The organism is Blastococcus sp. SYSU DS0541 (genome assembly GCF_054050875.1).
Map to the genome: position 1 here is coordinate 1 of NZ_JBJHAD010000003.1, position 55484 is coordinate 55484.

60 protein-coding genes and 1 pseudogene (1 of these 61 running past the window's edge) are annotated in these 55484 nt (G+C 73.9%); 35 read left to right on the top strand and 26 right to left on the bottom strand.

Going from position 1 to position 55484, the window contains the following annotated elements; all coding sequences use genetic code 11:
• Window positions 1-105: 105 nt before the first annotated feature.
• The 5 genes from ACI794_RS04395 to ACI794_RS04415 form a co-directional block, all read right to left on the bottom strand.
• Window positions 106-1011 carry a DUF1028 domain-containing protein gene (locus tag ACI794_RS04395; protein ID WP_456600878.1) on the bottom strand — a complete coding sequence of 302 codons (906 nt, stop codon included), beginning with the start codon at window positions 1009-1011 and terminating at the stop codon, window positions 106-108.
• A 46-nt stretch (window positions 1012-1057) separates the two neighbouring features.
• Window positions 1058-2047, bottom strand: coding sequence for an LLM class flavin-dependent oxidoreductase (locus tag ACI794_RS04400; protein ID WP_456615732.1), 990 nt, complete (start codon window positions 2045-2047; stop codon window positions 1058-1060).
• 84 nt (window positions 2048-2131) lie between these two features.
• Window positions 2132-2749 (bottom strand): hypothetical protein, encoded by a 618-nt coding sequence (locus ACI794_RS04405; protein WP_456600880.1) that lies wholly within the window; start codon window positions 2747-2749, stop codon window positions 2132-2134.
• A gap of 85 nt (window positions 2750-2834) precedes the next feature.
• Window positions 2835-3176, bottom strand: a complete 342-nt coding sequence (locus ACI794_RS04410; RefSeq protein WP_456600881.1) for a PspC domain-containing protein — start codon at window positions 3174-3176, stop codon at window positions 2835-2837.
• A 99-nt stretch (window positions 3177-3275) separates the two neighbouring features.
• Window positions 3276-3728, bottom strand: coding sequence for a nuclear transport factor 2 family protein (locus tag ACI794_RS04415; RefSeq protein ID WP_456600882.1), 453 nt, complete (start codon window positions 3726-3728; stop codon window positions 3276-3278).
• 148 nt (window positions 3729-3876) lie between these two features.
• Between ACI794_RS04415 and ACI794_RS04420 the strand changes: the two genes are divergently transcribed.
• The 6 genes from ACI794_RS04420 (at window position 3877) to ACI794_RS04445 (ending at window position 8154) form a co-directional block, all read left to right on the top strand.
• Window positions 3877-4416, top strand: coding sequence for a dihydrofolate reductase family protein (locus ACI794_RS04420; RefSeq protein WP_456615733.1), 540 nt, complete (start codon window positions 3877-3879; stop codon window positions 4414-4416).
• Between the two features lie 71 nt (window positions 4417-4487).
• Complete coding sequence (locus tag ACI794_RS04425; protein WP_456600884.1) at window positions 4488-4718, top strand: hypothetical protein; 231 nt, start codon at window positions 4488-4490, stop codon at window positions 4716-4718.
• Window positions 4719-4850: 132 nt separating this feature from the next.
• Window positions 4851-5180: a hypothetical protein gene (locus ACI794_RS04430; RefSeq protein WP_456615734.1), complete on the top strand. Its 330-nt coding sequence runs from the start codon at window positions 4851-4853 to the stop codon at window positions 5178-5180.
• A gap of 116 nt (window positions 5181-5296) precedes the next feature.
• A complete protein-coding gene (locus ACI794_RS04435; RefSeq protein ID WP_456615735.1) occupies window positions 5297-6481 on the top strand; it encodes an NAD(P)/FAD-dependent oxidoreductase in 1185 nt (394 codons plus the stop codon).
• A 114-nt stretch (window positions 6482-6595) separates the two neighbouring features.
• Window positions 6596-7003 carry a YciI family protein gene (locus tag ACI794_RS04440; protein WP_456600887.1) on the top strand — a complete coding sequence of 136 codons (408 nt, stop codon included), beginning with the start codon at window positions 6596-6598 and terminating at the stop codon, window positions 7001-7003.
• Window positions 7000-8154, top strand: a complete 1155-nt coding sequence (locus tag ACI794_RS04445; RefSeq protein ID WP_456615736.1) for an RNA polymerase sigma factor — start codon at window positions 7000-7002, stop codon at window positions 8152-8154. Before ACI794_RS04440 ends, ACI794_RS04445 begins: the two co-directional genes overlap by 4 nt.
• A gap of 4 nt (window positions 8155-8158) precedes the next feature.
• Here the strand turns inward: ACI794_RS04445 and ACI794_RS04450 are convergent, their stop codons facing one another.
• Entirely contained in the window at window positions 8159-8356 is a 198-nt protein-coding gene (locus ACI794_RS04450) for a hypothetical protein (RefSeq protein WP_456600889.1), read from the bottom strand.
• A gap of 417 nt (window positions 8357-8773) precedes the next feature.
• Here ACI794_RS04450 and ACI794_RS04455 point away from each other — a divergent pair, with 417 nt between their 5' ends.
• Complete coding sequence (locus ACI794_RS04455; protein WP_456615737.1) at window positions 8774-9835, top strand: hypothetical protein; 1062 nt, start codon at window positions 8774-8776, stop codon at window positions 9833-9835.
• 146 nt (window positions 9836-9981) lie between these two features.
• On the opposite strand, the gene ychF is transcribed toward ACI794_RS04455, so the two are convergent.
• Window positions 9982-11055: a redox-regulated ATPase YchF gene (gene ychF / locus ACI794_RS04460; protein ID WP_456600891.1), complete on the bottom strand. Its 1074-nt coding sequence runs from the start codon at window positions 11053-11055 to the stop codon at window positions 9982-9984.
• A 58-nt stretch (window positions 11056-11113) separates the two neighbouring features.
• Window positions 11114-11614, bottom strand: coding sequence for a hypothetical protein (locus ACI794_RS04465; protein WP_456615738.1), 501 nt, complete (start codon window positions 11612-11614; stop codon window positions 11114-11116).
• Between the two features lie 127 nt (window positions 11615-11741).
• Between ACI794_RS04465 and ACI794_RS04470 the strand changes: the two genes are divergently transcribed.
• From ACI794_RS04470 to ACI794_RS04485, 4 genes are all read left to right on the top strand, one after another.
• Window positions 11742-14036 (top strand): MMPL family transporter, encoded by a 2295-nt coding sequence (locus ACI794_RS04470; RefSeq protein WP_456615739.1) that lies wholly within the window; start codon window positions 11742-11744, stop codon window positions 14034-14036.
• On the top strand, window positions 14033-14782 hold the full coding sequence (locus tag ACI794_RS04475; protein ID WP_456600894.1) for an LmeA family phospholipid-binding protein: 750 nt from the start codon (window positions 14033-14035) through the stop codon (window positions 14780-14782). The genes ACI794_RS04470 and ACI794_RS04475 overlap by 4 nt, the downstream gene beginning before the upstream one ends.
• 85 nt (window positions 14783-14867) lie before the next feature.
• The gene (locus ACI794_RS04480) at window positions 14868-15278 is read left to right on the top strand and encodes a hypothetical protein (RefSeq protein WP_456580845.1); all 411 of its coding nucleotides are present in this window, start codon (window positions 14868-14870) and stop codon (window positions 15276-15278) included.
• 29 nt (window positions 15279-15307) lie between these two features.
• On the top strand, window positions 15308-16618 hold the full coding sequence (locus tag ACI794_RS04485) for a sensor domain-containing phosphodiesterase (RefSeq protein WP_456615740.1): 1311 nt from the start codon (window positions 15308-15310) through the stop codon (window positions 16616-16618).
• Window positions 16619-16991: 373 nt separating this feature from the next.
• Here ACI794_RS04485 and ACI794_RS04490 read toward each other — a convergent pair.
• From ACI794_RS04490 to ACI794_RS04510, 5 genes and pseudogenes are all read right to left on the bottom strand, one after another.
• A pseudogene (locus tag ACI794_RS04490) lies at window positions 16992-17882 on the bottom strand (DUF222 domain-containing protein); the annotation flags it as partial.
• 96 nt (window positions 17883-17978) lie between these two features.
• Window positions 17979-18611, bottom strand: coding sequence for a response regulator (locus tag ACI794_RS04495; RefSeq protein ID WP_456600896.1), 633 nt, complete (start codon window positions 18609-18611; stop codon window positions 17979-17981).
• Entirely contained in the window at window positions 18608-19852 is a 1245-nt protein-coding gene (locus tag ACI794_RS04500) for a sensor histidine kinase (RefSeq protein ID WP_456600897.1), read from the bottom strand. The genes ACI794_RS04495 and ACI794_RS04500 overlap by 4 nt, the downstream gene beginning before the upstream one ends.
• Window positions 19849-20682, bottom strand: coding sequence for an ABC transporter permease (locus ACI794_RS04505; protein ID WP_456615741.1), 834 nt, complete (start codon window positions 20680-20682; stop codon window positions 19849-19851). The genes ACI794_RS04500 and ACI794_RS04505 overlap by 4 nt, the downstream gene beginning before the upstream one ends.
• Window positions 20679-21593, bottom strand: coding sequence for an ABC transporter ATP-binding protein (locus ACI794_RS04510; RefSeq protein ID WP_456600899.1), 915 nt, complete (start codon window positions 21591-21593; stop codon window positions 20679-20681). Before ACI794_RS04510 ends, ACI794_RS04505 begins: the two co-directional genes overlap by 4 nt.
• Before the next feature lie 189 nt (window positions 21594-21782).
• Here ACI794_RS04510 and ACI794_RS04515 point away from each other — a divergent pair, with 189 nt between their 5' ends.
• From ACI794_RS04515 to ACI794_RS04530, 4 genes are all read left to right on the top strand, one after another.
• The gene (locus ACI794_RS04515; protein WP_456600900.1) at window positions 21783-23264 is read left to right on the top strand and encodes an AlkA N-terminal domain-containing protein; all 1482 of its coding nucleotides are present in this window, start codon (window positions 21783-21785) and stop codon (window positions 23262-23264) included.
• A complete protein-coding gene (locus ACI794_RS04520) occupies window positions 23264-23797 on the top strand; it encodes a methylated-DNA--[protein]-cysteine S-methyltransferase (protein WP_456615742.1) in 534 nt (177 codons plus the stop codon). The genes ACI794_RS04515 and ACI794_RS04520 overlap by 1 nt, the downstream gene beginning before the upstream one ends.
• Window positions 23798-23900: 103 nt before the next feature.
• A complete protein-coding gene (locus ACI794_RS04525) occupies window positions 23901-24983 on the top strand; it encodes a DNA recombination protein RmuC (RefSeq protein WP_456615743.1) in 1083 nt (360 codons plus the stop codon).
• A gap of 326 nt (window positions 24984-25309) precedes the next feature.
• Window positions 25310-25861: a DUF6542 domain-containing protein gene (locus tag ACI794_RS04530; RefSeq protein WP_456615744.1), complete on the top strand. Its 552-nt coding sequence runs from the start codon at window positions 25310-25312 to the stop codon at window positions 25859-25861.
• 74 nt (window positions 25862-25935) lie between these two features.
• On the opposite strand, the gene ACI794_RS04535 is transcribed toward ACI794_RS04530, so the two are convergent.
• Window positions 25936-26907 (bottom strand): 4-hydroxy-3-methylbut-2-enyl diphosphate reductase, encoded by a 972-nt coding sequence (locus tag ACI794_RS04535; protein WP_456579291.1) that lies wholly within the window; start codon window positions 26905-26907, stop codon window positions 25936-25938.
• 137 nt (window positions 26908-27044) lie between these two features.
• Here ACI794_RS04535 and ACI794_RS04540 point away from each other — a divergent pair, with 137 nt between their 5' ends.
• The 3 genes from ACI794_RS04540 to ACI794_RS04550 all read left to right on the top strand — a co-directional run bounded on the left by ACI794_RS04540 (window position 27045) and on the right by ACI794_RS04550 (window position 29860).
• Window positions 27045-28208 (top strand): hypothetical protein, encoded by a 1164-nt coding sequence (locus ACI794_RS04540; RefSeq protein WP_456615745.1) that lies wholly within the window; start codon window positions 27045-27047, stop codon window positions 28206-28208.
• Between the two features lie 186 nt (window positions 28209-28394).
• The gene (gene xseA / locus ACI794_RS04545) at window positions 28395-29645 is read left to right on the top strand and encodes an exodeoxyribonuclease VII large subunit (protein ID WP_456615746.1); all 1251 of its coding nucleotides are present in this window, start codon (window positions 28395-28397) and stop codon (window positions 29643-29645) included.
• Window positions 29642-29860 (top strand): exodeoxyribonuclease VII small subunit, encoded by a 219-nt coding sequence (locus ACI794_RS04550; protein WP_456579294.1) that lies wholly within the window; start codon window positions 29642-29644, stop codon window positions 29858-29860. Before xseA ends, ACI794_RS04550 begins: the two co-directional genes overlap by 4 nt.
• Before the next feature lie 21 nt (window positions 29861-29881).
• Here the strand turns inward: ACI794_RS04550 and ACI794_RS04555 are convergent, their stop codons facing one another.
• Window positions 29882-30163, bottom strand: coding sequence for a hypothetical protein (locus ACI794_RS04555; RefSeq protein ID WP_456600907.1), 282 nt, complete (start codon window positions 30161-30163; stop codon window positions 29882-29884).
• Window positions 30164-30288: 125 nt separating this feature from the next.
• Complete coding sequence (locus ACI794_RS04560) at window positions 30289-30918, bottom strand: DUF4245 domain-containing protein (RefSeq protein ID WP_456600908.1); 630 nt, start codon at window positions 30916-30918, stop codon at window positions 30289-30291.
• 101 nt (window positions 30919-31019) lie between these two features.
• Here ACI794_RS04560 and glpX point away from each other — a divergent pair, with 101 nt between their 5' ends.
• The gene (glpX, locus tag ACI794_RS04565) at window positions 31020-32069 is read left to right on the top strand and encodes a class II fructose-bisphosphatase (protein ID WP_456600909.1); all 1050 of its coding nucleotides are present in this window, start codon (window positions 31020-31022) and stop codon (window positions 32067-32069) included.
• A gap of 27 nt (window positions 32070-32096) precedes the next feature.
• Here glpX and ACI794_RS04570 read toward each other — a convergent pair whose 3' ends face one another.
• Window positions 32097-32726 (bottom strand): DUF1707 domain-containing protein, encoded by a 630-nt coding sequence (locus ACI794_RS04570; protein ID WP_456615747.1) that lies wholly within the window; start codon window positions 32724-32726, stop codon window positions 32097-32099.
• A gap of 267 nt (window positions 32727-32993) precedes the next feature.
• Here ACI794_RS04570 and ACI794_RS04575 point away from each other — a divergent pair, with 267 nt between their 5' ends.
• From ACI794_RS04575 to ACI794_RS04590, 4 genes are all read left to right on the top strand, one after another.
• The gene (locus ACI794_RS04575; RefSeq protein ID WP_456600911.1) at window positions 32994-34424 is read left to right on the top strand and encodes a class II fumarate hydratase; all 1431 of its coding nucleotides are present in this window, start codon (window positions 32994-32996) and stop codon (window positions 34422-34424) included.
• A 100-nt stretch (window positions 34425-34524) separates the two neighbouring features.
• Window positions 34525-35814: a citrate synthase gene (locus ACI794_RS04580; RefSeq protein ID WP_456600912.1), complete on the top strand. Its 1290-nt coding sequence runs from the start codon at window positions 34525-34527 to the stop codon at window positions 35812-35814.
• A 127-nt stretch (window positions 35815-35941) separates the two neighbouring features.
• Window positions 35942-36133 (top strand): hypothetical protein, encoded by a 192-nt coding sequence (locus tag ACI794_RS04585; RefSeq protein ID WP_456579301.1) that lies wholly within the window; start codon window positions 35942-35944, stop codon window positions 36131-36133.
• Between the two features lie 182 nt (window positions 36134-36315).
• Entirely contained in the window at window positions 36316-38358 is a 2043-nt protein-coding gene (locus ACI794_RS04590; protein WP_456615748.1) for an NlpC/P60 family protein, read from the top strand.
• Between the two features lie 59 nt (window positions 38359-38417).
• Here the strand turns inward: ACI794_RS04590 and ACI794_RS04595 are convergent, their stop codons facing one another.
• The 9 genes from ACI794_RS04595 to ACI794_RS04635 form a co-directional block, all read right to left on the bottom strand.
• Window positions 38418-39188 carry a hypothetical protein gene (locus ACI794_RS04595; protein WP_456600914.1) on the bottom strand — a complete coding sequence of 257 codons (771 nt, stop codon included), beginning with the start codon at window positions 39186-39188 and terminating at the stop codon, window positions 38418-38420.
• A complete protein-coding gene (locus tag ACI794_RS04600; protein WP_456615749.1) occupies window positions 39185-39529 on the bottom strand; it encodes a hypothetical protein in 345 nt (114 codons plus the stop codon). The genes ACI794_RS04595 and ACI794_RS04600 overlap by 4 nt, the downstream gene beginning before the upstream one ends.
• A gap of 366 nt (window positions 39530-39895) precedes the next feature.
• Complete coding sequence (locus ACI794_RS04605; RefSeq protein WP_456615750.1) at window positions 39896-40996, bottom strand: flagellar biosynthesis protein FliA; 1101 nt, start codon at window positions 40994-40996, stop codon at window positions 39896-39898.
• A gap of 70 nt (window positions 40997-41066) precedes the next feature.
• A complete protein-coding gene (locus tag ACI794_RS04610) occupies window positions 41067-41573 on the bottom strand; it encodes a hypothetical protein (RefSeq protein ID WP_456600917.1) in 507 nt (168 codons plus the stop codon).
• A gap of 200 nt (window positions 41574-41773) precedes the next feature.
• On the bottom strand, window positions 41774-42079 hold the full coding sequence (gene csrA / locus ACI794_RS04615; RefSeq protein WP_456579307.1) for a carbon storage regulator CsrA: 306 nt from the start codon (window positions 42077-42079) through the stop codon (window positions 41774-41776).
• Window positions 42080-42167: 88 nt separating this feature from the next.
• On the bottom strand, window positions 42168-42608 hold the full coding sequence (fliW, locus tag ACI794_RS04620; RefSeq protein WP_456615751.1) for a flagellar assembly protein FliW: 441 nt from the start codon (window positions 42606-42608) through the stop codon (window positions 42168-42170).
• Entirely contained in the window at window positions 42608-43492 is an 885-nt protein-coding gene (flgL, locus tag ACI794_RS04625; RefSeq protein WP_456600919.1) for a flagellar hook-associated protein FlgL, read from the bottom strand. The genes fliW and flgL overlap by 1 nt, the downstream gene beginning before the upstream one ends.
• Window positions 43493-43497: 5 nt before the next feature.
• Complete coding sequence (flgK, locus tag ACI794_RS04630) at window positions 43498-44901, bottom strand: flagellar hook-associated protein FlgK (RefSeq protein WP_456615752.1); 1404 nt, start codon at window positions 44899-44901, stop codon at window positions 43498-43500.
• Window positions 44898-45383, bottom strand: coding sequence for a flagellar protein FlgN (locus ACI794_RS04635; RefSeq protein ID WP_456600921.1), 486 nt, complete (start codon window positions 45381-45383; stop codon window positions 44898-44900). Before ACI794_RS04635 ends, flgK begins: the two co-directional genes overlap by 4 nt.
• A 335-nt stretch (window positions 45384-45718) precedes the next feature.
• Between ACI794_RS04635 and ACI794_RS04640 the strand changes: the two genes are divergently transcribed.
• The 12 genes from ACI794_RS04640 to ACI794_RS04695 all read left to right on the top strand — a co-directional run.
• On the top strand, window positions 45719-46570 hold the full coding sequence (locus ACI794_RS04640; protein ID WP_456615753.1) for a sigma-70 family RNA polymerase sigma factor: 852 nt from the start codon (window positions 45719-45721) through the stop codon (window positions 46568-46570).
• Window positions 46571-46708: 138 nt separating this feature from the next.
• The gene (locus tag ACI794_RS04645; RefSeq protein WP_456615754.1) at window positions 46709-47905 is read left to right on the top strand and encodes a flagellin N-terminal helical domain-containing protein; all 1197 of its coding nucleotides are present in this window, start codon (window positions 46709-46711) and stop codon (window positions 47903-47905) included.
• Window positions 47906-48012: 107 nt separating this feature from the next.
• On the top strand, window positions 48013-49386 hold the full coding sequence (gene fliD, locus ACI794_RS04650; RefSeq protein ID WP_456600924.1) for a flagellar filament capping protein FliD: 1374 nt from the start codon (window positions 48013-48015) through the stop codon (window positions 49384-49386).
• A 46-nt stretch (window positions 49387-49432) separates the two neighbouring features.
• Window positions 49433-49825 (top strand): flagellar export chaperone FliS, encoded by a 393-nt coding sequence (gene fliS / locus ACI794_RS04655; protein WP_456600925.1) that lies wholly within the window; start codon window positions 49433-49435, stop codon window positions 49823-49825.
• Entirely contained in the window at window positions 49822-50172 is a 351-nt protein-coding gene (locus ACI794_RS04660) for a hypothetical protein (RefSeq protein ID WP_456600926.1), read from the top strand. The genes fliS and ACI794_RS04660 overlap by 4 nt, the downstream gene beginning before the upstream one ends.
• A 313-nt stretch (window positions 50173-50485) precedes the next feature.
• Window positions 50486-50833, top strand: a complete 348-nt coding sequence (locus tag ACI794_RS04665; protein ID WP_456600927.1) for a flagellar basal body rod protein FlgB — start codon at window positions 50486-50488, stop codon at window positions 50831-50833.
• Between the two features lie 2 nt (window positions 50834-50835).
• Window positions 50836-51240: a flagellar basal body rod protein FlgC gene (locus ACI794_RS04670; protein WP_456615755.1), complete on the top strand. Its 405-nt coding sequence runs from the start codon at window positions 50836-50838 to the stop codon at window positions 51238-51240.
• Window positions 51240-51554 (top strand): flagellar hook-basal body complex protein FliE, encoded by a 315-nt coding sequence (gene fliE, locus ACI794_RS04675; protein ID WP_456600928.1) that lies wholly within the window; start codon window positions 51240-51242, stop codon window positions 51552-51554. The genes ACI794_RS04670 and fliE overlap by 1 nt, the downstream gene beginning before the upstream one ends.
• Entirely contained in the window at window positions 51554-53143 is a 1590-nt protein-coding gene (gene fliF / locus ACI794_RS04680; protein ID WP_456615756.1) for a flagellar basal-body MS-ring/collar protein FliF, read from the top strand. The genes fliE and fliF overlap by 1 nt, the downstream gene beginning before the upstream one ends.
• Window positions 53140-54189 carry a flagellar motor switch protein FliG gene (fliG, locus tag ACI794_RS04685; protein ID WP_456600930.1) on the top strand — a complete coding sequence of 350 codons (1050 nt, stop codon included), beginning with the start codon at window positions 53140-53142 and terminating at the stop codon, window positions 54187-54189. The genes fliF and fliG overlap by 4 nt, the downstream gene beginning before the upstream one ends.
• 115 nt (window positions 54190-54304) lie before the next feature.
• Window positions 54305-55075, top strand: coding sequence for a FliH/SctL family protein (locus tag ACI794_RS04690; RefSeq protein WP_456600931.1), 771 nt, complete (start codon window positions 54305-54307; stop codon window positions 55073-55075).
• Window positions 55072-55484, top strand: partial view of a FliI/YscN family ATPase gene (locus ACI794_RS04695; RefSeq protein ID WP_456615757.1) — the beginning only. 898 nt of this gene lie beyond the right edge of the window; 413 of the gene's 1311 nt are visible here — the first part of the coding sequence; its start codon is at window positions 55072-55074; its stop codon lies off the right edge, out of view. Before ACI794_RS04690 ends, ACI794_RS04695 begins: the two co-directional genes overlap by 4 nt.

A 55484-nucleotide genomic window follows, 5' to 3' on the forward strand; every position in this document is an offset into this window, starting at 1 on the left:
GGCACCCACTCCGGGTGCCCGCCCGCCGCGTCTCCCGGGTCTCCGCGGGCTGCCGCACCGCCCCCGTGCTGCCCACCCAGGCCGGCGAGGTCCCCGCGCCGCGGGTCAGCTGGGGGGCACGGGCGGGATGATCCGGTCGACGACGTCGGCCGGCATGAGCCCGGCCTTGCCGAATCGGCTGGCCGCCTCGATGAACTGAGGTGCCGAGGCGGCGAGGTCGACGAGCATCGCGCGGGCGTCGTCCTCGCGACCGGCGAGCGCCGCGACCACGGCCCGCCACATCAGCTGGTCGGGCTCGCTGACCGGGTCCATCGGCCGCAGCAGCTCCAGCTCCCGGTCGGCGGTGACCGGGTCGCCGTCGATGGCCTGCTGGAAGGCGCGGACGACGTCCTGGTAGCGCGCGCGGGTGACGGTGAGCTCGGCGAGGACGCCGAGCGGGTCCGGGGAGTCGTCGACCCGCAGGTCGACCACCATGTCGTGCCAGGGCCGGCCGGTCGTGGTGGCGCGGACGACCATGATCGCGGCCGACCGGCGTCCCCGGAAGTCGCCCCCGGCCTCCTCCCCCGCCACGAGCGCGTTGAGCAGCCGCTGCGCGAGGGGGCCGATGGAGCCCTCGAAACGCTCGACCATCGCCTCCCACACCGCCGGCGAGCTGGCCATGTTGGCCAGCGCCACGGAGGTGTCGCCGACGAGGTGGCCGGCGGCGTCGACGCAGTTGGCGCCGGTGTACACGGCGAAGTCGCCGGCGAGGCCGAGGACGGCGACCTGCCGGCGCTCGGGCTGCGGGTCGACGCTGCTGAGCGCCGTCAGCACCTCCTGCGCGGTGAAGCCGCCGCGGAGCAGGTCCAGGCCGACGGCGCCGTACATGGGCTCGGCCATCGACTGCGTCGCGATGACGCCGTGCCCGGGGAGGGCGAAGGGGACGCTGTTCCCGACCGCGAAGGCCTGGGACTGCGTGGCGACGCCCATCTCCCCTGTCTCCGGGTCACGGGCCACGATCGAGTACGTCACCGCCGCCGCCTACCCGTCGCTCCCGGGGGCCCGAAACACGCCTGCATCACAGTGCGTGGGCCGCCATGGCCCCGGCCAGCAGCTCCACCGACCGCAGCCGCCCCTCGAGGGAGCCCGACTGGTGGGCGACGATCAGCTCGTCGGCGTCGGCGAACTCGGCGAACCCCTCGATGTGCTCCCGCACCTCGGCCGGGGTGCCGACGGCGGTGTGGGTGAGCATCGTCTCCACGTGCTGGCCGGCCCCCTGGGCGAGGAGCTGGTCGGCCTGCTCGTCGGTGAGCGCGCGGCCCCGGCCGAACAGGCCGATGGCCAGGTTCCGGCGGACCGCCTGCAGCTGCTCCTGCGCGGCCGCGGTGCTGTCGGCCGCGACGACGTTGACGCCGGCGATCACGTGGGGCTCGGCGAGCTGCTCGGAGGGCTTGAACTCCCGCCGGTAGGCCGCGACGGCGGGCTCGAGCATGGCGGGCGCGAAGTGCGAGGCGAAGGCGTAGGGCAGCCCGAGCGCGGCCGCGAGCGTGGCGCCGAACATCGAGGAGCCCAGGACGTACAGCGGCACCCGCGAGCCCTTGCCCGGAATGGCGTCGACTCCGGGCACCCGGCTCTCGCCGGCGAGGTAGGCCTGCAGCTCGAGGACGTCCTGCGGGAACGTGTCGGCCGAGCGCGGATCGCGGCGCAGGGCGTACATGGTGTTCTGGTCGCTGCCGGGGGCACGGCCCAGGCCCAGGTCGATGCGGCCGGGGTACATCGCGTCGAGCGTGCCGAACTGCTCGGCGATCGTCAGCGGCGAGTGGTTGGGCAGCATGACGCCGCCGGCCCCGAGCCGGATGGTGCGGGTGTGCGCGCCGACGTGGGAGATCAGCACGCTGGTGGCCGACGAGGCGATCGAGGGCATGTTGTGGTGCTCGGCGTACCAGACGCGCGCGTAGCCGTGCTCCTCCGCGCGCTGGGCGAGCGCGACGCTCGCGGCGATGGCGCTGCTCGCGGTCTCCCCGCGTGGGATGGGGGCCAGGTCGAGGACGGACAGGGTGATGCTCATGAGTGGTGCGGGCCTTTCACGTCGGTTGCACCTGGCAACGCCGTCGGCCCGCCGCACCTTCCCCCGCTGCGCCGCCCGCTGCGGTCAGCGGCTCTGCAAGGCGTCCAGGGCCACCGCCATCGCCGCCGCCACCCGGAAGTCCACGCGGGGGTCGGGGACGGTGACCGTGTAGTGGTCGCGCAGCCCGATCCGCTTCTCGCTGCTCAGCACGACCGCACCGGTGCGGCTGTCGGTGAAGTCGAAGTGGAACAGAAAGGGCACCGGGATGTTGTTGAGGAACGGGATGAAGTTCCACACCCGGCGCAGCACCGCGATGAACTGGTTGCGCTCCTGGCCGACCGCCTCGAGGCCGGGCGCGGAGAGGTGCCAGGTCGAGCGCAGCAGGCTGGCCCCGAAGTCCTTCCTGAAGTAGCCGATGGGCTGGCCGTACTCGTCGACGACGTCGTGCTCGGCGCCGACGTCGAGGCGCTGGCGGGCCCTGAAGGAGAAGACCCGCCGGCTCCTGGACTCATCGGCGAAGAAGACGACCTCCTCGCGGAGCTTCATCCGCTTCTGCTCGGCGAGCGCGAGGAGGTGCCCTTCGCTGCCGTCGGGCGCGGCCGCCCGAACCTCGTAGCGGTTGACCATCATCGTGACCCGCTGCCGGATGAAGAAGCGCGGGACGACCATCGGGGCGGGCTGGTGTCCGGAAGGAACGGTCACTCGGTGCTCCGTCGCTGCTCGAGGGGTGTGGGCGCCATCCTGGCGGATCGGCGCCGGTCGCGGGCCGGCGCCGACCCTCGCGTCGTCAGCGCGGGGACTCCTCGCGCCGCCCGGTGAGCGCGTGGTGCAGCCGCTGGACCAGTCGCTCCAGAGGGCTGGGCGTCTCGTCGCTGCGGGCCGGGCCCGACGGCATGAGCACCCACAGCAGCAGGTAGACCAGGATGCCGGCGCCCCCGGCGACGGTGAGGCCCACGAAGCCCACCCGCCAGAGGACGGCGTCGATGCCGGTGTAGTCGGCCAGGCCGCCGCACACGCCACCGGCCATCTTGTCGGTGCTGCTGCGTCGGAGCTCCGGCCGCGACGGGGGCGGCTGCCGGTCCGTGGCGGGGATGTCCGCGGGGGGAGGGAGGGGGGCTGAGTTCGTCATGCCACGAGCGTGCCGCCCGCGCCGCCCGGCGGACATCCGGTGACACCCGGAACCACCCCTGGTTCCGCGCTCAGGGTCGCCCTGGTGGGATCCCCGGCCTCAGCGCAGCGGCAGCGGGGTCGTGTCGCCGTCCTCCCTCGGTCCGAGGATCCAGCGCTCCTCGAGGGCGATGGGGACGTCGTTGATGCTGGCCTCCCGCCGGCGCATGAGGCCGTCCTCGGCGAACTCCCAGTTCTCGTTGCCGTACGAGCGCCAGGTGCCGCCCTCGGCGTCCTGCCACTCGTACTGGAACCGCACCGCGATGCGGTCGTCGCTGAACGCCCACAGCTCCTTGCGGAGCGCGTAGTCCAGCTCGCGCTGCCACTTGCGGGTCAGGAACTGCACGACCTCGTCACGGCCGTGCAGGAACTCGGCGCGGTTCCGCCACACCGTGTCCTCGGTGTAGGCCTGCGCCACCCGCTCGGGGTCGCGGGTGTTCCACGCGTCCTCCGCGGCGCGGACCTTCTGCCGGGCGGTCTCCAGGGTGAACGGCGGGAACGGGGGGCGGGGCACGTGGTACCTCCTCGGCGCAGCGGTGGCCGCCGGCCGGCCACCGGGTGCCAGCCTGCCGGTCGGAGCCGGGAACGCGCACGCCGGCCGATGAGATCGGCGGACCTGCCCCGTCTAGGTTCTCGTCGACCGCATCACCGAAGGAGATCCCGTGGGACGCATCGCCGCTGCTCTGTTCACCACCGTCGACGGCTCGGCCGAGCGCCCCGACCTGTGGCACGGCCCCTACTTCGACGAGGCGATGGGGCAGGCGATGGACCGGCACCTGGGCCGCTGCGAGGCCTACCTCATGGGCCGCGTGCTGCACGACCAGTGGGCGCAGTACTGGCCGGGCAACGACAGCGACGAGTTCGCCGAGTTCATCAACCCCGTCCAGAAGTACGTGCTGTCGACGACGCTGGAGGGCTCCGACTGGGCCGGGACGACGGTTCTGCGCAGCCTCGACGATGTGCGGGCGCTCAAGGACCGCACCGACGGCACCATCGGCATGTCGGGGAGCCTCACCACCGTGCGGTCGCTGCTGGCCGCCGGCCTGCTCGACGAGTTGGTGCTGCTCGTCGACCCGGTGGTCGTCTCGGGCGAGCGGCGCTGGACCGACGAGCTGGGCCGCACGCCGCTGGAGCTGGTGTCCTCCGAGGCGCTGCCGACCGGGGTGCTGCACGTGGTCTACCGGCCGGCCGCGGAGGGCTGAGACGCCGCGTCGCCGTCCGGAGTTCGGGAGGGCGTCACCCGCCGGACATCTCGCGTGCCCACCCTGGCGCCATGACGGCGAGCCTTTTCGTGATCGGTATCCGGGTCGGGTGGATCGGGCGTGATGTCGACGCTGCCGGTCGCGGGGGTGCCGACGACGTCGTCCACGCCGTGGCCAAGCCCGTGGTCGACGGGCTGGAGGCGTCGCTCTGCGGTCAACTCGTGCGCGCGACCGCCGCGCAGGACTGGCCGGCGCAGCACGACGCCGCCCGCTGCGAGGAGTGCGCCCGCCTCGCCGGTTGACCCGCCGGCATCCGCCGCGGCGGTCGGCGGGCACCGGCGGCCCACCGGTCCACACGGCCCGCCACGGCCGCGCGCGGTCCGGCGCGCTCCTGACGCCACCGCGCGGCGCGCCGCTCCCCTAATCTCCGCCGCGTGCTCGACCCCCGCGAACGCTCCCGAAGTGCCCGCGCCGACCGGTGGCGGTCGCCGGTGCTCGCCCTGGCGGCCCTCGCGGTCGCGTTCTGGGCGGCGTCCTACAGCTGGATGCTCGGGCTGACCCCGCCCACCCGGTGGCTCAGCGCCACGGCGTCACCGTGGCTGGTGATGGAGGTCGCGGCGGTGGGGACCGGTGCCGCCGCACTCCTGGCGGGCCTGCTGCTGGCACGAGCCGGCGACGGCAGCCGGCGGGTCGGGATCCGCGCGGCCTGGTTGGGCGGCTTCGCGCTGGTCGCGACCACGGCGAGCCTCGCCGCCCCTCTGTGACGACCCCGATCCACCGGGCGTCCGCGGTGCGGAACCCGCTCGAAGTGGGCAGGCTCGCCCCCGTGGCCGAGCTGCGGCGGTGACCGGGAGTCCGCAGCGTGAGGGCGGGAGCGGACGTGGAGCACACCGAGGTACTCATCGTGGGCGGCGGCAACGCCGGCATCTCGCTGGCGGCGCGGTTGCTCCGCGACGGGGTGGAGGACGTCACCCTCGTGGCGCCGTCCCCGGTGCACCGGTACAAGCCGCTGCTGAACTACGTGGCCGCCGGCGAGGCGGAGATGGCCGACCTCGAGCGCCCGATGGCCGACGTCGTGCCCGACGGGTGCACCTGGATCCGCGACGCCGTCGACGCCGTGGACCCCGCCGTCATGACGGTGCGCACCCGCGGTGGGCGGACCCTGCACTGCTCCACCCTCGTGCTCTGCCCGGGCCTGGTCGAGGACTGGGACGCCACGCCGGGGTTGCAGCAGGCCTACGCCGAGGGGTGGGCCGCGTCGTCCTACGTGCCCGGCAGCACGCCGGTGGTCTGGCCGGGCGTGACGTCGCTGCGCTCGGGCTCGGTCGTCTTCACCGTGCCGCCGGAGCCGGCGTCGTGCGCGCCGACCGCGCTCAAGCCGCTGCTGATGGCGTGCGACCACTGGCGGCGCTCCGGGGTGCTCGGTGACCTGCAGATCCGCCTCGTGCTGCCGGCGGCGACCGGGACGGGTGTCCCGGAGGCGGACCGGCGCCTGGAGGAGGCGTTCGCCGGCTACGGCGTCGAGGTGCTGCGCGAATCCCGGCTCAAGCGGGTGGACGGCGACCTGCACTCGGTGACGGTCACCTCCCCCGGCGGCCGGCGGGTGCTGGAGGACGTCGCCTTCGCGCACGCCGTCCCGCACTACCGGGCACCGCGCTGGATCGCCGACGCAGGCCTCGCCGTCGACCCCTCCCCCGGCCTGGTCGACGTCGACCCGGAGACGATGCGGCACCGCCGCCACGACTCGATCTGGGGTCTCGGCGACGCCGCCGACCTCGTCACCCGCCCGTCGGGGGGCGCGCTGCGCAAGCAGGTGAAGGTGTTGAGCAGCAACCTGTCGGCCGTCGCGAACGGCAAGCCGATGCAGCGGTACGACGGCTACACGGTCATGCCGATCACCGTGAGCCGCCGGAAGCTGATGCTCAACGAGGTCGACCGCGACAACCGGTCGCAGCCGTCGGTGCCCTTCCTCGACCCGTTCGTGCCGCGCCGCTGGCAGTGGCTCTTCGACCGCTACGGGCTGCCGCAGGTCTACTGGCACCAGATCCTCCGCGGCCGGGTCTGACGCCGTCTGGAGTTTTTCACGACCGGGCCCGGGGGGCATGTCGAGAAACTCCAGGCGGTTCCGTCCCAGGGTGCGAACGGCCACGATGGGCCGTACCTCACCAGGGAGAACACCATGGCCAAGTACCTGCTGCTCAAGCACTACCGCGGCGCGCCGGCGGCGGTGAACGACGTCCCGATGGAGAAGTGGACGCCGGAGGAGATCTCGGCGCACATGCAGTACATGCAGGACTTCGCGACGCGACTGGAGCGCACCGGCGAGTTCGTCGACGGGCAGGCGCTCGCGCCCGAGGGCATCTGGGTCCGCTCGGACGGCGAGGGGCGGCCGCCGGTCACCGACGGCCCGTTCGCGGAGACCAAGGATCTGATCGCCGGCTGGATGGTGATCGACGTCGACAGCCACGAACGGGCGGTCGAGCTGGCCGGCGAGCTGTCCGCGGCCCCCGGTGCTGGTGGCGAGCCGATCCACGAGTGGCTGGAGCTGCGTCCCTTCCTGACGGCGCCGCCCACCATCACGGAGTGACCGCACCGGTGGACGAGGCCCTCCTCCGGGCGATCGTCCCCACCGTGATCGGGACCCTCGGCCGCCGCGGAGCAGACTTCGCGGCGGCCGAGGACGCCGTCCAGGAAGCCCTTGTCGAAGCCGTGCGGGTGTGGCCGGACGACCCACCGCGCGACCCGCAGGGCTGGCTGGTCACGGTGGCCTGGCGCAAGTTCCTCGACGCCACGCGGGCCGAGACCGCCCGGCAGCGGCGCGAGGAGCGGGTGGGCGCGGAGCCGGAGCCCGGCGCGGCGGAGGCCCGGGACGATTCGCTGCGGCTCTACTTCCTGTGCGCCCACCCGTCGCTGACCCCGGCGTCCGCGGTCGCGCTGACGCTGCGCGCCGTCGGCGGGCTGACCACGCGGCAGATCGCCCAGGCCTACCTCGTGCCGGAGGCGACCATGGCGCAGCGCATCAGCCGGGCCAAGCGGACGGTCTCGGGCGTCCGCTTCGACCGCCCCGGCGACATCGCCACCGTGCTGCGGGTGCTCTACCTGGTCTTCAACGAGGGCTACTCGGGCGACGTCGACCTCGCCGCGGAGGCGATCCGCCTCACCCGGCAGCTGGCGGCCGTCAGCGACCACCCGGAGGTGTCGGGGTTGCTCGCGCTCATGCTGCTGCACCACGCGCGGCGCCGGGCGCGGACCCGCCCCGACGGCGGCCTCGTGCCGCTGGCCGAGCAGGACCGCGCCGCGTGGGACACCCGGCTGATCGCCGAGGGGGTCGACGTGCTCCAGGCCGCGCTGGCACGCGACCGGCTGGGCGAGTTCCAGGCGCAGGCCGCGACCGCCGCGCTGCACGCCGACGCGCGCAGCACCGAGGAGACCGACTGGGTGCAGATCGTCGAGTGGTACGACGAGCTGGTGCGGCTGACCGGCAGCCCGATCGCCCGCCTCAACCGGGCCGTCGCGGTCGGGGAGGCCGACGGCGCGCGGGCCGGGCTGGCCGCGCTGGCCGACCTCGACCCCTCGCTCCCCCGCTACACCGCCGTCGCCGCGTACCTGCACGAGAAGGACGGCGACCTCGCCACCGCGGCGCGGCTCTACGCCGAGGCCGCCCGGTCGGCCCCGGACCTGCGGGAGCGCGACCACCTCACGCGGCAGGCGGCCCGGCTCAACGCGCTCCTCGGCTGAGCGCCTAGCGCTGCTGTCGCCGGGCGATGAGGACGAGGCCACCCACCAGGATCACGAGCGGCGCCCAGCCCGGCAGGCCGAAGGGCCCGACGACCAGCTGGATCACGAAGATCGCCAGCTGGAAGGCGACGATGAAACCCACCAGGAGCACGATGCCGAAGAGCAGCGGCCGCTCCGCCTGCAGCTGTCGCAGGTAGTCCATCAGGTCTCCTCCGTCGTGGGTTCCAGCTGCCGCCCCGGCATGGCCGGCCAGAGGAGACATCGTCACCAGAACGCCGGTGCTGTAGCTCCTGTTCCGCCCTACCCCGCCGTCCGGGTGCGAGGTAGGACGTCGAAGCGGCAGTCCACCACGTCGCCGTCGGCCATGACGTGGTCCTCCCGCTCCATGCGCACCCAGCCGCGGGACCGTTCCGGGCGGACCGAGGACGAGGGTCAACGGCGGCCGGATCGACGACCTCACCGGCCGACCCCCCTCGGGCAGGAGACGTGGAGACAGCAGGCGACCTTCGCTTGCCGCTCCGGCGCTGCCGGTACTAGAACGTGCGCCATGCGGGGTGGCACGTGGTGGAGGGCCTACAGGCGCGAATACCACCGCACATGGAGGGGGCGTCTCGGCTGCATGCTGCTGCTGTTGCCGGTCCTGTGGCTGTCGATCCTCCTGGTGCGCGTTCCCGCGGGAAGTGCGCTGACCGTGCCCGCTCTGTTCCTGGACCGCGTGATCGTGGTGAGCTCCGTGGTGGTGCTGCCGGCCACAGTCCTCCTGCTGCTGGTACTCCCGCTGCCGGGCGCGCGTGCAGCGGCTGTCGTCGGCGGGGCTGTGTCCGCCATCGTCGGGCTGCCGACCTTGCTCGCGGCGATCGACCCACCTCGAGAGCCGCTGCCGACCGCACTCGCAGTCGCATCGGTCATCTGCGGTGCAGCACTCGTGTCGATCCTGCTGTTCAGATCCTTCAAGGGCCGACGATGGCGTCTGTCGCTCCTGGCTCCACTGGCTCTGCTGCCCGCTCTCTTGCCGGCTGTCCAGTTCTGGCAGGCGACCTCTTACACGCCTTCTCAGCTGATCACCTCGGTGACGCCCGAAGTCCGCGTCGTGGTGCAGAGGCTCGACCCCGAGGAGCGTCTCGGAACCGTCGAGGTCACTCTCGACAACAGTGGGGATGTCCGAGCGTCCCTGTTCACGTCACAAGTCGTCTTCTGCTTCTCCGCGGAGAACGACTGGAGGAAGTTCCACGAGCTCACCATGGCGCAATTACGCGCTGACGAGGACTGCGCCTACGCCCAGGTGGTCAGCCGGAATGCTGACCTGGACGCACAGACGACGCAGACCTATTCCATACCGTGGCGAGCTCCGGCCTCCAAGTCGTTCGCCATCGTGTGGATGATCTCCGAATACGTGCGGGAAGACCGGATGCGCTTGGTCGAGGAGGCGCTCGAGCGGGACAGCGCGCCGGGATGCCTCGGGAACGTGACCGTCTTCCGCCTACAACCCGACACGCGGTTCAAGGGCGTCGTCCAGCCCACGCGACTCCTGACCTTCGACCGCGAGGAGTTCTATCTCAGCTACGAGGGGGCTCCTCTGTGCGGGACGGAGACGAACCAGGAACTGCGCACGGAACTGGGTGTCCGGAGGATCTCCGTCTACAGGGGTGACTGGCTCACCGATCCCCCCGGGCAGGACTGACGGGGCGACCACCGTGGTCTGCCCGGTCCGGGTATGCCGCTGGACCTCGGACACGAGGAGGCCGGTGGAGGGCGACCGAGGCTCTTCCACGCCTCGGCCCCGACCGCTGGCGTCGACGAGCGATGGAGCCGGGGCATCGTGTCCCATCAGACGTTGAAGCGGAACTCCACGACGTCGCCGTCGGCCATGACGTAGTCCTTGCCCTCCATGCGCACCCAGCCCTTGGACTTGGCCTCGGCCATGGACCCCGCCTCGACCAGCTGGTCGTAGCTGACGATCTCGGCCTTGATGAAGCCGCGCTGGAAGTCGGTGTGGATGACGCCGGCGGCCTGCGGGGCGGTGGCGCCGACCGGGATCGTCCAGGCGCGGGCCTCCTTCGGCCCGGCCGTCAGGTACGTCTGCAGCCCGAGGGTGCGGAACCCGACCTTGGCGAGCTGGTCGAGCCCGGGCTCGTTCTGCCCGATCGACTCCAGCAGCTCGGCGGCCTCCTCGGCGGGCAGCTCGATCAGCTCCGACTCGGTCTGCGCGTCGAGGAAGATGGCCTCGGCCGGGGCGACCAGCGCGCGCAGCTCGTCGAGCACCTCGGCGTTGCCCAGCTCGTCGGCGTCGACGTTGAAGACGTAGAGGAACGGCTTGGTCGTCAGCAGCGTCAGCTCGCGCAGCGGCTCGGGGTCGACCCCGGCGGAGAAGAGCGTCTTGCCGCTGTCCAGCACCTCCTGCGCGGCGACGGCGGCGTCGTGCAGGGCCTTGCGGTCCTTGTCCTTGCGCGACTCCTTCTCCAGCCGCGGGATCGCCTTCTCCAGCGTCTGCATGTCGGCCAGCACGAGCTCGGTGTTGATCGTCTCGATGTCGTCAGCCGGGCTGACCTTGCCCTCGACGTGCACGACGTCGGGGTCGGTGAAGACGCGGATGACCTGGCAGATCGCGTCGCTCTCGCGGATGTTGGCGAGGAACTTGTTGCCCAGGCCCTGGCCCTCGCTGGCGCCGCGCACGATGCCGGCGATGTCGACGAACGAGACCGTCGCCGGGATGATCTTCTGCGAGCCGAAGATCTCCGCGAGCTTCTCCAGCCGCGGGTCGGGCACCCCCACCACGCCGACGTTGGGCTCGATCGTCGCGAACGGGTAGTTCGCCGCGAGGACGTCGTTCTTGGTCAGGGCGTTGAAGAGCGTCGACTTGCCGACGTTGGGCAGGCCGACGATCCCGATGGTGAGACTCACGGGGCACCAGCCTACGGCGCCCGGGGCCCGGACCCCTGACCGCCGCGGGCGGCGCCGGTCAGTCGGTCGTGTCGGGGCTCTCGGGTGCGGCCGAGCCGGTCGGCGGTGCCACGCCCGTCGGCACGGCGACGGACGGGCCGTCCGGGACGCCGGCGCCCACCTCGCAGGTGTCGATGCTGTTCTGCAGCTGTCGCTGCAGGGGCTGCAGCCGGCGGACGATCTCGTCGAGCCGGGCGGCGTTGAACTCGGCGATCGCCTCGCCCAGCTCGTCGACGAGCTGGGCGATGTCCTCGGCGGCGTTGACCGCCTGCAGGCAGTCGTCGTCCACCGTCAGCTGCCCCGTCGCCCCGCTCTCCTCGCCGAGATCGGCGCCCGGCAGGGCGGCGTCCGGGTTCGTCGGCACCGGGGCCGCCACGAGCACGCTGCCCTGGCTCAGCAAACCGGCGATGACCACTCCGACGACGAGGCCGCCCAGGAAGGCGCCTGTCCGCCCCCACCACCGCAGCACTCGCCGCCACCCCTCCTGGGGCACCGGTGACCTCGTGCCGGTCTCGGCCATGGTGGGACCTCCGCTCGCCGGGCAGGCGCGTCCGCCCCCGGTTACCCTCCGCCTGCGGTGCCAACCGGGGATCGGCCAGGGGTGGAGGCCAGGTGCACGGTCGGATGACGTCTCCCCCACCGCCGGCATGACGACCGGCGGTCGGCAGCCCGCGCGCGCGGGGGGACCGTTTCGCCTGCTCGCGGCCGCCTACCGCGCCACCGTCGTCAAGGCCCGCTGGTTCGTCGTGCTGGCCTGGATCCTGATCACCGTGTGGGTCTCGATGTCCCTGCCCACGGCGAGCGGCGGTGGCGGCGGCATCGGCTCGCTGGTTCCCTCCGACAGCCCCGTCGTCCAGGCGCAGGAGCGCAGCCTGCAGCTGTTCCGGCTCCCCGTGCTGTCCGACACCTCGGTCGTGGTGCACGACCCGGGCGGCCTCAGCGTGCTGACCCGCGCCGACGTGGCGCTGTGGGCGCTGTCGTTCACCCAGAACTACCTGGACGGCACGGTGCCCGAGGGCCGCGGGAACATCGCCGCCGCCGTCCCGATCCCGACCGGCACCTCCGACACCGCCGTCACCTACCTCTACGTCACGCCGTTCACGTCCCTGGCGCAGACGGCCGCGCTCGCCCGCCAGTACGCCGCGCACTTCGAGAACCAGCCCGGCGTGCAGACCTACGTGACCGGCGTCGTCCCGGCACAGATCCAGCAGGTGTCCTACCTGCAGTCCCGGATCCACGTGTTCGAGGTCGCCACGCTCGTCCTCATCGCCGTCGTCGTGGGGCTGGTCTTCCGGTCGCTCGTCGCGCCCTTCGTGGTGCTCTTCACCGCCGGGCTCGGCTACCTGGTCGCCATCCGCAGCCTGGGGGTGCTGGCGGCGGCGTTCGGGTTCTCCCTGCCCGACCAGGTCCAGCCGCTGATCGCGGCCCTGCTCATCGGCGTGATCACCGACTACTGCGTGCTGTTCTTCTCCGGGCTGCGCCGCGAGCTCGACCGGGGCCTGCCACGCCTCGAGGCGGCCCGCGCCGCCGTCGCCGTCGAAGGCCCGATCATCGCCGTCGCCGGCATCACGGTCGCGGCGGGGACGGCCGCGCTGCTGGCCGCCGACTACGAGCTCTTCCGCGCCTTCGGTCCCGCGCTGTCGCTGACCGTGGTCATCGGGGTCCTCGTCTCGCTCACGCTCGTGCCGGCGATGCTCGCGATCCTCGGGCGGTGGCTCTTCCTGCCCGCCGCCGCGCGCCCCCGTCGGGAGCCCTCCACCCGGGGTGCCGGCCCGCTGGTCCGGATCGTCGTCAGCCGCCGGGGCGCGGCGGTCGCCGCCGCGCTCGGGACCGCCGTCCTCGTCGTGGCCGCGCTCCCCCTGACCTCGCTGCGCCTGGACCTGTCGTTCACCGGCGGGCTGCCCAGCGACGACCCCGTCAGCCGCGGCGCCGCCGTGCTCGAGGAGGCCGGCGTCCGGGGCGTCGTGGCGCCCACCGAGATCATCCTGGAGCGTCCGGGGATCGCCGACGACCGCGCCGCGCTCGAATCGGTGCAGCGCGCGCTCACCGCCCAGCCGGGCGTGGCCACGGTGCTCGGGCCGGCCCAGAACCCGCTCCCGGACAACTACGGGGTCGTGTTCTCCCAGGACGGCGACGCCGCACGATTCGTCGTCGTCCTGGACAGCGACCCGCTGGCCGCCGGGGCCATCGCCGACCTGCGGCGGCTGGAGGACCGGCTGGCGCCCCTGCTGGCCGACGCCGGCCTCGGGGACGCCGACGTGCTGGTCACCGGCCAGACCGCGATCGCCGCCGAGCTGGCCCAGATCACGCGGGACAACCTCCGGTACACGCTGCTGGCGGCCCTGGCCGTGGAACTGCTCGTGCTGGTCTTCTACCTGCGGGCGCTGGTGGCCCCCATCGCTCTGCTCTTCACCAGCGCCCTGAGCGTCGCCGCGGCCATGGGCCTGACCGTGCTCGTGTTCCAGGGGTGGCTCGACGACCCGGGGCTGACCTTCTACGTGCCGTTCGCCACCGCGGTCCTGCTGCTGGCGCTCGGCTCGGACTACAACGTCTTCGCGGTGGGCTCCATCTGGGAGGCCGCGAACCGGTTGCCGCTGAGCAAGGCGATCGCCTTCGCCATGCCGGCCACCGCGCGCGCGATCAGCGCCGCCGGCGTGATCCTCGCGACGACGTTCGCGATGGTGGCGATCATCCCCCTCGACACCTTCCGGCAGGTCGCCTTCACCATGAGCGTCGGCCTGCTGATCGACACCTTCCTCGTCCGCCCGGTGCTCACCCCCGCGCTGCTCACGCTCCTGGGCCGGTGGTCCAGCTGGCCCAGCCGCCGCATCCGGACCGAGGCGGTCTCCCGCGAGGAGCTGCGCGACACCGCCGAGACCGCGGCCCGCTCCCCCACCGGCCGGCGGGTCGGCGAGCCGACCCTGGAGACCGCCGGCCGATGAGCACCGCGACGCAGAGGTGGACGGTGCGGCGGCCGCGCCGGTCGACGCTCCTCCTGGCCGGGAGCGTGGCCATCGGCGTCCTCCTCGTGCTGTGGGGGGCCGACCGGCTGGCCCGCTGGGCTGCGGAGGGGCTCCTGGCGCGCAACGTCCAGCTGACCACCGGCGTCCTGGAGCGGCCGGAGGTCGAGGTGCACGGCGCCTTCTTCCTGCCCCAGTTGATCGCCGGGCGGTACGAGCGCGTCGAGATCGTCGTCGAGGACCTGCGCGCCGGCCCGCTGCGCATCGAGCGCGTGCAGGCGGAGCTGTCCGGCGTCCACGTCCCGTTCCACGACCTGCTCACGCAGGACATCGACACCGTCTACCTCGAGCGGACCCGCGAGGTGGCGACGCTGACCTACGAGGACCTCAACACCTACCTGGAGGCCACCGGCCGCTCCCTGCGTCTCGACGGCGCACCCGACGGTGAGCTGCGGCTGACCGGGTCGGTCGAGGTGCTCGGGCGCCGGCTCTCCGCCTCGGCGCGGGCGGTGATCGAGCCGGAGGGCGGGGACCTCGCCGTGCAACCCACCCAGATCGACACCGCCACGTTCCTGGACGACGCGAGCAGGGCGCTGCTCCGGCAGCGGTTCACCGTCACCATCCCCATGGACCCGCTGCCGTTCGGGCAGGAGCTGACCGGCGTCGCGACCGGCGAGGCGCGCGTCACCGTCGAGGCCGGCGGATCCGGCGTCCTCGTGACCCCTTGATGTCGGTTTGGTGACCCATGTCACAGTCCCGTGACGATCGGTCCGAGCGGGCGCGGCGCCGAAGTGGCCGACCTAGCCTCGGATCATGGCCACCTCATACACGCGCAGGCTCTCCCGCGGGGCGCTCGCCGCGGGTGCCGTGCTGCTGTTCCCTCTCGCCGCATGCTCGGGCACCGAGCCGAACACCGGCACGTCCGTCCTCGAGGACACCGGCGCCGTCGCCTCGTCGGCGAGTTCGGCGGCGGGCGCCGTGGGCAATGCCGTCGACTGCTCCGGGACCTCGTGCTCCGTGACCCTCGGCGCGGACGCCGAGTCGGTCGACGTCCTCGGCACCACGGTGTCCTTCGGCGGGGTCCAGGACGGCGAGGCGACCTTCAGCGTGGGCGACCGGGAGGTCACCTGCACCGAGGGCCAGACCGTCGAAGCCGGACCCCTGTCGATGGAGTGCACCACGGTCTCCACCGACAGCGTGACCTTCACCGCCTCCCTCGGCTGACGCCCCCGCGGGCGCCTCCCCCCTTCCGGGTGAGGCGCCCGCTCCAGCAGCCGGCCGCACCGGCCGACGACGGGGGTGTGGGCAAGAACCGCACGGACACCGAGCAGCAGATCGCCGACCTGCTACGGACGGCCAAGAAGTCGCTGCGGCTCTCCGTGGCGTTCCTGTCACGGCTGGACGGCACCACCCAGCACCTGGAGGTGGTCGAGTCGTCGGTGCCCTTCCTGTTCCAGGAGGGCGCCACCCAGGTCCAGGAGACGACGCTGTGCCAGGCGATCCTGGACCGCAAGCTCCCCGCGGTGATCCCCGACCTCAAGGACTTCCCCGAGGCGATGAGGCTGCCGGCCGCGCGCATGCCACGGATCCGCAGCTACGTCTCGGTGCCGGTGACGCTGTCCGACGGCACCCTCTACGGCACCTTCTGCGCTGCCGGGCTGACCTCCGACAAGGACCTCACCAAGCGCGACAAGGCGCTCATGGACGTCCTCGCGTCCGCCGCCTCGGTGATCATCGAGCCGCAGGTCAAGGAGGAGCACCGGCGCACGGAGATCGAGCGACGGCTCCACCCGCTGGTGGCCGCGGGTGGGCCGGTCGTCGCGCTGCAGCCGATCGTCGACCTCGCCACCGGGGCGCGGGTGGGCGCGGAATCCCTGAGCCGTTTCCCCGGCGAGTGGCAGAAGGCCCCCGACGTCGTGTTCGAGGAGGCGCACAGCGTCGGCCTGGGTGACGAACTGGAGCTCCTCGCCCTGCGCCGCGCCGCCGACCACCTGCACGGCAGCGAGGGCTACGTCGCGATGAACGTCTCCCCCGGCACGCTCCTGACGCCGGGGTGCGCCGCACTCCTCGGGGAGCTGCCCCTGGACCGCATCCTGCTGGAGCTCTCCGAGCACGACCCGGTCGAGGACTACGACGCCCTCGCCGCGATGCTCGCCCCGTTCCGGGCGGCCGGCCTGCGCCTGGCGATCGACGACGTCGGCGCCGGGTTCTCCTCGCTCCGGCACATCGTCGTCACCTCGCCCGACGTCATCAAGATCGACCGCAGCATCGTCAGCGGCCTGGACACCGACCCCGTGCGCACCGTGCTGGTGCGCTCGCTGGTCGACTTCGCCCGGGGGCTGCACGCCGGCGTCGTGGCCGAGGGCGTCGAGACGGCGGCGGAGGCGGACGTGCTGCGGTCGCTCGGGGTCGACTACGGCCAGGGCTGGCACTTCGGGCGCCCGGCCGTGCCAGAGCCGCAGCCACCGGACGGCGGTCGGCCGGACGGCGGCGACCCGGCGCGGGCAGGCGGCGTTCCGCGACCCCGGTCGGAGCACCCTCAGGTGGCGGCCGACCGCGTCTGACCGCTCGCCCCGTCCGTGATCGTTCGGGTTCTGCGGTGATGCGGGGGGAGGACGAGGATCTCGGTGCCGTCGGGCCGGTAGGTGCGCCATCGGCCGTCGGGTCGTCGTTCGACGCGGAACCCGTGGTGGATCTTGGTGTGGTGCCGTTCGCAGAGCAGGGCTGAGTTCTCCAGCGAGGTGTCCCCGCCGTCGGCCCAGTGCACGAGGTGGTGGACGTCGCACCAGTGGGTGGGGGCGTGGCAGCCGGTGAACGAAAGGACCCCTCCGCCCCCCGCCACTCGCAAGCTCGCGGCGGGCCCCTGCGAAGGGGCCGAACGCGGCCGACGTCGAGGGGTTGGCCTTCGGGGCCGATGACGATGCGGGTGACGGTGCCGTCGCAGGCCAGCCAGCGGGCCCGGGCGGCGGAGATCGTCGCGCTGAAGCCCAACTTCGCCGCGCCGGGGCCGGTGTCCGGGTCGATGAGGTCCTCCAGGTCCACCCGGACCACCACCTGGGGTTTGTGGGTGCGCAGCACCGACAGGGCGCCCGCGGCCAGGGCGTTGTCGGCGAGCTGCACGAGGGCGTCGCCCTGCTGCTGGGCGCGGGTCCGGGTGTCCCCGGCGGGCCGGGCGGCCTGCAGCAGGGACTCGACCGCGGCCTGGACCTTCTCCCCGCCCACGGCATCCAGTTCGCCGCGGAAGGAGACCGACCCGTCGGCGTGCTCGACGAAGGTGAGGGAGCGTCCCTCGGTGGGATCGGGTTCGAGCCCACCAGGATCGAGCCGGGCCAGGTAGTGGGCCACGACCTGGCGCAGCTCGGCGTGCGGGCGGGTCGCGGCCACCTCGGCCAGCGCGGCATCGACCCCGGCGAGGTCGACGTCCTGGGCCGCGGCGGCGGCCAGGTTGGCCGGGGTGGCCACCGCGGCGATCACCACCACCGCCTCGGCGGTGATCGCCCCCGCGGCGAAGGCCGCGGCCACCGCCGGCAGCTCCGGCAGCGCCCGGCCCGAGCGCACCAGCCGCGACGCCGCGCCGGCCGAGAGCAGCGCGTGCCCGCGCAGCCAGGAGGCCATCGAGACCTTCCCGTCGTGCTCGGCGGCCCCGGTGACCTCGCACTCCCGCACCCGGCGGGCCACCTGCGCGGCCAGCCGGTTGGACGCGGTGAGCAGCGCACCCAGCTGCTCGATCAGCTGCGGGCCGAACGCGCCGTCGAGCCGTTCGGCGGCCAGGTCGTCCAGCGCGGCGCCCAGCCGGGTCACCGCGCCCTCCGCACCTGTCGAACACATGTACGAATGCTACCGCGAGTCACTGGCGCCCGCGACCCGAAAGTGCAGGTCAAGGGCTTGTCCACAGACTTCGCGACGGCCTTGACGACGGTCCGCTCACCGCCCCGGTGACGGCAGCAGGCCGCGCTCGACGGCCACCAGCACCGCCCTCGTCCGGTCGTCCACGCCGAGCTTCGCGAACACGCGCAGCAGGTGGGTCTTCACCGTCGCCTCGCCGATGAACAGCTCACGGCCGATCTCGGCGTTGGTCAGCCCGCGCGCCACCCCGCGCAGGACCTCGAGCTCCCGCGCGGTGGGCGCCTCGGCCGCCGGTGCCCGCATCCGCGACACCAGTCGCGCCGCGACCGGCGGCGCCAGCACCGTCTCGCCCCGGGCGGCCGCGCGGACGGCGTCCGCGAGCTGGGGCAGCGGGACGTCCTTGAGCAGGTAGCCCGTCGCGCCCGCCTCCACCGCCCGCACGATGTCGGCGTCGGTGTCGTAGGTGGTCAGCACGAGCACGCGGACGCCGGGGTGCGACGCGGCCAGCCTCTCCGTCGCCGTGGCGCCGTCCATCCGCGGCATGCGCAGGTCCATGAGGACGACGTCCGGCGTCGACCCCGCCACCACGGCGAGCGCCTCCAGACCGTCGCCCGCCTCCCCCACCACCGACAGGTCGTCCTGCGCGTCCAGCCACCCGACCAGGCCTCCGCGGACCACGGGGTGGTCGTCCACCACGACGACGCGGATCACGAGCCCGGCACCCGAACGGTCACGCGGGTGCCGGCACCCGGCGAGGACTCGACGTCCACCTCGCCGCCGACGGAGGCGACCCGCCCGCGCAACCCGTCCAGCCCCGACCCCCGGGCGTGCGCGGGGTCGAAGCCCACGCCGTCGTCCTCCACGTGCACCGACACGTGGCGAGCGCCCCCCTCCCCCACGGCGAAGATCCGGATCGCCACCCTCGTGGCGTCGGCGTGCCGGCGCACGTTGGTCAGGGCCTCCTGCGCGCCCCGCAGCAGCACGACCTCCTCGTCGCGGCGCAGCGCGACGCCGCCGTCCAGCGCCGCGGTGTCCACCCGCACCGCCAGCCCGGTCTCCCGGCCGAACCGCTCGGCCAGCCGCTCCAGCGCCTCGACCAGCGTCGAGCCCTCGAGCGCGACCGGCGCGAAGGCGGCCACCACGGCCCGCGCCTCCTGCAGGTTGTCCCGCGCCACCTCCTCGATGAGGGCGAGCCGGTCCCGCACGGCCTCGGCGCCCTCCGGCAACTGCGCCGCGGCGGTCTGCGCGAGGACGACGATGCTCGTGTAGCCCTGCGCGAGGGTGTCGTGGACCTCGCGGGCCAGGCGCTCCCGCTCGGCCAGCACCCCGCGTTCGCGCTCGGCGGTGGCCAGCTCGGCCCGGGTGCGCTCCAGCGCGCGGATCAGCAGGGCGCGCTGCCGGCTCTGCTCGAGCACCTGGAAGATCCAGAACCCCATCGCGAGGCTGAACGTCAGGCCGACCAGCGTCTGGGCGGGGCCGGACAGCGGCTCGTCGCCGCGGGTCCACGACACGAAGGGCCCCACCGTGCTCGCGGTGGCGAGCGCGAGGGTCCAGAGCACGCCGCGCGCTACGGTCTCGGAGAGGAACCACACCTGCGCGTAGCCGAGGAAGAGCAGGAAAAGCAGCGAGGGCTCGAACCAGGCCAGGACGCCGAAGACCAGCACCAACACCGCGAGGTAGGCGTTCGCGCGGCGCTGGTCGCGGGTGACCAGCGCCGGGGCGCCGAGCAGGGTGTAGGCCACGGCCAGCACACCCAGCGAGAAGAGCAGCACCGCCTTCGGCGCCTCGAACGGCGAGAGCGCGATCGTCACCACGGCGATCGTCACGAGCAGCGCGAAGACCGCGTGCAGGCCGAGGACGGTGAGCCGCCAGCCGCGCTCGGACAGCGGCGGGCCGCCGTCGTCCTCCTCGTCGGGAGGGACGACGGCGGCCCGGGTCGGGCGGTCGGTCACCCGTCGACCCGGCGCCAGCGGAACGTGCGCACGCACACCACGGCACCGATGATCACCCACGCGACCAGCACCAGGGCGATCCGGCCGTGCTCCCAGCTGCCCGCCGCCTCGGCGGCCGCCGCCTGCTCGGGGAGGAACGCCGAGCGCATGCCCTGGGTCATCCACTTGAGCGGGAAGAGCGCGGCCACCTGCTGCATCCAGCCGGGCAGCTCCCCGAAGGCGAAGAAGACGCCGGAGAAGAACTGCAGCACGATCGCGAACGCCGAGACGCTCGTGGTCACCGACTGCGCGCTGCCCCGCATCGCCGACACCGCGATGCCCAGCACCGTGCCGGCCAGGGCACCGAGCACCGCGACCCAGGCGAAGGTCAGCCAGTGGGCCAGGTCGACCGGCATCGGCACGTCGTAGCCGTACCGGGCCACCGGCAGCAGCAGCGCGAGCTGCGCGGCCGTGGTGACCAGCACCTGCCCGGCCTTGCCGGCGAAGTAGGCCACCGGGGGCGCGCCCAGCAGCTGCAGCCGCTCCAGCTGGCCGGTCTCCCGCTCGGCGGCGATGCCGGTGCCGACCGCCTGGAAGCTGGTCAGCATGATGCCGGTGGCCGCGATGCCGGCCAGGAAGTACTGCGGGAAGGGCACGTTCCCGGGCAGCACGTCGCCGCCGAGCACCGCCCCGAAGATCACCATCATGACGACCGGGTAGGCGAACGAGAACACCACCTGCTGGCGTTCGCGGAAGAACAGCCGCAGCTCCAGCCCGACCCGCGCCCGGGCGATCGACAGCGCGGACGGCGGGGCGGGGCGGGTGGTCGGCGGGGTCAGGACGGCGGTCATGCCGGGTCTCCTCCGGAGCTCGCGGGGGCGGCGCCGACGAGCTGGAGGTAGACGTCCTCCAGGCCGGGCCGGGTGACGGTGAGACCGGGGACCTCGCCCCGGGTCGTGGTGGCCAGCAGGTCGCGCAGGACGTCGGCCGGGCGCTCGGTGACCACCCGCCGGCGGGTCCCCGCCTCGAGCCAGCTGACGGTGGCGCTCCGGCGCAGCTCGGCGCCCAGCTCCGCCGGAGGGGCGACGTCCACGAGCCGTCCCTCGGCGATCACGCCCACCCGGTCGGCGAGTTCGGCCGCCTCGTCCAGGTAGTGCGTGGTGAGCAGCACCGTGGTGCCGTCGGCCCGCAGGCCGCGGACGAGCCCCCAGAACTGCCGTCGCGCGACCGGGTCCATGCCGGTCGTCGGTTCGTCGAGGAAGACGAGCTCCGGCCGACCCTGCACCCCGAGGGCCACGGCGAGCCGCCGCCGCTGCCCGCCGGAGAGCGCCGCTACCCGGGTGCCGGCCTTCACCTCGAGCCCGGTGGCGGCGAGCAGTTCGTCGGTCGGGCGGGGCCGGGCGTGGTACCGCGCGAAGTGGTCGAGCGCCTCGCGCACCGACAGCGCCTGGCCCGCCGGCTCCCCCTGGCTGACGACGCCCATGCGCGCCCGCCACTCCCGGCGCCCGGTGGCGGGGTCCTCGCCCAGCACCCGGACGTCGCCGGCGTCGCGGCGGCGAACCCCCTCGAGGATCTCGATCGTCGTCGTCTTCCCGGCACCGTTGGGCCCCAGGAGGGCGAAGCACTCCCCCCGCTGCACGTCGAGGTCAAGCCCGTCGAGCACCGCCCGACCGTCGTACCGCTTGGCCAGACCGCGCACGGTCACGGCCGGCTCCACGACGCCGGTCCCCAGCGGGAGCGGCGCCACCTCCGTCGTCGTCATGGGCACAGGCTCCTGCCGCACCCCTCCCGCCGGGACCCCCGATGCGCTGGTCGGTCGTCCACCGACCGGTGGACGAGCGGAGGCGGGGAGCCCACCCGAGACCGGGTGCTGGACCGGATCCCGGCGCTCATCACGGCGACGTCCGAAAACCGCCGGTGACCACCTCGGGCGGGCTGCCATGCTCGTCCCATGACGCAGTCGCTGGACCACGAGCGCTGCTACCGCGCCGTCGCCGGCCGGGACGCGCGCTTCGACGGCTGGTTCGTCACCGCGGTGCGCACCACCGGCATCTACTGCCGCCCCTCCTGCCCGGCCCGCACGCCACTGGCCCGCAACGTCTCCTTCTTCTCGACGGCCGCCGCCGCGCAGGGAGCGGGCTACCGCGCCTGCCGGCGCTGCCGCCCGGACGCCGTCCCCGGGTCGCCCGAGTGGGACGTGCGCGCCGACGTCGTCGCCCGCGCCATGCGGCTGATCGCCGACGGGGAGGTCGAGCGGTCGGGGGTCCCGGGCCTGGCCTCCCGGCTCGGCTACTCCGAGCGCCAGCTGCACCGGCTGCTCGTGGGCGAGCTCGGCGTCGGGGCGCTCGCCCTGGCCCGGGCGCGACGCGCGCAGACCGCCCGGGTGCTGCTGGAGACCACCGCGCTGCCGGTGGCCGACATCGCCTTCGCCGCGGGGTTCGCCAGCGTGCGCCAGTTCAACGACACGGTGCGCGAGGTGTTCGCCACCACCCCGACCGAGCTCCGCCGCGCCCGCCGGAGCACCCCCACCGGGCAGCCCGGCTGGCTCACGCTGCGGTTGGCCGCCCGGGCGCCCTACGCCGCCGAGGAGGTGCTGCTGTTCCTGGGCGCCCACGCCGTGCCCGGCCTGGAGGAGTGGGACGGCACGACGTTCTCCCGCGTCCTCGACCTCCCGCACGGCCCCGCGGTGGTCCGGCTCTCCCCGGCGGCCGACGGCGGCCCGTCGGTGACGGCGCGGTTGCGGCTGACGGAGCTGCGCGACCTCGGGGCGGCGGTGAGCCGCTGCCGCCGGATGCTCGACCTCGACGCCGACCCGGCCGCCGTCGACGACGTCCTCGGCGCCGACCCGGCCCTCGCCGCGCTCGTCGGCGGCGCGCCCGGGCGCCGGGTGCCGGCCTCGCCCGACGCCGCGGAGCTGGCCGTCCGCGCGGTGCTCGGCCAGCAGGTGTCGATCGCCGGGGCGCGGACGCTCACCGCCCGGCTCCTGGCGGCCGGCACCCCGCTGGCCGAGCCGGTCGGCTCGCTGACCCACGCCTTCCCCCGCCCCGCCGCGCTCGCCGGCGCCGACCTCACCGAGGTGGGGCTCACGGGGGCGCGCCGGCGCACGGTGTCGGCCCTCGCCACCGCGCTGGACCAGGGCGGCATCGCCCTCGACCCGGGCGCCGACCGGGAGGAGGCCGGCCGCGCGCTGCTCGCCGTCCCGGGCATCGGCCCCTGGACGGCGGCGCTGGTCGCGCTGCGCGGCATGGGCGACCCCGACGTCTGGCTCCCCGGCGACCTCGCGCTGCGCCGGTCGCTGGCCTCGCTCGGCAGCTCCGACGCCGAGGCCGCCACCCGCTGGCGGCCGTGGCGGTCCTACGCCGTGATGCACCTCTGGGCGCTCGCCGCGCCGTCGCTGTTCACCCGCACCCCCGCCCTCGTGAGGAGCGCCTGATGACCACGCCCACCCGCCACGCCACCGTGAGCACCCCGCCCGGCCCGTTCACCGTCGTCGTCGAGACCGACCCCGACGGGCGGGACGTCGTGCTCGCCAGCGGGTGGACCGCCGAGGTCGCCGACCTCCTCGCCGTCGTGCACCCCTCCCTGCGCCCCGCGCGCAGCGAGGCCGCCGCCCACCTGCCGGTGCTCGACGCGGTCGAGGAGTTCCACGCCGGCCGGGTCGGCGCGATCGACGGCGTCGCCGTCCGGCAGCGCTCCGGCCCCTTCCTGCAGGAGGCGTGGGACGTGCTGCGGACCGTGCCCCCCGGGCGACCGGACACCTACGCGGCCTTCGCCGCGCGCTGCGGCCGCCCCGCCGCGGTGCGCGCGGCGGCCAACGCGTGCGCGCGCAACGCGGCGGCCCTGTTCGTGCCCTGCCACCGGGTGCTCGGCTCCGACGGCGGCCTGGGCGGCTTCCGCTGGGGGACGCCGGTCAAGCGCTGGCTGCTCGACCACGAGGCGACGCACTCCGGGGTGCCCGCCGACTGAAGGACCACCTTCCCCCGCCTCGCACGCCCCGCGCGGGCCCCTGGCGGGCGGCCCTTCCGCCACCTCGCGCGAACTGTCGGACCTCTCCGGCAGGGTCCTGCCCATGGACGCCGCTTCCCTCTTCCTCGGGCTCCTCCTCGGCGCGCTGCTCGGTGCCGCCATCGCGCTGGGCGTCGTCACCCTGCTCGCCCGGCGCCGCCCGGAGGAGGCGGGCCTGGAGCCGGTGCACGAGTCGCTGGACCACCTGCACCGGCTGCTCGCGGGCATGGAGCGGGCCCGGGCCACCGCGCACGGAGAGCTGCGGGAGCAGATGGGCACCGTCGGCCACGCCTCGGCCCAGCTGAAGCACGAGACGGCCGCGCTGGTCACCGCGCTGCGCACGCCGCACGTGCGCGGGCGCTGGGGCGAGGTGCAGCTGCGGCGGGTGGTCGAGGTCGCCGGCCTGCTCGAGCACTGCGACTTCGTCGAGCAGCCGGGCGGCACCAACGACGAGGGCGCCGGGGTCCGCCCCGACCTCGTGGTCACCCTCGCCGACGGCCGGCAGGTGGTGGTCGACGCCAAGGTGCCGTTCACCGGTTACATCGAGGCGGTGCAGGCCGAGGACCGCGACGTCCGCGCCCAGCGGATCGCGGCGCACGCCCGGCAGCTACGCACCCACGTCGACCAGCTGGCCGCCCGCCGCTACCCCACCGCCTTCCGGCCCGCCGCCCCCTTCACCGTGCTGTTCGTGCCCTCCGACGGGTTCCTGACGACGGCGCTGGAGGCCGAACCCGGGCTGCTGGAGTACGGCTTCGCCCGGGACGTGGTGCTCGCGACCCCGAGCACCCTGCTGGCGCTGCTGCGCACGGTCGCCTACTCGTGGCGGCAGGAGCGGCTGGCCCGCGACGCCGACCAGGTGCTCGAGGTCGGCCGGCGGCTGCACGCCCGCTTGAACACGCTGTCGGGGCACCTGACCCGTCTGGGCTCGGCGCTCTCCACCACGCTCACCCGCTACAACGAGACGGTCGGCTCCTACGAGCGCTCGGTGCTGACCGCCGCACGCCGGTTCGACGACCTGGGGGTTGCGGAGTCCCCCGTTCCGGAGCCCGAGCCCGTCGAGGCGACCATCCGCGCGCTCCGGCCGACGGGCGACCTCGGGCGACTCGATGCGGCACCGGCAGAGGAGCGGGACGGCACCTCCGGCTGACGCCGGGACGACCCGGTGACCGGACTTCCTCCACCCCGCGCGTCACAGCCATCACCCTGGGTTGCTGGGCCCCCAACGGTCCCCCACGACGCGAGGGCGTCCTCCCACGAACTGCCAGCTCGGGTCGCTACCGTGGCTGCGTCGGGCGGCCAGTCGGGTCGTCCAGCGGAGCGGGACGGAGGTGCGCCATGGCCACGGCGAGCACGGCGGGCGCATGGCAGGGCGGAGGTCCGCCCGAGCGGCCGTACCCCGCGCGCGCACCGCGTCCTCCCGTGGGCAACGAGCGCCCATCCCGTCCCGTGCGCCCGGCCCGTCCCGGGGCACCCGTGCCCGGAGGCGCCGGCGAGCGCCTGCGCGCCGCCGAACGGGAGTACTCCGACGACCGGTTCGACGGGCCGGAGCCACCCCGGTCCCGCCGACGCGAGCCCGTCCCGCCGAGGCGGGAGCCCGTCCCGCCGCGGTCGGCGGGACGGCCCGCGCAGGAGCGTGGCCGGGCACGGACCGCGTCCCCGTCGTCGGCACCCGAGAGCCGCCTGCGCGGCTCGCTGGCCGTGCTCGGGATCTTCCTGCTGACCCTCGCCGGTGGCGCGCTCGACTCCTTCATCGGCGTCGGCCTGGGGCTGGTCACCCTGATCGCCCTCTCGGTGGGCGTCTCGGCGGGCACCCTGCTGGTCCGCCGCCGCGACCTGCTCACCGTCGTCGTCGCCCCGCCACTGGTCTTCACGCTGGTCGCGGTGGTCAACATCGCCCTGGCGCCCTCGGCGACGCTGAACCTGCCCACGCTGGCCACGCTGCTGGTGCGTGGCTTCCCGACCATGGCCGTCGCGACCGCCATCGCCGTCCTGCTGGGCATCGTTCGGCTGGTCACCCGCCGCTGACGCCTCCGACGACGAAGCCCCGGTCCGCTGCTGCGGACCGGGGCTTCGTCGTAGCGGCGGCTGGTCGCCGGTGCTCAGTCGCCGGTGTTCTGCTTGGCCTTCTCCGCCCGGCGGAGTTCGTGCGGGAGCGCGAAGACCAGCCGCTCCTCGGCGGCCTTCACCGTCTCGACGTCGGGGTAGCCGCGCGCGGCGAGGAAGTCGAGCACCTCGCTGACGAGGATCTCCGGCACCGACGCCCCGCTGGTGACGCCGACGGTGCCCACGCCCTCGAGCCATGCCTCGTCGATCTCGGAGGCGAAGTCGACCAGGTGCGAGTCGCGGGCCCCGGCCTCCAGCGCCACCTCGACCAGCCGCACTGAGTTCGACGAGTTGGTGGACCCCACGACGAGCACCAGGTCGCACTCGCCCGCCATCTGCTTGACCGCCTGCTGCCGGTTCTGCGTGGCGTAGCAGATGTCGTCGCTCGGCGGGGACTGCAGGCCGGGGAAGCGGGTCTTGAGCTGGTCCACCGTCGCCAGCGTCTCGTCGACCGAGAGCGTGGTCTGCGACAGCCACACGACCTTCTCCGGGTCGCGCACCTGCACGTTCGCGACGTCCTCGGGCCCGTCGACGAGCTGGATGTGGGCGGGGGCCTCACCGGAGGTGCCCTCGACCTCCTCGTGCCCACGGTGGCCGATCAGCAGGATGTCGTAGTCGTCGCGGGCGAAGCGCTTCGCTTCCTGGTGCACCTTCGTGACCAGGGGGCAGGTGGCATCGATGGTGCGCAGCTGCCGGGTGGCGGCCTCCTCGTGCACCGCGGGGCTGACCCCGTGCGCGCTGAACACGACGACCGAGCCCTCGGGCACCTCGTCGGTCTCGTCCACGAAGATCGCGCCGCGCCGCTCCAGGGTGGCGACGACGTGCTTGTTGTGGACGATCTGCTTGCGGACGTAGACCGGGGCGCCGTGGATCTCCAGCGCCCGCTCGACGGCGACCACCGCCCGGTCCACGCCGGCGCAGTACCCCCGGGGATCGGCCAGCAGGACACGTCCGCGCTGTTCAGCCATGCCAGCCATGGTAGTTGAAGGCCCCTGTGCCCCCCGTCACTCGCACGCTCGCGACGGGCCCTGCACGTGGCCGCCAGAACGGGTGGATTCGGCCACACCGGGTGTCGGTGCGGAGGTTCTGGGGCACGCTGTGCGGCATGTCCCGTGAGATCCCCGAGGTTGTCCGCGCCGCTGCCGGTCTGGCGGCGACCGTGCTCGACGAGGCGCGCAAGCTGCCCGAGACGCTGCCCGGCCTGCCGGTGCGCGTCATCGGCGTGGCCATGCAGCACGCCATGAAGGTCCAGCAGACCTACGCCGGGCTGGTCGCCCGCGGCGACGAGCTCCTCGTCGGGTTGCGCGGTGAGGGCGAACCGGGGCTGGCGACCTTCGACGACGACGACGAGCCGGTGACCGGCTTCCGCGGCTCCGCCTTCGACCGCGCCGACGGCATCACCGACGACGAGGTGGCCGACCTCCCCGACGACCCCGCCGCCGACGCGGTGGTGGCGGCCGTCGACGACCTCAGCCGCGAGCTGGTCGAGGACCTGGCCGACGGCGCCGAGGCCCTGGCCGACGGGGCCGACCGCGCTCAGGGCGTCCTGGCCGACGTGCCGGAGGATGCGATCAGCACCGAGGAGGTGCTCGAGGAGCTGGCGATCGACGAGGTCGTGCCCGAGGTCGCCGAGACCGACCCGCTCGACGAGACCTCCGGTGGTGAGACGGCCGCCGACGACGCGGTGGTCACCGAGGACGCCGGCGCCCTGGAGCGTGCGCTCCTGGAGTCCGAGCCCGCCCCCGCCGCCGCCACGACCGACGAGCAGGCCGACGTGCAGGCCGACGGCGCGGAGACCGTCGACGTGCTCACCCCCGACGGCGAGGTGGCGACCGTCGACGCGGCGGTCACCGACGAGGGCATCGCCGCCGTGGAGGAGCCGCAGGAGGACACCGGCACCGACGAGACGGTCGCCGCCACCGACGGCACGGCCACGGCCGCCACCGCCACGGACGCCGGTCCGGACGTCGCCGTGGACGAGAGCGGCAGCCCGGTCGCCGCCGCCACCGGTGCGCCGACCGACGGAGGCGACGCCGGCACCGACGGTGCGCCCGTCGGTGACCCGCCCGTCGACGGCTACGACGACTTCTCCATCGCCCAGCTGCGCGGCCGCCTCCGCGGCTACCAGCTGTCGACCGTCTCCGACCTGCTGGCCTACGAGCAGGCCACGCGGGCTCGCGACCCGTACCTGCGGATGCTGCGCAACCGGCTGGAGAAGCTCGAGGAGCAGGCCGTCGAGTCCAGCCCGCTGGCGCCGCGCGGAACCTGAGAAAGGCCCCTCTGCCCCCACGGCCTCGCAGGCTCGGCGTGGCCCCTGCCGAGGGGCCGTCGGGGGCGTCGAGGGCCGTGTCGGTGCCGTCTGACACCCTCGGGGCATGGAAGAGGACCCCTCTGCTCCCCACGCCTCGCACGCTCGGCGTGGGCCCCTGCAGAGGGGCCACGACAGGCTGACGGCATGACGGCTCCGTCGTCCCCGGAGTCGCCGTGGCCGGTCCGCACGGTGGCCCGCAAGGTGGCCGACTGGATCGGCCGGCTCGGCGAGGTCTGGGTCGAGGGTCAGGTCGCACAGCTGTCGCGGCGCGGCGGCGCGGCCACCGTCTTCCTCACCCTGCGCGACCCGGCGGCCGACCTCTCGGTCCCGGTCACCTGCCACCGCGACGTCGCCGAGCGCCCCGGTTTGGAGCTCACCGAGGGCGCCCGGGTGATCGTGCGGGCCCGCCCCGACTACTACGTCGCGCGCGGCTCCTTCTCGCTGCGGGCCACCGAGATCCGCGCCGTCGGGCTCGGCGAGCTGCTGGCCCGCATCGAGCGGATCCGCCGGCTGCTCGCCGCCGAGGGCCTGTTCGAGCCGGCCCGGAAGCGGCCGCTGCCCTTCGCGCCCGGCGTCGTCGGCCTGGTCACCGGCCGGGACAGCGCCGCCGAGCGCGACGTGCTGGTCACCGCGCGCCGACGGTGGCCGGCGGTGCGCTTCGCGTTGCACCACTGCGTCGTGCAGGGGCCGCAGGCGGCGGCGAACGTCATCGAGGGGTTGCTGAAGCTCGACGCCGACCCAGCGGTGGAGGTCATCGTCGTCGCCCGCGGCGGCGGCTCGGTGGAGGACCTGCTGCCCTTCTCCGACGAGGGGCTGGTCCGGGCGATCGCCGGCTGCCGCACCCCCGTGGTCACCGCCGTCGGGCACGAGACGGACACCACGCTGGTCGACCACGCCGCCGACGTGCGGGCCGCCACCCCGACCGACGCGGCGCACCGGATCGTCCCGGAGATCGGCGAGCAGCGCCGGCTGGTCGACGGGCTGCGCGCCCGCGCCCGGCACCTGGTCGCCGTCCGGCTGGAGCAGCAGGAGCGCTGGCTGGACTCCGTCCGCACCCGGCCGGTGCTCGCCTCCCCCGACCGCCTGCTGCACGGCCGGGAGGACGACGTCCTCGCCCTGCGCACCCGTGCCCGCCGAACGCTCACCCACCGCGTCGAGGGCGCCGAGCGGGACCTCGAGCACGCCCGCGCACGGGTGGCGGCGCTCTCCCCCGCCGCGACGCTGGAGCGCGGCTACGCCGTGGTGCAGCGGGCGGACGGCGCGCTGGTGCGCGACCCCGCCGAGGTCGCCGACGGCGAGCTGCTGCGGGTGCGGGTGGCCGGTGGCCGCCTCCCCGTCCGCGTCGACCGCGACGCGGCCACCGACCCCACCACCGCCCAGGAGGAGCCCGCATGAGCGCCGACGAGCGCACCCCCGAGCCGACGACGACCTACGAGCAGGCGCGGGAGGAGCTGGCCGACGTCGTGCGGCGGCTGGAGGCCGGCGGGCTGACGCTCGAGGAGTCGCTCAACCTCTGGGAGCGCGGCGAGCAGCTGGCCGGGCTCTGCCAGCACTGGCTGGACCGGGCCCGGGAGCGCCTGGCGGCCGCCGCGCCCGCCGACGAGGGCTGAGCGCCCCGGGCCGGCGGCGGCTCAGGCGGATCGGCTCAGGCGAGGCTCCTGCGTGAGCACGAACCCGGCGTGGGCCAGGGCCGCCAGCAGCCGGTCCACCCGCTGCTCCACCGCGGGCGCACCCGGAGCGGAAGCGCTGCCGGCGTCCTCGTCGAGGTAGCGCGCCAGCACCGTGCGCACGTCCACCGGCCCGGCGAGCGGGACGTCCACCGGGATCCGGGTCACCATCCCGCAGTCGCAGGACCCGCCCTCGGCCGGAGGCCGGTGGTCGCCGCTGGGGCAGTAGTCCTCGTGCTCGGGCATCCGGGTTCTCCTCGCTGCGGTGGGTTCCACGGGCGTCGACCCCACACTGCCGCCGGAGCGCTCCCCCCGCGGCCGGACGCACCGAGGCGTTCCCGTCTCGTGACCTGGGCGCGGGCGGACGCGGCTCACCCCGAGAAGGGCTCCACGGCCTCGGCGACCTCGCGCAGCTCGTCGTCCGCGGCCGAGCCGGTCACGACGAGGGTGACGCCGTCGGCGACCCGCGAGAGGGCCGTCTCCCCCCGCTGCGTCGTGGACCGGACCCACTCCTCGCCGTCGATCTGCACCGCGCCGTCCTCCGTCGCGCCGCTCAGCACCGCGTCGACGGCCTCGGCGTCGGCGTCGTCGGTCACCACGTAGCCGGCGTAGGCGCCGGCCGGCGTCACGTAGCCCAGCTGCACGGTGACCGGGGAGCCCTCGGGGGCGGTGCCGGCGTCGGTGCGGATGCTCGTGGGCCGGTAGCCCTCATCGAGCGCGGGGATCAGCAGGGGGTAGACCGCCCGCGCCTCGGCCAGCCGCAGCGTGCTGGTCGGGTCGACCTCGCGGATCGGGTCGTCGGGGTTGTTGCGGAACGCCTGCCAGCCCACGACGAGCAGGCAGACGACGACCAGGGGCAGCAGGGAGCGGAGCATGTTCCCGGCGCTCAACCGGTTGGCCCGCTCGACGGCGGACACCGGTGGCGGCACGGCCTCGGCCCCGGGAGCGGCCGCGTCGTCGGGGTGCGGGGGACGCTGGCTCGTCGGGCCGGATCCGGTCATTCCCCTAGGATCGCAGGCGAGCTCTCCCCGCCTCGCCGCCTCCCGGTGCGCGCCCCCCGCGTCCCGGGTGGGGAGGACAGGGTCCAACTCCTGGAGGTCCTGTGTCGCTGCCCCTTCCCGACGGCCCGCTGCCCCCGGCCTCCGGACGCCCGTTCAGCGCCGACCGCCCGGCGCCCGACCGCAACCTGGCCCTCGAGCTGGTGCGGGTCACCGAGGCCGGTGCCATGGCGGCCGGCCGCTGGGTGGGGCGCGGCGACAAGAACGGCGGCGACGGCGCGGCGGTCGATGCCATGCGCGCGCTCATCGGCACGGTGCGCATGAAGGGCGTCGTGGTCATCGGCGAGGGCGAGAAGGACGAGGCGCCCATGCTCTACAACGGCGAGCAGGTCGGTGACGGCCAGGGCCCGGAGTGCGACGTCGCCGTCGACCCGGTCGACGGCACCACCCTGATGGCCAAGGGCATGCCCAACGCCATCGCCGTCATGGCCGTCGCCGAGCGCGGCGCCATGTACGACCCGTCCGCCGTCTTCTACATGGAGAAGCTCGCCACCGGCCCGGCAGCGGCCGACGTCGTCGACATCACCGCCCCGGTGGCCGAGAACATCCGCCGCATCGCGAAGGCCAAGCACAGCTCGGTCGGCGACGTGACCGTCTGCATCCTCGACCGGCCGCGCCACGAGCAGCTGGTCCAGGAGGTGCGCGAGGCCGGCGCCCGGATCAAGTTCATCACCGACGGCGACGTCGCCGGCGCGATCGCCGCCGCCCGCGAGGGCACCGGGGTCGACCTGCTCCTGGGCATCGGAGGCACCCCGGAGGGGATCATCACCGCGTGCGCGCTGAAGTGCATGGGCGGCGCGCTGCAGGGCCGGCTCTGGCCCAAGGACGACGACGAGCGGCAGAAGGCCCTCGACGCCGGCCACGACCTCGACCGGGTGCTGCACATCGACGACCTGGTGCGCGGCGACGTCTTCTTCGTCGCCACCGGGATCACCGACGGGGAGCTCCTGCGCGGGGTCCGCTACAGCGCCGGCGGGTGCACCACCCAGTCGCTGGTCATGCGGTCCCGGTCGGGGACGATCCGCTCGATCGACAGCCTGCACTCGCTGGAGAAGCTGCGCGCCTACTCCGCAGTCCCCTTCGACCGGGACTGAGCCATCGCGGTCCTCCGGATCGCGGTGTCACGGCAGGCGGCGGGCGGCGAGCCGGTCCATCAGCGCCTTCCAGCGGCTGGGCGAGTCACCCGGCGCGAGGCTGCGCAGGCGGAGGTCGCCGAAGGTCGCCTTCCCCTGGACGACGACCAGGGGGGTGCCCGCCAGCCTCGGCACGGGGGCGAGCTGCACCTTCCGGTCGCCGAAGACGGTCCGGCCGTGCAGCTCCCCGTCCACCCCCTCGGCGAGGATGACGTCGATGTCGCCGAAGACGGTGGTGGCCGTCAGGTCGATCCGGTCGGCGCCGGTCCGCAGGCCGCGCAGATCGATGCGGATGTCGCCGAAGACGGTGCTGACGCGCCGCGGCGGGGTCGTGGTGACCGTCAGGGTGACGTCGCCGAAGACGCTCGACAGCTCCTCGACCGGGCGCTGCCCCACGATCTGCACGCGGGGTGCCGCGTCGAGGGGCAGGTCGGCCACCAGCTCGTCGAGCTCGGCCCGGGTCACCGCCGCGTAGGCCGCCTCCGCGCGCTGGCCGAACTCGTCGAGGTCGATCCGTCCCTCGCCGACGGCCGTCTGCAGCTGCGCCACCACCAACTCCCGCTCGGCGTCGGAGACCCGCACGGCCGGCGGGCGGGAGGGGTCCTGGGGGGCGCTCACGCACCCGGAGGCTAGCCGAGCAGGAGCCGTGCGCAGGTGCCCATCGTCACGCCGGCTCGGTGCCGACCATGACGGTGCAGGCCATGACCCGGCCCCCGCAGGTGCCGGCGCACTTCCTCGTAGGCCGACAGCGACGGTGACCACCGGCGACGACGGCGCACGCCCCTCCGCGACTGCCCGGGCGAGGGCGGGACCGGCACCCTCGCCCACGGGTGTCTAGGGTCCCGTGCGGAGCCCTGTCACCATCCACACCCCCGGGAGCACAGCGTGGCCCAGAAGAACGGCGCAGCGCAGGACGGCAGCGGTCAGGACACCGCCGACTTCCGCATCGAGCACGACTCCATGGGAGAGGTCCGCGTCCCCTCCTGGGCCAAGTGGCGGGCGCAGACCCAGCGCGCCGTCGAGAACTTCCCCATCTCCGGCACCCCCATCGAGCGGGAGCTGATCGGCGCGCTGGCCGCCATCAAGGGCGCAGCCGCCACGGTCAACGCCGACCTCGGGGTCCTCGACCGCGGGATCGCCGACGCCATCACCGCGGCCGCCGGCACGGTGGCCCGCGGTGACTGGGACGACCACTTCCCCATCGACGTCTTCCAGACCGGCTCCGGCACGTCGAGCAACATGAACACCAACGAGGTCATCGCCACCCTGGCCACCGAGTCGCTCGGCGCCCCGGTGCACCCGAACGACCACGTCAACGCCTCGCAGTCGTCCAACGACGTCTTCCCGTCGGCGATCCACATCGCCGCGACCCGCGCCATCGTCGTCACGCTCATCCCGGCCCTGCGGCACCTCGAGGCCTCGCTGCAGCGCAAGGCCGAGGAGTTCGCCGAGGTGGTCAAGAGCGGCCGCACCCACCTGATGGACGCCACCCCGGTGACCCTGGGCCAGGAGTTCGGCGGGTACGCCGCGGCCGTCCGCTACGGCGTCGAGCGGCTGGAGGCCTCGCTCCCCCGCATCGGCGAGCTGCCCCTCGGTGGCACGGCCGTGGGCACCGGCATCAACACCCCGCCCGGGTTCGCCGCCGCGATCATCGAGAAGCTCGCCGCCGAGCTCGACCTCCCGCTGAGCGAGGCCCGCGACCACTTCGAGGCGCAGAGCTCCCGTGACGCCCTGGTCGAGGGCTCGGGCCAGCTGAAGACGATCGCCGTCGGCCTGATCAAGATCGCCAACGACCTGCGCTGGATGGGCTCGGGCCCGCGCACCGGCCTGGGCGAGATCCAGCTGCCCGACCTGCAGCCGGGCAGCTCCATCATGCCGGGCAAGGTGAACCCGGTCATCCCCGAAGCGGTCATCCAGGTCGGCGCCCAGGTGATCGGCAACGACGCCGCGGTGACCTACGCCGGCACCACGGGCGTCTTCGAGCTGAACGTGACGCTGCCGCTCATGGCGCGCAACGTGCTGGAGTCGATCCGGCTGCTGGCCAACGTCAGCCGGCTGCTCGCCGACCGCTGCGTGGACGGCATCGTCGCCAACGTCGAGCAGTGCCGCACCTACGCCGAGTCCTCCCCCTCGATCGTCACCCCCCTGAACAAGTACATCGGCTACGAGGAGGCGGCCAAGGTGGCCAAGCAGTCGCTGGCCGAGCAGAAGACGATCCGCCAGGTCGTCGTGGAGCGCGGGTACGTCGAACAGGGCAAGCTCACCGAGGCCCAGCTCGACGAGGCCCTGGACGTCCTCTCGATGACCCACCCGTGAACCGGCGCGGGGCGGGAGCGCACGGATCGGTGCCGCTCCCGCCCCGCGCCGCGACGGGTCGTGCCGCGAGCGGGCCTCCGAGGGGTTAGCGTCGTCCCCGATGACCGAGACTGACGTATCCCTGCGCTACCCCGGTGGCGAACTGCCCATGGCCGTCAAGCAAGGGACCGAGGGTTCCGACGGCATCGACACGAGCAAGCTGCTGGCCACGACCGGCAAGGTCGCGCTGGACATCGGCTTCGTCAACACCGCCTCCTGCACGTCGGCGATCACCTACATCGACGGCGACGCCGGCATCCTGCGCTACCGCGGGTACCCGATCGAGCAGCTGGCGGAGAAGTCCAGCTTCCTCGAGGTCACCTACCTGCTGATCTACGGCGAGCTGCCCACGGCCGACCAGCTCGGCGGGTTCGACCAGCGGATCCGGCGGCACACGCTGCTGCACGAGGACCTCAAGCAGTTCTTCAACGGCTTCCCGCGCGACGCCCACCCGATGCCGGTGCTCTCGTCGGCGGTCAGCGCCCTGTCGACCTTCTACCAGGACTCGCTGGACCCCTTCGACGAGGAGCAGGTGGAGATCACCACGCTCCGTCTGCTCGCGAAGCTGCCGACGATCGCGGCCTACGCGTACAAGAAGTCGGTCGGCCAGCCGTTCCTCTACCCGGACAACTCCTGCGGGCTGGTGGAGAACTTCCTGCGGATGACGTTCGGCTTCCCGGCCGAGCCCTACGAGCAGGACCCCGAGCTGGTCAAGGCGCTGGACCAGCTCTTCGTCCTGCACGCCGACCACGAGCAGAACTGCTCGACGTCGACGGTCCGGCTGGTGGGCTCCTCGCACGCCAACCTGTTCGCCTCCGTCTCCGCCGGCATCAACGCGCTGTTCGGCCCGCTGCACGGTGGCGCCAACCAGTCGGTGCTGGAGATGCTCGAGGCCATCCGGGCCGACGGCGGTGACATCCCGCGGTTCGTCGAGCGGGTGAAGAACAGGGAGCCCGGCGTCAAGCTCATGGGTTTCGGGCACCGGGTCTACAAGAACTACGACCCCCGGGCCGCCATCGTGAAGTCGACCGCGGACACCGTGCTCGACAAGCTCGGCGGCAACAACGAGCTGCTCGACCTGGCCCGTCAGCTCGAGGAGATCGCGCTCAACGACGAGTTCTTCATCCAGCGCAAGCTCTACCCGAACGTCGACTTCTACACCGGGCTGATCTACCAGGCGATGGGCTTCCCGACGCGGATGTTCACCGTGCTGTTCGCGCTGGGCCGGCTGCCCGGCTGGATCGCGCAGTGGCGCGAGATGATCGCCGATCCCGCCACGAAGATCGGTCGCCCGCGGCAGGTCTACACCGGCGAGACGGCTCGGGACTACCTGCCCGTCGACGCGCGCTGAGCCACGCCCCCCGCCCTCTGGTGACGGGGACCGCCCGGGCCGGGTGACCCTCCGGGGTCACCCGGCCCGTTGCATCGGCGGCCGGGTTCCCTACGGTGGGTGCGCCCCCATCTCGAGAGGACCGTGCATGGCCGAGCTCCACGACGAGGACCTCCTCGTCCTGCCGCCCATGCCGCTCGCCACCGGCCGGTTGCTGGAGCCCGACGGCGAGGGCCCCCCCGTCCGCATCACCAAGCTGGAGTTCGTCGTCTCCACCGAGGACGGCGGCGAGCTGCGGATCCCCCTGGAACACCGGCACGGCGCCTGGTGGGCGCCCTGACCCACCGGCCCGGCGCACCAGTGCCCGGCTGGTCCCCCGAGGTTCACCCCACCCCGGACGGGTGACCTCTTCTCGTCGCCTTTCAAGCACCTCCCCCGGCGCGTCGATGGATGGCGGAGAGCTCCTGACCCCAGCGGTCCGAGGAGCCGCATCCGTCACGACGAGATCGCCCGGGGGACGCAGTGCCTGCATCGCGGACGCCCGGCCGCGCGACCGCACCCCGCACCGCGTCCTCGGCCTCCGGCCGCACCCCGGCCGGCGGGAAGCGCGCCACGGCCCGACCGCCCCTGACCCCGGCGGAGGCCCGGGCACTGCGCGAGGCGCTGGCCCTGCGCCAGGCCGCCGCGGCGCGCCCCGGCACCACCCCCGAGCAGCTGGCCGCTGCCCGTGCGGCGCTCGCCGCCCGCTCCGGCGGGGCCGGCACCCGGCGCCCGGCGGGGTCCTCCGGCACCCGCGGCCGCCCGGCCGGCGGTCGCGCCGCCGTCCGGCGCACGCCCGCCCGCGGCCGGCGCGCCCGGGCAGAGGCTCCGCACCGCCGCGCCCCGCGGACCGGTTCCCGCTGGCCGACGCGCCTGGGCGTCGTCGCGACGAGCGCCCTGCTCGTCCCCGCGGCCCTCGCGGTGCTGCTGCCCGGCGCGCAGTCGCCCGACAGCGGCGGCTCCGCGCCCGACCCCACCACGCTCGCGCTCACTGCGCGCAGCTCGTTGCTGGAGCAGGCCGATCTGTACTCCCAGCTCGCCGACGAGGCGGACCAACGGCGCAGCCGCCTCGAGGAGGCGCTGGCCGCCGAGGAGGCCGCCCGCGCCGAGCTCGCTGCCCGGCGGCAGACCGTGGGGACCGGGGCGGCGCGGCTCTACCGGGCCGACGGCACCAGCCGCTACCCGGTGCTCGGGCTCGACCTGGACCAGCCGCGCAGCACCACCGGCTCGATGATGCGTCAGGCGCTCGCCGACCGGGCCGAACGCGCACTCGTCGGCGACGTGATCAGCGCCGAGCGCACCGCCGTCCTCCTGCAGGCCGCCGGCACCCGCGTGGCCGACGCACGGGCCGCCCTGGCCGCCATCGAGCAGCGCGCCGCCGAGGTCCTCGCCGCCGTGCGCGCGGAGGCGGGCGAGCTCCCCGCGGAGGTCACCGGCCGGCTCGCCGGGCTGGGCGCCGTCCCCGCGGCCGGCGCGCAGCAGGAGCGCAACGAGGCCGCGACGCGGCGCTGGCAGGACTACCTCGGTCGGCTGGCCGCGGCCGGCATCGCCCCGCCACCGGCGTCCGCGCTCACCGATCCCGCCGCCTTCCCGCCCGGCCTCTCCCCGGCCCTGGACGCCGACGGGCAGCCCGTCCCCGGGGTGGCCTGGGCCGTGATCGGCAGCGAACCGGTCGCGGTGCCGGCGGCGGAGACCGTCGCCGCGGTGAGCAACGCGCTCTCCCAACTCGGCAAGCCCTTCCTCGCGGGGAGCGCCGGCCCGGAGACCTACGACTGCGGCGGCTTCACGGCCGCGTCCTGGCTGCTGGCCGGGTACGCCCTGCCCGGCGACCCCGGCGCCCAGTGGGCCTCCGGCGCGTCGGTCCCGCCCCGGGACGTGCAGATCGGCGACCTCGTGTTCGCACCCGGCGGGCGGGACGTCGGCATCTACCTCGGCGAGGGCGAGGTCGTCGGCGCCTCCGCCGCCTCGTACCAGGTCGCCGTCAGCTCCATGGCGGCCGGGTCGTCGGCGGTGCGGGTGACCCTGCCGCGCCCGGCCGAGCCGAACCCGGCGTTGCCCGTCGGCGTCGGCACGGGCGCGTGCGGCGCCCCCCTGCCCGCGCCGGGGAGGGTCGACCCGCAGTGGGGCGGCTGGTCCAACGGCCGGATCCCCGCCGAGGCGCTGTGCCGGCTCGGCGTCGCCCGCCACGCGCTGCGCTGCGACGCGGCCGCCGCCTACGCACAGCTGGACGCGGCCTACGAGGCCGAGTTCGGCACCCCCCTGCAGATCACCGACTCCTACCGGTCCTTCGGCGCGCAGGTGGCGGCGTTCCACGCCAAGCCGGCGCTGGCGGCCGTGCCGGGGACCTCCAACCACGGCTGGGCCCTGGCCATCGACCTCGGGGGCGGCGTCAACGTGGCCCGCACGCCGGAGTGGAACTGGATGACGGCCAACGCCGCACGCTTCGGCTTCGTGCAGCCCGACTGGGCCCGGCCCGGGAGCGAGAAGCCCGAGCCCTGGCACTGGGAGTTCGGCTCCATCTCCTGAGCAGGGACCCCGTCCTCCTCACCGCTCGCGGGCTCGCGGGGAGGCTCCGGACGGGGCCGTCAGATCCAGGGCAGGTCGACGACCGAGCGCCAGGGCAGCGTCACGCTCGCCTCGCTGGCCTGACCGGCGAGCCGCCGCGCGACACCGGGGTCCGCGCAGGCCACCGGCCGGTGCGGCGTCACGACCACGTGCATGTCCGGCAGCGTCAGGCCGCGGTCCGCGATCCGCTGCATCATCAGCTCGGGGGCGACCAGGGCCGCCGAGGCGAGCACGGGCACCGCCCGGTGCGACCAGAGCGCCAGCGGGCCCTCGACCCGCAGCTGCAGGGGCACCTCGTGCGCCCGGCCGGTCGCCGCGGAGCGGACCCGGTGCAGCTCGGCCGCCCGCGCCCCCGGCGAGGGCGCCCAGGCGACGGCGAGCTCCCCGCGCACGACGACGACGGTCCAGCCCACCGCGGTCTCCGACCGGTCCGCCCAGTCGAGGGCGGCGATGCCCGCCGCGGCGGCGGCCGCGTCGGTCACCGGCCGCCGGTCGACCCACGTGCGCAGGGCAGCGGCGATGCCCGCGGCGGTGCCCGGGATGCCCGCGCGGCTCATGTCGTCGGCCAGGTCGGTGAGGGGCACGCGCTGCACCCGCTCGTCCTCCTCGAGGTGCAGGACGGTCCCCGCGCCCGGGCGCCGGACCAGCCGGAGGTGCAGGTGGGACGAGGCCAGGTGCGGCAGAAGCTGCGTGGCGACGTCGTGCAGGTCCGCGACGTCCACCGGCGCGGCGCGGAACCGCTGCAGCAACCCCCGCGGAACGGTGCTGGTGCCGAAGGGGCCGGGCGTCACGAGCGGCTCCGGGCGCCGAGGAGCCCGCGCAGCCGGGCGGGCAGGGCGGGCAGCCCCAGCACCGCGCCGAGCTCGGCCGGGCTGAGCCGGATCGGCAGGACGTCGTCGTCCCACCCGGTGGCCAGGCGCACGCGCGCGGTGGAGGCCGGCCACACCGCCTCGCGGGCGGCGGCCACGTGGAGCTCGGTCAGCACGTCCTGCAGGAGGATCGTGGACACCGGGTGCGCCGGGCCGTCGAGGGCGGTGCGCACCGAGGCGGCCAGGAGCTCGCGGGCGGTGGCGTCCAGCCAGTGCGGGACGAGCGCGGCGGAGCCGGGGTCGTCCGCGGGCAGCGCGCTCACCGGGCCCCACCCCGGTACCACGCCCCGGTCGCCGCGCAGGGCGTGCGGGCCGGGCGGCGGGTCCTCGGGCGGGGTGTCACGGAGTGGATATCGGCAGGTTCATGGCCTGTTCGACCCTGCGACTGAGCCTTTTCCGTATCGGATCTCCGGGCGTGTCCGTCCCGTCCCGGGCGTCACCCGTCGACGCCATCCGGCCCCGGACGACGAGATCCCGCGACGTGCCGGAACGGCCCCCTTCAGGGACCCCGGTGACGTGCTGGAACGGCCCCCTTCAGGGACCCGCCGCGAGCAGGTGACGGGCTGGAACGGCCTCCCTGCAGGGCCCCGCGCCGAGCGCGCGAGGTGCGGGGGGCAGGGAGGCCCTTTTCAGTCGGCGAGCTCGGCCAGCCGGTCCTTGAGCGCCTTCTCGACGCGGTCGGCGTAGACGTTCATGTTCCGCACCGAGGTGTTGAGGTCCGCCGACAGCTGGGTCTTGGTGCGTCCCCCCCACGTCGTCAGGTACCAGGTCGCCCAGCCGAGCACGTTGGGCTGGCCGGCGCGCTGGTCGCGGCGCGCCTCCGGGTCCGGCGCGCAGGCGGCGGTCAGGGCGTGCGAGAGCAGGGTCTGCTCGGCCTCGCCCATGATCTCGTCGGGCGCCTCGGAGGAGTCGGGCAGCAGGATCTCGGTGGCGTCGGGGGTGCCGTCCAGCGACTGCAGGTTCCGCAGCCCGTTGAGCGTGGCGACGGTCTGGGAGTTGCGGCGCAGCGTGGCGACGCTCTGCCCCATGTAGGTGGCGAGCTCCTTCTCACTCGGCCGGCGCTGGTGCTCGGCCATGAAGGCGGCGATCGCCTTCTGCTGCTTGTGCTCCGTGTCGGCCGCGGTGCGCCCGTGCGCGTTGCGCCCGAGGTCGTGCACCCACTTGGACAGCTGCGTCGCCAGGAAGGCCCCGAAGGGAACCGACTTCGTCTCGTCGTACTGCGCGACCGCCTTGAGGATCCACTCGAACACCTGCTGCCCCAGGTCGTCGGGGTCGGGCAGGTGCAGCCGGATCGTGCTCATGTTGCGCTGCAGGCGCTTGAGGCTGATCGGCCCGTAGTGCCGGCACAGGTCGTCCAGGAACGCCGGCGGGAGGTCGCGGGGCGCGCGACGGCGGACGTCGGTCTCCGCGCGGAGGCCGATCGTGGTGGTACCCCGACCGGCGCACCAGGCCTTGACCCAGTCGGCCAGCACGGCGGCCGAGCCGCAGGCCCCGTCCACGCGGTAGAGCCCGTCGCCCTGGTCGTAGCTCACGGTCACGCCGTCGGGCAGGGCCTGGCGGAACTCGTCGAGCGGGAGTTCGCGGTCCACGCGGAAGTGCACCCGGTCGCGGGGCGTGATCGGCGCCAGGGCCCACCCGTCGGACTCGGGGATGCCCCCGAACACCAGAGGCTGCCGGGCGCGGGACCGGTCGTCGTCGGCGGAGGTCGGGAAGGGGATGCGGTCGGGCATCGGAGCTCCTGGCACTACGGGGAAGAAGGGGGCGCCGGGCGGCCGGCACCCCGCACTGCACGGGAGGCGGTCAGGCCGGGATGCGCTCCCCCGGACCGGGGCGGCGCGGCGACGGGACGAGCGGGACGGGCACCGGGGCGGCGGGCAGCGCCTCGAGCACCTCGACCGGCAGGGCGTCGGCGCGGGCCGCACCGGCGGCGGCGTGCTCGAGGAGGGTCGCGGCGGCGGCGCGCTCGGCGCTGCTGGGCTCGGCCGCGTAGACCGGCATGTGGTCGTACAACGAGGTGAAGACCGCCGACACGAAGGCGTAGGCCGCCTGCGCCTGCGGCGAGAACTTCGCCACGGCGGCTCGCGGGCCGAGGTCGACGCCGACGGTCACCCGGACGACGCGGTCGTCCTTGCTCAGGCCGGTGACGGCGACGGCCACGTCCTCGTGCTCGGCGGCCAGCGCGGCGAGCGCCGCCAGGCACTTGCGGGTGGCGCCCCGGCGAGGTCGCAGCTGCACGTGGACCACCACGGACTCCTGGTCGCCGGTCTGGTCCCCCGCCACCGAAGCGGTGAATGCGTTGCGTGCCATCTTGATCGCCCCCTGTCACTTGCTTGGGGAGGAATCTGCCGCATGCACGCAGCGGACACGGCACACAACTCGCTGTGTCCCACGCATTATGAGGGCGAAGCTTCGGCAATAGTTGCCCGTGTCGCGGTCAGGTCAGCTCGTTGCCCCGTCAGATTGGCACGGTCTGCCGAGGTGGACCCCCCGGCGACCGTGAACATCTGTCACTCAGCGCCGCGTGCAGCCTCCGCGGGACCGGCGTCGGCCGGCACGGCCGCCTCGAGCTCCGGCGCGTCGGCGACCGCGGTCGGCGCGAACGCCGCCAGGGCGCCGAGCGTGTCCGCGGTGACCTGGGCCGCCAGGAGGTTGGCCTCGGCGATCTGCCGGTAGACCTCCTCGCGGTGGATCGCGATCTCGCGCGGCGCCTTGAAGCCGAGGCGGACGGTGCCGCCCCGCACCTCGACGACGTGGACCTCGATGTCGTCGCCGATGCGGATCGTCTCGCCGACGCTGCGGGTGAGTGTGAGCACGAGTACCCCTCCATGGGTGTGTGATGGCCGTCCGTGGCGTCGCCCGCCGGGGCAGGCGTGAAGCCGCGTCGTGACGCGGCCACCGAGGTTATCGGCGCAGGCGCCGCCGAAGGGGAAAGCCGCCGTCATCCAGCACGACCTGGCGGGCCCGGTGGGTCGCGGGGGCGACGACCACCGGGGCCCGCAGGTTCGCCGTCGCCCGGGCCACGTCGCCGTCGGGCACGGCGACCAGGCAGAAGACCCGCGCCTGCGCCGGGTCGGCGATCCCGAGCTCCGCCTGCACCGCCCCGGGCAGCACCGGCGCGTACCCGGGGAAGAACTCCCGCGCCGGCACTGCGAGGAACCGGGGCCCGTCCGGGGCGACCGCCTGGAGCCAGAAGAGCAACCCGGCGGTGTCCGCGGCGACCAGGACGTAGTCCCGGTGTCGCGGGAAGCCCGGCAGCGGCTCGGCGAACGACAGCACCTGGACCGGGGGCGGAGCCGGAGCCGTCGTCGGAGCCGCTGCGGGGTGGTCGGCGAGGGTGGTCATCAGCGGAGGTAGTCCAGCAGCGTGGGGGTGATGGTCTTCGCCGTCGCGGCGAGCGCCGCCTCGTACGCCGTCTGCTGCATCTGCAACTTCATGATCGTGTTGGGCAGGTCGATGTTCTCGACCTCGGCGAGCCGGGTCTGCAGGCTGATGCCCTGGTCGACGTTGATCTGCCCCTCCCGCTCGACGCGGGCCGACCGCGCACCGACGTCGGCGATCGCCGACTGCATGCGGTTCATCAGCCCGTCCAGCTCGGCGAGGTCGGTCTCCAGCGCCGCCGGGTCACCGGTGAGATTGGCGGCGATCCGGTCGACGACGGCGAACAGGTCGGCACCGACCGGTCCGAAGGCCTCGGGGCCGCTGACGTCGATGCGCACGCTCTCGGTCGCCGACACGCGGCGCGACACCTGGGCGGTGTCGAGGCCGATGAAGGCCCCGGTGTCGGGGTCGTAGGCTCGCGGCCCGGTGCTGATGCCGCCGAAGAGGGGGCGGCCGGCGACCGTGGTGTTCGCCAGGCCGAGCAGGCTCTCCCGCAGTGCTGAGGCCTCCGTGGCGAGGGCCTGCCTCGCGGTGCCGGACATCGCGCCGGTGTTGGAGCCCTGCACGGTGATGTCCCGGACCTTGCGGGTCACGTCCATCATCTGCTGCAGGGTCGAGTCGGTCTGGTTGAGCCAACTCTGCCCGTCGGAGATGTTGCGCGCGTACTGCGCCACCGCGTCCTGGTCCGAGCGCGTCTGCATCGCGCGGTTGGTCCCGGTGGGCGAGTCGGACGGTGCGCTGACCATCCGGCCGGAGGTGAGCTGCTGCTGGAGCTTGCCGAGGGCGTCGAGGTTGGCATTGAGGCCCTGGAGGCTGGTGAGCGCGACGGCGCGCTGGGTGATCCGCATCCCGGTCAGCGCCCGACCAGGCCGGTGCGGTTGATGAGGACGTCGAGCGCCTCGTCGATCGCGGTGATCATGCGCCCGGCGGCCGAGTAGGCGTGCTGGTACGAGAGCATGTTGGTGAGCTCCTCGTCGAGGTTGACGCCGGCGACGGAGTCGCGCGCCGCGTCCACCGTGGTCGTGATGCTGCCCTGGATGGCGAGGTTGCGCTGGGACACCGCCGACTGGACGCCGAGCTCGACGATCATCTTGCGGTAGCCGGCGTCGACGCCGGTCACCGACGTCGCGAGCTGCGCGATGGCGTCGGCGTTCCCGTGGTCGAGGTTCGGCGCCCCCGGGCCGACCGACGAGGCGGCGAGCCGCTTGGGGTCGGTGATGACCACCTGGATCGACGTAGCGGTGACCGGGCCGCCGCCCGAGGATCCGAGGATCGCCGTCCCGGCCGCGCCGTAGAGGTCGAAGCCCGCGGTGTGCGCGTCGTTGAGCGCCGTCGCGAGGTTCGCGGCGACGCCGTCGAGCTGTGCGCGGTAGCCGGGGATGATCGTGTTCAGGGCGGCGAGCTGCCCGGCCGCCGTGCCGCCGGCGCGCACGGTGAAGTCCCCCGCCGCGGTCGCGAGGCGCAGCGGATCGGTGCCGGCGGCCTCCGGGTCGAGGGCCCCGGTGAGGACGATCGGCGTCGCCGAGCCGCCCGACACGAGGGACATCCCGCCGACGGCCACGTCGAGGACGCCGTCCTTCCCGTGCCGGACCGTGGCGCCCACCTGGTCGGCCAGCTTCATGATGAGCAGGTCGCGCTGGTCGGCGAGGTCGTTGCTGGGCAGGCCGCTCTGGGTCGCCCGCTGGATCGCCACGTTGAGCTCGGCGACGTTGCCCGCGGCGGCGTTGACGTCGTCGACCAGGACCGCGAGGTTCTCGCGGGTCTGGTCCCACTGCCCGCCGAGCTGCTGCTGGCTGAAGTGCAGGCCGCCGACGACGGTCTCCAGCCGCTTGAGCACCTGCCCGCGGGCGGCGTCGTCGTCGGGCTTGTTGGCGACGTCCTGCCAGCCGCTCCACATCTCGGCCAGCATCTTCTGGATCCCGGTGTCCCCGGGCTCGCGGAAGGCGTGCTCGACCAGTTGCAGGGCGTCGGTCTCGGCCACGAGCTGCGCGTTGTTGGCGTGCTCGGTGTGCCCGCGACCCTCCAGGAAGGAGTCGCGGATGCGCATGACCTCGTCGGCGCTGACACCCTGACCGATGCCGGAGCTGGTGGAGAAGAACGCCGGCACGGTGCTCCCGCTGACCGCCGTCAGGTCCACCCGCTGGCGCGAGTAGCCCTCGGTGTTGACGTTCGCGATGTTCTGGCCGGTGACGTCGAGGCCGCGGCGGTGCGCCCACAAGGCGGTGGTCGCCGTGTTCAGCCCGCTGAACGTGCTCACAGGGCACCGTCCAGGGTGACCGCGCGGTGGCTGCCGTCGGAGTGCCGGCCGCTCGCGCCGTAGGTGCCGGCCGAGGGGGCGCGCACCTGCAGCAGGGCGTCCCCGATGGCGGCCAGCCCGCCCTCGATCAGCTCGCGATTGGCGTCGGAGAGGCTGCGCAGCTCGGTGACCAGCACCAGCAGCGCCTCGTGGTGCTTGGCGTAGAGGTCGTTCCACGGGGCGGGGGCCACCTCGGCCACCTGCCGCAGCGAGGGGTTGGTCTCGATGCCGAGGCGCTGGGCCAGCGCCTCGGTGGCCGCGGCGCGCTCCACCTCCAGCGTGCGGAGCTGGTCGAGGACCACCTCGATCTCGTGCGCGATGCGCTGGAGCCAGCGGGTCTTGCCCGTGAGGATCAGGTACTGCTTCTCCTCGGCCTTGAACAGGAGCAGGTCCAGGAGCTCCTGCTCCCGCCACAGCAATGTCGACAGGTGCTGGTAGTCCACGTGTCCACCGCCTTCCGTCGTCTCGCTCGTGCTCGCGGTCGCCCCGGCCGCAGAGCCGGGCACCGCCGTCGCAGCAGCCATCGGCACCCGCTCGGAGGGGGTTGAGCCGAAGCACGGAACTGGCGCTCAAGTTCGTGCGGATTTGTGCCGAGAGGGGGTGCCGACCCGCCCCCCGCCCGCCGAGAGATACGGACGTGACCCCAGTCCGTGCCCTCGCGACCGAGCGATCCCTGCGTGAGCGGGCCGCGCATGACCGGCCGTCGCGCGAACGCCCGCAGAACGGCCGGGCGCCGCACCCGGTCAAGGGGCGGTCCCCCCAGGAGGTCGACGCCCTGGTGACCGAGCACCTGCCGCTCGCCGCCTTCGCCGTCAACGCCGTCGCCTCGCGCATCTCGCTGCCGAGCCACGTCAGCCGTGAGGACCTGCTCTCCTGCGCTCACGTGGCCCTCGTCGAGGTGGCCCGCCGGTTCGACCCGTCGGCCGGCGCCTCCTTCGCGACCTACGCGCTGGCCCGGCTGCAGGGCGCGGTGCTCGACGAGCTGCGCTCCGGCGACTGGGCGAGCCGGTCGGTGCGGGCCGCGGCCCGGCGCACCGACGCCGCCGCCGACGCGTTGACCATCAGCCTGGGCCGGCCGCCCACGCGCGAGGAGCTGGCCACGAGCCTGGGGATCGCCCGCAGCGAGCTCGATCACCTGCAGGTCGACGTCCACCGCGCGGTGATGGTGAGCATCGACGCGGAGTCCGGCCCCGACGGCAGCTCGCTGGACCTGCCCGACACCGGCGAGTCCCCCGAACGCGCGGTCGTGCGCAGCGAGCGGGCACGGCACCTGCACGAAGCCATCCGCGCACTCCCCGACCGGCTCGACGAGGTCATCGAGCGCAATTTCTTCGGTGATGAATCACTGACCGACATCGCGGAAGACCTGGGCGTGACGCTCTCCCGCGTCTCCCAGATGCGCGCGCGGGCGCTGACCCTGCTGCACGCGGCCATGGGCCAGATCTGGGACGGCACCCCGGTGCCGGCCACCGGCGGGGTCCGGGCGCGCAACCAGCAGCGCAACTACCTCGAGCGGCTCACCGGCCAGACCGGCAGCAGGCTCCCGTCACCGGTCCCGGCGCCGCCCGCGCCCCGTGCCCCCGCGGGCGCCTGGATCACCCCGGAGCGCGCCGCGGCCCGACCCGCCTGAGGGAGACACGGCGGAGAAAAAGTTTCGTTCGCCTCAAGTCCCAGCCGCCCCAGGCCGAAACCCACTCTGCGACACCAGCACGGCCCGCAGCACGGATGCAGCGGGACCCCAGTACGGCCCCGTCCAAGGAGGATCACCATGGGTCTGCGCGTCAACAACAACATCGCGGCGCTCAACGCGTACCGCAACCTGTCCGTCACGGACAACCAGATGTCGAAGTCGCTGGAGAAGCTCTCCTCCGGTTTCCGCATCAACCGCGCCGCCGACGACGCGGCCGGGCTCGCCATCTCGGAGGGCCTGCGCTCGCAGATCGGTGGCCTGAAGGTCGCCGTCCGCAACACCCAGGACGGCGTGTCGGTCGTGCAGACCGCTGAAGGTGCGCTCACCGAGACGCACAGCATCCTGCAGCGCATGCGCGACCTGTCGGTCCAGGCCAGCAACGCCGGTGGTCTGAACGACGACGCCAAGGGCAACATCCAGTCCGAGATCAGCCAGCTCAAGAGCGAGCTGACCCGGATCGCCGACACCACCACGTTCAACGGCACCAAGCTGCTGGACGGTAGCTACGACGGCAAGTTCCAGGTCGGCGCCAACACCGGCGAGAAGATCAGCGTCAAGGTCGGCACCGACATGAGCGCCGCCGGTCTCAAGATCGACGGCCTGGACGTCACCCTGGCGGCGGCGGCGGATGGCCTGCTCGAGACCGGCAGCGTGGCTGCAGCGTCCGGTACGCCCGGTTCTGTGACCATCGACGGCGGCGTCGGTGGTCGGGATTACACGCTGGTGGAGAGCTTCGACAAGCTCAACGGCACCGTCACGGTCGGCGGCAAGAGCCTCGACCTGTCGACGGTGAAGTTCGAGCCGGGGTCCGACGCTGCTGACCGACTGGCCGCGGTCAACTCCGCGCTGACTGCTGCCGGTGTCAAGGCGGCCGCCACCACCGGCGCCACCGGCCTGATCTTCACCGGTCAGGACCCGGCCAACGTCGACCCGAACGTGGCTGGTGCCACGGCGGAGGAGATCGAGCAGGCTGACGTCGTCTTCACCGCGGCGTCGGGTGCCGACCTGGCCATCACCAAGCTGGACGAAGCCATCAAGACGGTCTCGACCACGCGCGCCGACCTGGGTGCCCTGCAGAACCGGTTCGACCACACCATCAACAACCTCAACGTCACGGTCGAGAACCTGACCGCGTCGGAGAGCCGCATCCGCGACGCCGACATGGCCCAGGAGATGGTCCAGTTCACCCGGAACCAGATCCTGTCGCAGGCCGGTACCTCGATGCTCGCGCAGGCCAACCAGGCCTCGCAGGGCGTCCTCTCGCTGCTCCGCTGATCCCAGCCTGAGTAGCTGAGGGAGCTCCTCAGCACCACCCGGGTGAGGGGGGAGGCCCTGCGGCCTCCCCCCTCATTCGCACCAGCACCGGAACCAGGAGGAACCGCATGGCAGGCATGAGCGTCGACGGCCTCGTCTCCGGGCTGGACACGACGAACCTGATCAACCAGCTGGTCGCCGCCGAAGGGGCGTCGCAGACCGCGCTGAAGACCCGGCTCAAGGCGACCGAGAACGCCGCATCCGGATACCGGACCGTGAACACCACGTTCCTGGCGATCACCGCCGCGGCCGAAGCCGCACTCAAGCCCGACGCCTGGACGCCGACCAAGGCCTCCAGCTCGTCGTCGAGCGTCGCCGCCACCGCCACCACCGGCGCTCCGACGGGCTCTCTCACATTCACGGTCGTGGGCGTCGCCAGCAGCCACGGCGTCCTGAACCGGGGCACCACCGCGTGGACCGCGCCGTCCGCGGACTATGGCGCCTCGAGCATCGAGGTCCGCGACGCCGGCGGCGCCGTCAAGGGATCGATCGCAGTCGGGGGCAGCCAGACGTTGGCCGACGCCGCGGCCGCCATCAACGCCGACAAGACCTTCGGGCTCAGCGCCGCCGTCGTGCAGGTGAGCGACGGTGCAACGCCCGAGTACGTCCTCCAGGTGACCAGCAAGAAGACCGGCGCGGACAGCCGGTTCTCACTGGGTGGGGCAGGCACGTTCGAGACGACGGCACTGGGCGCGAACGCAGAACTGAAGATCGGCGGCCAGGGCGGCGCCAGCAGCTACTCCGTGTACTCCTCGACCAACGTCTTCGACAAGGTCATGCCGGGCACGACGATCACGGTCGCCAAGGTCGAGACCTCGCCGGTGACGGTCTCGGTCGCCAGCGACCCTGACGCGGTCGCCAGCAAGGTGCAGACGATGGTCGACGCGGTGAACGCTGCCATCAGGACGGTCAAGGACTACACCAACAACACCAAGGGCAGCACCGCAGCGCTGGGCGGGGATTTCTCGGTCAGCCAGCTGGCCGGCCGGCTGCTCGACGCTGTCTCGAGCGCCGTCGGGGCCAGTGGCTCCCCCGCCCAGGCGGGCTTCTCGTTGACCCGGGAGGGAACGGTGACCTTCAAGAAGGACACCTTCCTCACCGCGCTGAAGGACGATCCCGAGCTGGCCAGCGCCCTTGTTCTCGGCACTCCCGAGAGCACCAGGGCCGACGGCACGGTCATCAAGGCCGTGCCCGGCATCGCCGCTCGGCTGCTCGAGGTCTCCAAGTCGGCGTCCGACGCCACGACGGGATCGCTCGTCTCCCTCGCCAAGGGCCAGGACGCCAACGCCAAGGACATCCAGGCGCGCATCGAGGCCTGGGATCTGCGGCTGGAGAAGCGCCGCGAGACCCTCACCCGCCAGTTCACCGCCATGGAGACCGCGCTGAACTCCCTCAAGAACCAGTCGACGTGGCTGGCCGGTCAGCTCAGCGCGATGGGCTGATCCCGCTTCTTCCCGCTTCGCCCCCTCGTCCCAGGAGAACCCCCCGATGAGTGCCGCCTCCCTCCGCGCCCGCTACCTCGGCGACTCGGTCGCGACCGCGTCGCCGCAGCAGGTGCTGGTCATGCTCTACGACCGGCTGGCGCTCGACCTCGAGCGCGCCCAGCTGGCCGTGGCCTCCGGTGACCGCCAGGAGGCCAGCGAGCAGCTGCAGCACGCCCAGGCGATCGTCTACGAGCTCCTCTCCAGCCTGCGGGTCGACGTCTGGGACGGCGGCCCCCGGCTGGCCTCGCTCTACAACTGGCTGATCGGCGAGCTGGTGCAGGCCAACGTGAAGCTCGACGGCAACCGCATCGCGGCCTGCCGCCAGGTGGTCGAGCCGCTGCGCGACGCGTGGCGCCAGGCCGCGGCCTCCCTCGCCGGCGCAGCCTCGGCATCGTGACCGGGAGACGGGCAGGGGACGGCGCACCGCAGCCCGCCGACTGGGCCACGGTGCTCACCCACCTCGAGGGGGAGGTGCTCGCCGCGGAGCAGACCATGGCGCACGGCCGCGCCGAGGAGATCGCCTCCTGGGGCCGGCGCATCGACGACTGGGTCCCGCCCTCGACCGTGGGCCCGCTGCCCGACGACCTGCGCGAGCGCGCCGCCCGGCTGCTGCAGCACCAGCTCGCCGTCGCCGAGGAGCTGGTCGAGCGGATCATGCAGTCCCAGCGCCAGCGCGACCTGGCCGCCCGCATGTCCTACGCCCCCAGCCGGCCCGTCGCCTCGTTCGTCGACCGCGCCCTCTGACCGCCGCACCGCACGTCCGGAGCCCCGCTCCCCCGCCTCGGGGAGCGGGGCTCCGTCGCCTTCCGGGGCGGGCACGCTCCGGCAGCGTTCGGGTTCGGGCGGTGGTCACAGTCGTCACCGCCGCCCCACCCGGCTCCTGCCGCCCCTTCCGTGCCGGGGGCGCGGTCATGCGGGTAGCGGCGCGTGCCGATGAGAGGTGTGCACGGAGAGCACCACCTTCGCCACGGATCGGCGGCCCTGCACTCGCTCGCGAGTGTGTTCCGCGTACCCGGAGGTCGATCGTGTCCTGCTCCACCCGCCGAGGATCCGCTCGATGATCCCCGACGCCACCTCGACGGTCCTGAAGGCGGCCCTCGCCGGGCTCGCACAGCGGCAGCGCGTCACCGCCGACAACATCGCGAACGTCAACACGCCCGGCTTCCTCGCCGGTCGGACCGACTTCGAGACGTCGCTGCGCGGGGCCGTCCGGAGCGGTTCCACGCCGGTGATCTCCGGCGGCACGACCGCCCGCTCGCTCGAGCCGACCAACACCAACGGCAACAACGTCAACCTGGATGCGGAGACCGTCATCGCCACCGAGACCGGGCTGCGCTACCAACTGGCGCTCAACGCGCTGGACGGCCGGTACAGCTCGCTCCGCACCGCCCTGAGGACGTCCTGACGATGAGCATGTTCCAGGCCCTGAGCATCTCCCAGTCCGGGCTGATGACCCACCGGAAGTGGCTCGACGCCGCCGCCGACAACATCGCCAACATCAACACGGTGCGCCGCACCGACGAGGACGCCTTCCAGGCGCGGCTCGTCGTCGCCCAGGCGGTCGACTACGGCAGCGGCGAGGGCGGGGTCCGCGTGGCCCGCGCCGAGTTCGGCGACGCGGAGGGCCGGCTGGTGTACGAGCCGGACCACGCGCTGGCCGACGCGGAGGGCTACGTGCGGTACCCCGACATCGACCTGGGTGACCAGATGACCCACATGATGATGGCCCAGCGCGGCTACCAGGCGAACCTGGCCGTCGTCGAGCGGGCCACCACCGCCTACCAGGCGGCGCTGCAGCTCGGGAAGCGCTGATGACAATCCCGCTCGGCGGCATCACCCCGGTCGGGCTCGGTGCCGTCACCGGTGTCGCCGGCAGCACGCGCGGCACCCCCGCGGCCGAGGGCACCGACGGCTTCGCCGCCGTCCTGGCCGCGACGTTCGACGAACTCCGCGCCAAGCAGTCGGCCTCCAGCGAGCTCGCCGTCCAGGCCGCCACCGGCGACCTCAAGGACGTGCACGACTACATGATCGCCAGCGCTGAGTCCGGCGTGGCGACCGAGATGGTCGTGACGATCAAGAACCAGGCCGTCGCGGCCTTCAACGAGATCATGAGGATGCAGATCTGATGAAGTCGGCACTCGCCGGGACGCTGGAGCGCACCCGCTCCACGTTCGACACGATCAGCCTCGGGCAGAAGGTCGTCATCGGCCTGCTGCTCGCCGGGCTGACCCTCGGCGGGTTCTTCTTCTACAGCTGGATCACCACGCCGACCCAGGCCCCGCTGTTCTCCAACCTCGCCGCGAGCGACGCCTCGGCCATCGTCGAGGAGCTCAACGCCCAGGGGGTGGCCTACGAGCTCGCCGACGGCGGCAGCACGATCATGGTCGCCAAGGACTCCGTCTACGACCTGCGGCTGGCCATGAGCGGCCAGGGCCTGCCGGCGGGCAACGACACCGGCTACGCGCTGCTCGACGAGCAGGGCATCACCACCAGCGAGTTCCAGCAGCAGGTGACCTACCAGCGGGCCCTGGAGGGCGAGCTGGCGAAGACGCTGGAGTCGCTGGCCGGCGTCAACTCCGCCGTCGTCCACGTGGCGCTCCCCGAGGACGAGGTCTTCGTGACCGACAAGGCCGCGCCGACGGCGTCGGTGCTGCTCGACCTGTCCCCCGGCACGGCGCTCGCCGGCGAGCAGATCCAGGCGGTCACCAACCTGGTGTCCTCGAGCATCCAGGGCATGGACCCCGACCAGGTCACCGTGGCCGACTCGACCGGCCAGGTGCTCTCCGCCGCCGGCACCGGCGTGACGGCAGCCGCCGGCGACGCGCGGTCGCAGGTGGAGCAGGAGTACGAGAACCGGCTGTCGGCGAGCGCCCAGAAGATCCTCGACTCGGTCGTGGGCCCGGGCCGCTCCGTGGTCTCCGTGCGCGCCGACGTCGACCTCTCCGAGCGCAGCACCACCTCGAAGACCTACACCTTCGACGAGGACGTCCCGCCGATCTCGGAGCAGACCACCACCGAGGAGTACGTCGGCGCCGGCGCCCCGGTCGGCGGGGTCCTGGGCCCGGAGAACATGCCCGACGCCGCGGAGGACGCCGGCGGCGAGTCCACGTACAACAAGGAGTCCACCACGGCGAACAACGCCGTCGGGGAGACCACCGAGGTCGTGCAGGGCGCCCCCGGGGAGCTGAACCGGCTCACCGTCTCCGTCGTGATGGACCAGGCCGTCGCCGGCAACCTCAACCAGCAGCAGATGACGGACCTGATGGTCACCGCCGTCGGCCTCGACGAGGCCCGCGGCGACGACATCACCGTCGCCTCGCTGCCCTTCGACGCCACCGCCGCCGAGAACGCCGCCGCGGCGATGGAGGCCGCGCGCGAGGCCGAGGCGAACGAGCAGATGTGGTCGATGATCCGCACCGGCGGCATCGCGGCCGGGATCGCGCTCGTCGTCCTCATCGTCTGGCTCCGCTCCCGCCGCGGTGCCGACGAGGAGGAGGACTACGAGCCGCTGGAGCTCGACGAGGAGATGCTCGCTGAGCTGGACCGCCTCCGGGTGGCCAGCACTCGCGAGGAGGTCCAGCTCGACAACGCGGCCCTGGAGCTCGAGGCGGTCGAGCGGGCGAAGGTGCGGGGGGAGATCTCGGCGATGGTCAGCGAACGACCCGACGAGGTCGCGGCGATGCTCCGCGGCTGGCTCAGCGAGACCAAGTCATGACCCTTGCCAGCATCCAGCCGGGCACCGTCGTCGTACCGCCGCGGCCGGAGCTGCCCGGGCTGCGCAAGGCCGCGGTCTTCCTCGCCCAGATGAGCAAGGAGGAGGCCGGCGTCCTGCTCGCCCAGCTGCGCCCCCGCGAGGTCGAGGCGCTCACCCGCGAGCTCATGAAGCTGGGGTCGGTGGAGCTCGAGGACGTCGACGGCGTCATGCGCGAGTTCCACGGCCTGATGACCGCGCAGCAGTTCGTCGGCCGCGGCGGCGTCGAGTTCGCCCGCGAGATCCTCGCCGCGGGCCTCGGCCAGGACAAGGCCGACGGCATCCTGTCGCGGCTCAACGTCGTCTACACCGAGGTGCCCTTCGCCTCCCTGCGCAACGCCGACGTCCGGCAGCTGGTCACCTTCCTCAAGGACGAGCACGCGCAGATCATCGCGCTCGTCCTGGCCCACCTCACGGCCGCGCAATCGGCCGAGGTCCTCTCCGGGTTCGCCCCGGAGCAGCAGGCCGAGGTCGCCCACCGCATCGCCACCATGGACCGCACCTCGCCGGAGATGGTGCGGCTGGTCGAGGAGGAGCTCGGCCGCCGGATGGGCTCGATCCTGGCGCACCAGGACATGACCACCGTCGGCGGTGTCGAGACCCTCGTGGAGATCATCAACCGCTCCCCGCGGCCGACCGAGCGCTCGATCCTCGAGTGGCTGGACAACACCGACCCGGAGCTCGCCGACCAGGTCCGCTCGCAGATGTTCGTCTTCGAGGACATCGTCACCATCGACGACCGCTCCCTGCAGCTGGTGCTGCGCGAGGTGGAGGCCAACGACCTGGCCACCGCGCTCAAGGGTGTGCGGCCCGACGTGCAGGACAAGATCAAGCGGAACCTCTCCGAACGCGCCGCCGAGAACCTCACCGAGGAGATCGAGCTGCTCGGCCCGGTGCGCACCCGCACGGTCGAGGAGGCCCAGGCCAAGGTCGTCGCGGTCATCCGCACCCTCGAGGAGCAGGGCGTGCTGACCATCAACCGCGGCGGGGACGATGAGTTCGTCGCGTGACGACGGCGCGGGGTCGCGCCGATGGACAGGGTCCGAGGCCGGTCACCGGCCGCCCCGGGAGGGCGCGGTCCTGCGCGGCGGCTCCGCCGCGCAGGCCCGCCCCTACCGGGAGGTCATGGCCGAGCACCGTGCCGGCGTGGCCACCGTCCCGGCTGCGCGGACGGGCGGCGCCCCCCTCCCCACGGCACCGGTCGCGGCCGCCCCGGCGGCCGCCTCCCCCGCCGTCCCGGTCCAGCCCTCGCCCGTCGAGCGGCGGAGCACCGTGCGCCGGGCCGAGGACCAGCCGGTCGCCGGGAGCCGGCCCTCCTTCCGCCTCGGCGACGTCTACGCCGAGGAGCTGACCCGGCTGCGGGCGCAGGCGCGCACCGAGGGTTACGCCGCCGGTCACGCCGAAGGCCTGCTGGCCGCGGAGGCCGTCGTCGCCGAGGCCGAGCGGGACGCCCAGGCGCGCCTGGCCGAGGTGCGGGCCCGGTGGGAGCGCCGGCTCGTCTCGGCGACCGCCGCGCTCGACGCCGCCGTCCGGCAGCTGGAGGCGACCGCCCAGCCGGTGGCCGACGACATCCGCGACTCGATCCTCGGCACCGCGCTCACCCTCGTCGAGGACCTCCTCGGCCGGGAGCTCGCCCTGACCAGCGACCCGGTCATGGACGCGGTGCGCCGGGCCCTGACCTTCTGCCCCGCCGACGCCCCGGCGGTCGTGCGGCTGCACCCCGACGACCTCGCCGAGGTGCCCGCCGAGGCGCTCGAAGGGCTGCCCGGCAGCGTCCGGGTGGTCGCCGACCCGTCGGTGGAGCGGGCCGGCGCGATCGCCGAGTCCGGCCCCCGGCGGATCGACGCGCAGCTGGGCACGGCGCTGCAGCGGGTGCAGGCGGTGCTCGGGACATGACCGTCCCGTCGAGCGTCCTGGAGCGCGCCCGCGCGGCGGCCCGCCCCCAGGTGACCGGGGTGGTGACCGGCGCGATGGGGCTGACCCTGAGCGTCGACGGCGTCACCGCGGCCGTGGGCGACCTGGTCGAGGTCGACCCCACCGGCCGACCGCTGCTGGCCGAGGTGGTGGCGGTGGGCCGCGACCGGCTCACCTGCATGCCGCTGGGCGGGCTGTCCGGCGTGCACGCCGGCGCGGCGGTGCGCGCCACCGGCCGCCCCCTGCAGGTCCCGGTGGGCGAGGCGCTGCTCGGCCGCGTCCTCGACGGTCTCGGCCGCCCCGTGGACGGCGGCCCCGCCCTGGACGGCCGCGTGTCGTGGGTCGACCTGGAGACCGAGACGCCGCACGCCCTCTCGCGCGCCCGCGTCGC

What these genes read in the sequence shown, in the direction of transcription:
- ACI794_RS04540 (WP_456615745.1), top strand. Translation starts at nt 27,045, where the DNA reads ATGTCCCGTGAGATCCCCGAGGTTGTCCGCGCCGCTGCCGGTCTGGCG.
- ACI794_RS04515 (WP_456600900.1), top strand. Translation starts at nt 21,783, where the DNA reads ATGACGCAGTCGCTGGACCACGAGCGCTGCTACCGCGCCGTCGCCGGC.
- ACI794_RS04480 (WP_456580845.1), top strand. Translation starts at nt 14,868, where the DNA reads ATGGCCACCTCATACACGCGCAGGCTCTCCCGCGGGGCGCTCGCCGCG.
- fliE (WP_456600928.1), top strand. Translation starts at nt 51,240, where the DNA reads ATGACAATCCCGCTCGGCGGCATCACCCCGGTCGGGCTCGGTGCCGTC.
- ACI794_RS04690 (WP_456600931.1), top strand. Translation starts at nt 54,305, where the DNA reads ATGGCCGAGCACCGTGCCGGCGTGGCCACCGTCCCGGCTGCGCGGACG.
- xseA (WP_456615746.1), top strand. Translation starts at nt 28,395, where the DNA reads ATGACGGCTCCGTCGTCCCCGGAGTCGCCGTGGCCGGTCCGCACGGTG.
- fliF (WP_456615756.1), top strand. Translation starts at nt 51,554, where the DNA reads ATGAAGTCGGCACTCGCCGGGACGCTGGAGCGCACCCGCTCCACGTTC.
- ACI794_RS04645 (WP_456615754.1), top strand. Translation starts at nt 46,709, where the DNA reads ATGGGTCTGCGCGTCAACAACAACATCGCGGCGCTCAACGCGTACCGC.
- ACI794_RS04670 (WP_456615755.1), top strand. Translation starts at nt 50,836, where the DNA reads ATGAGCATGTTCCAGGCCCTGAGCATCTCCCAGTCCGGGCTGATGACC.
- ACI794_RS04440 (WP_456600887.1), top strand. Translation starts at nt 6,596, where the DNA reads ATGGCCAAGTACCTGCTGCTCAAGCACTACCGCGGCGCGCCGGCGGCG.
- ACI794_RS04550 (WP_456579294.1), top strand. Translation starts at nt 29,642, where the DNA reads ATGAGCGCCGACGAGCGCACCCCCGAGCCGACGACGACCTACGAGCAG.
- ACI794_RS04535 (WP_456579291.1), bottom strand. Translation starts at nt 26,907, where the DNA reads ATGGCTGAACAGCGCGGACGTGTCCTGCTGGCCGATCCCCGGGGGTAC.
- fliS (WP_456600925.1), top strand. Translation starts at nt 49,433, where the DNA reads ATGAGTGCCGCCTCCCTCCGCGCCCGCTACCTCGGCGACTCGGTCGCG.
- fliG (WP_456600930.1), top strand. Translation starts at nt 53,140, where the DNA reads ATGACCCTTGCCAGCATCCAGCCGGGCACCGTCGTCGTACCGCCGCGG.
- ACI794_RS04610 (WP_456600917.1), bottom strand. Translation starts at nt 41,573, where the DNA reads ATGGCACGCAACGCATTCACCGCTTCGGTGGCGGGGGACCAGACCGGC.
- ACI794_RS04580 (WP_456600912.1), top strand. Translation starts at nt 34,525, where the DNA reads ATGACCGAGACTGACGTATCCCTGCGCTACCCCGGTGGCGAACTGCCC.
- ACI794_RS04525 (WP_456615743.1), top strand. Translation starts at nt 23,901, where the DNA reads ATGGACGCCGCTTCCCTCTTCCTCGGGCTCCTCCTCGGCGCGCTGCTC.
- ACI794_RS04455 (WP_456615737.1), top strand. Translation starts at nt 8,774, where the DNA reads ATGCTGCTGCTGTTGCCGGTCCTGTGGCTGTCGATCCTCCTGGTGCGC.
- ACI794_RS04505 (WP_456615741.1), bottom strand. Translation starts at nt 20,682, where the DNA reads ATGACCGCCGTCCTGACCCCGCCGACCACCCGCCCCGCCCCGCCGTCC.
- ACI794_RS04555 (WP_456600907.1), bottom strand. Translation starts at nt 30,163, where the DNA reads ATGCCCGAGCACGAGGACTACTGCCCCAGCGGCGACCACCGGCCTCCG.
- ACI794_RS04465 (WP_456615738.1), bottom strand. Translation starts at nt 11,614, where the DNA reads ATGGCCGAGACCGGCACGAGGTCACCGGTGCCCCAGGAGGGGTGGCGG.
- ACI794_RS04510 (WP_456600899.1), bottom strand. Translation starts at nt 21,593, where the DNA reads ATGACGACGACGGAGGTGGCGCCGCTCCCGCTGGGGACCGGCGTCGTG.
- ACI794_RS04425 (WP_456600884.1), top strand. Translation starts at nt 4,488, where the DNA reads ATGACGGCGAGCCTTTTCGTGATCGGTATCCGGGTCGGGTGGATCGGG.
- ACI794_RS04585 (WP_456579301.1), top strand. Translation starts at nt 35,942, where the DNA reads ATGGCCGAGCTCCACGACGAGGACCTCCTCGTCCTGCCGCCCATGCCG.
- ACI794_RS04470 (WP_456615739.1), top strand. Translation starts at nt 11,742, where the DNA reads ATGACGACCGGCGGTCGGCAGCCCGCGCGCGCGGGGGGACCGTTTCGC.
- ACI794_RS04605 (WP_456615750.1), bottom strand. Translation starts at nt 40,996, where the DNA reads ATGCCCGACCGCATCCCCTTCCCGACCTCCGCCGACGACGACCGGTCC.
- ACI794_RS04475 (WP_456600894.1), top strand. Translation starts at nt 14,033, where the DNA reads ATGAGCACCGCGACGCAGAGGTGGACGGTGCGGCGGCCGCGCCGGTCG.
- ACI794_RS04520 (WP_456615742.1), top strand. Translation starts at nt 23,264, where the DNA reads ATGACCACGCCCACCCGCCACGCCACCGTGAGCACCCCGCCCGGCCCG.
- ACI794_RS04410 (WP_456600881.1), bottom strand. Translation starts at nt 3,176, where the DNA reads ATGACGAACTCAGCCCCCCTCCCTCCCCCCGCGGACATCCCCGCCACG.
- ACI794_RS04665 (WP_456600927.1), top strand. Translation starts at nt 50,486, where the DNA reads ATGATCCCCGACGCCACCTCGACGGTCCTGAAGGCGGCCCTCGCCGGG.
- fliD (WP_456600924.1), top strand. Translation starts at nt 48,013, where the DNA reads ATGGCAGGCATGAGCGTCGACGGCCTCGTCTCCGGGCTGGACACGACG.
- fliW (WP_456615751.1), bottom strand. Translation starts at nt 42,608, where the DNA reads ATGACCACCCTCGCCGACCACCCCGCAGCGGCTCCGACGACGGCTCCG.
- ACI794_RS04400 (WP_456615732.1), bottom strand. Translation starts at nt 2,047, where the DNA reads ATGAGCATCACCCTGTCCGTCCTCGACCTGGCCCCCATCCCACGCGGG.
- ACI794_RS04560 (WP_456600908.1), bottom strand. Translation starts at nt 30,918, where the DNA reads ATGACCGGATCCGGCCCGACGAGCCAGCGTCCCCCGCACCCCGACGAC.
- flgL (WP_456600919.1), bottom strand. Translation starts at nt 43,492, where the DNA reads ATGCGGATCACCCAGCGCGCCGTCGCGCTCACCAGCCTCCAGGGCCTC.
- ACI794_RS04450 (WP_456600889.1), bottom strand. Translation starts at nt 8,356, where the DNA reads ATGGACTACCTGCGACAGCTGCAGGCGGAGCGGCCGCTGCTCTTCGGC.